Genomic DNA, 57,671 nt, shown 5'->3' on the forward strand with positions numbered 1-57,671 from the left:
GGCACTCCGGCGCACGGCGTGCCTCGGCTTCCGGACGGCGCGCCCGCCCAGGGTGTCCCTCGGTTCCCGGGCGGGCCGGGGGCGCAGGGCGGCCGGCGTGCACCCGAGGGGACTCCGGCGCATGGGATCCCGCGTCCGCCCGACGGCACTCCGGCGCACGGCGTGCCTCGGCTTCCGGACGGCGCGCCCGCCCAGGGTGTCCCTCGGTTCCCGGGCGGGCCGGGGGCGCAGGGCGGCCGACGTGCACCCGAGGGGACTCCGGCGCATGGGATCCCGCGTCCGCCCGACGGCACCCCCGTCCCTGGCGTGCCTCGGCTGCCCGACGGCACCCCTGCCCACGGCGTGCCGCGCTTCGGCGGTGGTGCCGCGCAGGCCCGGGGCGGGCATCCTGAGCAGCGTGAAGTCGGCGGTGGCTGGGGGGAGTTCGCGGAGGCGGCCGGGTCCGGCGTCGGGGTTGCTCCCGGGGGGCAGCAGGGCTCCGGCGGGCCCGGTGTCGCCTTTCCGCGGCAGCGGCAGGGTGGGCCGGGCCATTCCGGTGGTGGGCCCCGGCAGGACTACCTCGAGGCCTTCGAGGAGGATGTCGACGTCTTCGCGCCCCGGTCCGGCCGTACGGAGTCCGCTCAGGAGCAGGAGTCGTACGACGCCGGTGCCGGGCCGGCGGCCGACGGGGGCGAGGCGCCTCCGGCCGGCCTGCCCGCGCAGCGCGGCGGTGGCAAGGGGCGTGCCTTCACGGGCATCGCGGCAGCGGCCGTGACCACCGTGCTCGCGGTCGTCGTCGCCGGGCAGGTCGCCGACCGCCACGACGAGGCCGACGTACGGTCGCAGTCCGCCACCGACCAGGCGCGCGGCACCGGGATCCCCGGGCAGAGCACCCCGTCCGCCGCGCCGAGCGTGGCGACGCTGACGTACGAGCAGAAGATGGACCGGAAGTACCCGCTCAGCGCCACGCTGAACGGTTCCGGAAAGTTCGACACCGTACCCGGGTTCGACAAGGCGCCCGGCAAGGGGCAGAAGTACACCTACCGCGTCGACATCGAGCAGGGACTCGGCCTGGACGGCGAGCTCTTCGCCGCGGCCGTGCAGAAGACGCTCAACGACAGCCGCAGCTGGGCCCACGGCGGTGCCCGTACCTTCGAGCGCGTCTCCTCGGGCAAACCCGACTTCGTGATCACGCTCGCCAGCCCCGGCACCACCGCCAAGTGGTGCGCCAAGTCGGGCCTGGACACCACGGAGGACAACGTCTCCTGCGACTCGGCGTCCACGGAGCGCGTGATGATCAACGCCTACCGTTGGGCACAGGGCAGCAAGACATACGGGGACAAAATCCACCCGTACCGGCAGATGCTCATCAATCACGAGGTGGGCCACCGGCTCGGCCACGGTCATGTGTCGTGCCAGAAAGACGGCGAGCTGGCGCCGGTCATGCAGCAGCAGACCAAGTTCCTCGACCACGACGGAATCCACTGCCTGCCCAACCCCTGGCCCTACCCCGGGAGTTGACAGGTGCCGCTCGCGTCACATTGACATGAGCGGCAAGTTCGTTCATATTTTTGCGCATGTGGTCTAGTCATGCCGTCTCCGACAGCGCCGCCATCGAGCTGGCGCTGATCGGCGTGACCGCGCTCTGCGTGGCCGACATCCACTGTCACTGACGCCGCCTCCCTGGCGTTCGCGTCGCGACTTCCTTCCTTTTCCGTCCGTGACCGTGTCACGGATTTTTCGACGACCCGACGCCGGGGCCGACGTCTGCCCGCAGCCGTCTCATTCCTCGTCCGCATGTCTCACTCTTCGAGAATTCCTCGATCAGTTCCCCGAGAGGTCGTCTTTCCGATGCGTCAACCGTCCGTCATAGCGCGCCGCGTGGCAGCGGCATCCGTCAGCCTGGTCGTGGCAGCGGGCGCCGCCGCCTGCGGCCCGAAGGACAACGATGCCAAGGGCTCCGGTGGCGACTCCGCGCCGCACAAGGGCGGCACGCTGACCGTTCTGAACTCCGAGCCGCAGCAGGACTTCGACCCCGCCCGCCTCTACACCTCCGGCGGCGGCAACGTCCCCTCGCTCGTGTTCCGCACGCTCACCACGCGCAACCGGGAGAACGGCGCGGCCGGCGCCAAGGTCGTCCCGGACCTGGCCACCGACACCGGGCGCCCCAGCAAGGGCGCGACCGTGTGGACGTACACCCTGAAGAAGGGTCTCAAGTACGAGGACGGCACCCCGATCACCTCGGCCGACATCAAGTACGGCATCGAGCGCTCCTTCGCCCCCGAACTCTCCGGTGGCGCACCGTACCTGAGGGACTGGCTGGTCGGCGCGGCCGACTACCAGGGCCCGTACAAGGACAAGAAGGGCCTCTCGGCGATCGAGACGCCGGACGCGCGGACCATCGTCTTCCACCTGGACAAGCCCGAGGGCGAGTTCCCGTTCCTGGCCACGCAGACGCAGTTCACGCCCGTCCCGAAGGGCAAGGACACGGGCACCAAGTACGAGGAGCACCCGATCTCGTCGGGCCCGTACAAGGTCGTGAAGAACGAGAACGACGGCGAGCACCTCGTGCTCGAACGCAACAGGTACTGGTCCACGGCCGTCGACGCCGAGCGCAAGGCCTACCCGGACACGATCGACGTCCGCTCCGGCCTCGACTCCTCCGTGATCAACCAGCGGCTGTCCGCGTCTCAGGGTGCGGACGCGGCCGCGGTCACCACGGACACCAACCTCGGTCCGGCCGAGCTCGCCAAGGTGACCGGCGACAAGGAGCTGGCCGCGCGCGTGGGCACGGGCCACTTCGGCTACACGAACTACATCGCGTTCAACCCGACGGTGAAGCCGTTCGACGACATCAAGGTGCGGCAGGCGATCTCGTACGCCATCGACCGGTCGTCCGTGATCAACGCGGCCGGTGGCTCCGCGCTCGCCGAGCCCGCGACCACCTACCTGCCCGACCAGAAGTCCTTCGGCTACGAGCCGTACGACCTCTTCCCGGCGGGCAAGTCCGGCAACCCGGCCAAGGCCAAGGAGCTGCTGAAGGAGGCCGGCTACAAGAACGGGCTGACCATCCCCCTCACGCACTCCAACGACAAGAACTTCGAGACCAGCCCGGAGATCGCCACCGCCATCCAGGACGCGCTGAAGAAGGCCGGCATCACGGTCAAGCTCCAGGGCCTGGAGGACAACGACTACCGGGACAAGATCCACAGTGTGAAGACCGAGCCCGGCTTCTTCCTCGCCCACTGGGGTGCCGACTGGCCCTCCGGCGGTCCCTTCCTCGCCCCGATCTTCGACGGCCGGCAGATCGTCAAGGACGGAGCGAACTTCAACACGGGCCTGCTCGACGACAAGTCGGTCAATGACGAGATTGACGCGATCAACAAGTTGACCGACCTTGACGCGGCCGCCAAGCGGTGGGGTGCACTGGACAAGAAGATCGGCGCACAGGCCCTGACCGTGCCGCTGTTCCACCCCGTCTACAAGCGCCTGTACGGCAAGGACGTCAAGAACATCGTGATCAGCGACTGGACCGGCGTCCTGGACATCTCCCAGGTCGCGGTCAAGTAGCGCCGTGAGCGAGGCACTTGTCGCCACCCAGGCCCCCGGGGCGGACACACCCGTCCCGGGGGCCTCGGGGGCCCGTCAGTTCTGGCGGCGGCTGCGGGCGCAGCGTGCCGCCCTCGTCGCGGCGGCCTTCGTCGCGCTGCTCGTCCTGGTCGCGCTCGCCGCGCCCCTGCTCACCACCCTGGAGGGCCAGGATCCGACCACGTACCACCCCTCCCTGATCGACTCCGCGCGCGGGGGCGTGCCCATCGGCTCCTTCGGCGGTGCCGGCGCCGACCACTGGCTGGGCGTCGAACCGCAGACCGGGCGCGACCTGTTCGCGCGGCTGGTCTACGGAGCGCGGGTGTCGCTGGGTGTCGCGCTGGCGGCGACCGTGGTGCAGGTCACGATCGGGGTCGTGATCGGCGTTGCCTCCGCGCTCGGCAGCCGATGGGTTGATCAACTGTTGAGCCGGATCACGGACATCATCGTCGCCATGCCGCTGATGATCATGTCCCTGGCGCTGCTGGCGATCGTGCCGTCGAGCTTTCCGCGGCCCGTCCTCGTCACCCTCGTCATCGGCCTCATCGCCTGGGGCAACATCGCGAAGATCGTGCGCGCCCAGACCCTCACCCTCAAGGGCCTCGACTACGTCTCCGCCGCCCGGCTGAGCGGATGGGGCACCTGGCGGATTGCCCGCCGCGAGCTGCTCCCGGGGCTGGCCGCGCCCGTCATCACGTACGCGGCGTTGCTCGTCCCCATGAACATCTCGGTCGAGGCCGCCCTCTCCTTCCTCGGCGTGGGCGTGAAGCCGCCCACGCCGTCCTGGGGGCAGATGCTCACCAGCGCCGACGTCTGGTACCAGGCCGCGCCGCAGTACCTGCTGCTGCCGGCCGGCGCCCTGTTCGTCACCGTCCTGGCCCTGACCGTCCTCGGCGACGGCGTGCGCACCGCACTCGACCCGCGCGCGGCCTCCCGCCTGCGCGTCGGCACCGGCCGGAAGAACGAGAGCGGGACCGGTAAGGAGGAGACCGCATGAGTGGCCTCGGTGGTTTCGTCCTGCGCCGCGCCGTCGGCATGGTGGTCACCCTGCTCGCCATCTCGGTGATCGTCTACGTCGTCTTCTACGCCACCCCCGGCAACGTCGCCCAGATCACCTGCGGCCCGCGCTGCTCGCCGGAACAGGTCCACCAGGTCGCCGAGCAGCTCAAGCTCGGTGACCCGCTCTACCTGCGCTACTGGCACTTCCTCGAAGGCCTCTTCGTCGGCCAGGACTTCTCCACGGGCACCTCCGTGGCGCACTGCTCCGCACCCTGCCTGGGGCTGTCGTACCAGAGCGACCAGCAGGTCATGGACATCATCCTGACCAAGCTGCCGGTCAGCCTGTCGCTCGTCCTCGGCGCGATGGTGCTGTGGCTCCTGCTCGGTGTCGGCACCGGCGTCCTCTCCGCCTGGCGGCGCGGCCGGATCTCCGAGCGCCTGCTGACCGCCCTCACCCTCGCGGGCACCGCCACGCCCGTCTTCGTCATCGGCCTGGTGCTGATGATCGTCGTCTGCGGCGAACTCCAGCTGCTGCCCTTCCCGCAGTACGTGAACTTCACCGACGACCCCGAGCAGTGGGCGTGGAACCTGCTGCTGCCCTGGCTCTCGCTCGCCCTCATCGAGGCGGCCGCGTTCGCCCGGCTCACCCGCGCCTCGATGCTGGAGACGCTCGCCGAGGACCACATCCGCACCTTCCGGGCGTACGGCGTGGGGGAGCGCTCGATCGTCGGCCGGCACGCCCTGCGCGGCGCGCTCGCGCCCGTCATCGCACTGAACGCCAACAACGTCGGCTCGGCCGTCGGCGGTGCCGTCCTCACCGAGACCCTGTTCGGCCTGCCCGGCATCGGCCAGGAGCTGGTGCACGCGGTGAAGGTCGTCGACCTGCCGGTGGTCGTCGGCATGGTCCTGGTCGTCGGCTTCTTCGTCGTCATCGCCAACGCCGTCGCGGACGTCCTGTACGCGGTGGCCGACCGACGGGTGGTACTCGCATGAGTCTGGTGGAAGTCACGGACCTGACGGTCGAGTTCGGCTCACTGCGGGCCGTGGACGGGCTCTCCTTCCGGCTGGAGCAGGGCGCCGCCCTCGCGCTGGTCGGCGAGTCCGGCTCCGGCAAGTCCACGGTCGCCGGCGCCCTGCTGGGGCTGCACCGGGGCACCGGAGCGCGGGTCGGGGGCTCGGTGCACGTCGCCGGCACCGACGTACAGCAGGCCCCGGACGCGGAACTGCGGCGGCTGCGCGGTGCCAGGGCCGCGATGGTCTTCCAGGACCCGCTGTCCTCGCTCGACCCCTACTACGCGATCGGCGACCAGATCGCCGAGGTGTACCGCGTCCACACGCGCGCCTCGCGCCGCGCCGCACGCGCGCGTGCCGTAGAGGTGCTGGAGAGGGTGGGAATCCCGGACGCGCAGCGCCGGTCCCGGTCCCGGCCGCACGAGTTCAGCGGCGGTATGCGCCAGCGCGCCCTCATCGCCATGGCGCTCGCCTGCCGCCCGGACCTGCTGATCGCCGACGAGCCCACGACGGCTCTCGACGTCACCGTCCAGGCCCAGATCCTCGACCTGCTGCACACGCTGCGCGAGGAGACCGGCATGGGCCTGCTGCTCGTCACCCACGACGTGGGCGTCGCCGCCGAGAGCGTCGACGAGGTACTGGTCATGCGGCACGGCCGAGCCGTCGAACACGGCCCGGTCGGCACGGTCCTGGCGGCGCCCGCGCAGGCGTACACCCGCGAACTGCTGGACGCCGTCCCGCGCGTGGACGCACAGCGCGCCCCCTCCGAGGCGTCCGACGAGGTCGTGCTGGAGGCCACCGGGCTCCGGCGCGAGTTCGGGCGCGGCAAGCGGGCGTTCGCGGCCGTGGACGACGTCTCGCTGACCGTCCGACGGGGCGAGACCCTGGGCGTCGTGGGGGAGAGCGGCAGCGGCAAGACGACACTGGGCCGCATGCTGGTCGGGCTGCTCGAGCCGACCGCCGGCGAGATCCACTACGCGGGGCGCCCGCACACCGGCGTGAACCCGGCCGTCCAGATGGTCTTCCAGGATCCCGTCTCCTCCCTCAACCCCCGCCGCAGCGTGGGCGAGTCCATCGCCGACCCGCTCCGCGCGCGGGGAGTGGGGGTCCCCCCGTTCGGGCGAAGCCGAGAGCGGGGGAGGGACGAGCAGCAGATCCGGGGGCGTGTGGTCGAACTGCTGGAGCGCGTCGGGCTCGAAGCGGCCCACTACGACCGCTACCCGCACGAGTTCAGCGGTGGACAGCGCCAGCGCGTCGGCATCGCCCGGGCGCTCGCCGCCGACCCGCGCGTCATCGTCTGCGACGAGCCCGTCTCGGCGCTCGACGTCACGACACAGGCCCAGGTGGTCGAACTGCTCGGCGAGCTGCAGCGCGAACTCGGCCTCGCGCTGGTGTTCATCGCGCACGACCTCGCCGTCGTCCGCCAGGTCAGCGACCGGGTCGCGGTGATGCGCCACGGTCAGGTCGTCGAGTCCGGACCCGTCGACGCGGTGTACGACGCCCCGCGCGAGCCGTACACCAGGCAGCTCCTGGCCGCCGTGCCCGCGCTCGACCCGGAGCTGGCGGCGCAGCGGCGGGCGGCCCGGCGGGAGCCGGCCGTGGCGTAACGTTTCGTACGTGGTCGATCACCGTCTGATCTCCTAGCGCGGCAGAACGCTACCCGCACGCGAAAGTTACGACCGTTCACCCCTTTTGGTGGCGCGATGGACAACCGTCCGTCGCGCCACCGCCTTGTCCGCATACGTTCGTCCCGCTGCGAGCCGCCAGGACCAAGGCGGCTCCCACTCACGGGAGATCGGGGGTGCACACGTGCGCATCGGACTACTTACGGAGGGTGGCTACCCGTATGTGAGCGGTGACGCCGGGCTGTGGTGCGACCGGCTCGTGCGCGGGCTCGCACAACACGAGTTCGACCTCTACGCGCTCAGCCGCAGCCGACAGCAGGAGGACGCGGGCTGGGTCCCGCTCCCCGAGCAGGTCAGCAGGGTGCGTACGGCCCCGCTGTGGACGGCCGAGGACGACGAAGTCGCATACGGACGGCGCGCGCGCCGACGCTTCACCGACTGCTACGGGGAACTGGTCGGGGCCTTGTGCGCCGGATCCGACACCGCTTCCGGCGATGCGTCCGCTCATCAGGCGGACCGTTTCGGCAGTGCGCTGTACGGGCTCGCCGAACTCGCCCGAGACGAGGGCGGGCTGGTCGGCGCGCTCCGCTCCGACACCGCCGTACGCACCCTGGAGCGCGCCTGCCGCGCCCCCGGCGCGCTGCGCACGGCACGCGAGGCGCGCGTAGCCGACCTGCTCACCGTCACCGCGCACCTCGAACGCGCCCTGCGCCCCCTCTCCCTGGACTGGTACGGCGACGACGGCCTCGGCGCCGCCGACCTCTGCCACGCCGCCGCCGGCGGCCCGGCCGCCCTGCCCGGACTGCTCGCCCGGCACTTCGCCGACGTACCACTGCTGGTCACCGAGTACGGCGTGCAACTGCGCTCGCACTACCTGGCCCTCGGCCCCGACGCCGCCGCCCCCGCCGTACGCGCCCTGCTCGCCGCCTTCCATGGCCGGCTGGCCACCGAGGTCTACCGGCGGGCCGCGATCCTCACACCCGGCAACGCGCACGCCCGCCGCTGGCAGGAACGGTGCGGCGCCGACCGCACCAGGATCCGCACCGTCCACCCGGGCATGGACGCCTCCCGCTTCGCGGAGGTCGGCGAGTCCCCGGACCGCGCCGACGCGGACACGCTCGTCTGGGTCGGGCGCGTGGAACCCGCCAAGGACCTGGTCTCCCTGCTGCACGCCTTCGCCGAGATCCGCAGAGAGGCGCCCAAGGCCCGCCTGCGGATCGTCGGGGCGCCCGCGGGCCCCGAGGGTCCGGCCTACCTGCGTCACTGCCGGGACCTGGCCGCCCAGCTCTTCCCGGACGAGGCGGAGGGTGTGCACGCGGTCGGCGACAACCCGGTCTCCTTCGAGAAGATCGGCGGCCCCGAGGCCCCGACACTGCCGGACGCGTACGCCGGCGGCGCCGTCGTGGTCCTCTCCAGCGTCGTCGAGGGCTTCCCGATCAGCCTGGCCGAGGCCATGTTCTGCGGACGCGCCACCGTGTCCACCGACGTCGGCGCGGTGGTGGAGGTCATCGGCGGCACCGGCCTCGTCGTGCCCCCGCGCAATCCGCGGGCGCTCGCCGAAGCGTGCGTGGCGCTGCTGCGCGACCCCGAGCGCCGTGAGCGCCTCGGCGCCGCCGCCCGCGCCCGCGCGCTCGAACTGTTCACCGTCGAGCAGAACATCACGGCATTTCACAGTATTTACCTGGAGATCGTCTCGCGCTGCCCGGTACGCCGCGTCGTCCTCGACGAGGCGGGCGCGCCCCTGCCGTTCGCCGCCCCGGCCGAGGCCCACGTCCCCGTCCGCTGGACCGGCCCCACGGCCCGCGTACTGACCCGGGGCGTTCCGGGCTGGGCAGCGGGCGGCCCGGTCCGCGCGACCCCGCTGGCGACTCCGGAGGGGGCGCGGTGAACGGCTCCGGCGGGACGGACGACACCCGCGACACCCGCGATGACTGGGACGTCATGAGCCGACCGGGCCGACAGGACCGCCCCGCGATGCCGAGCGGCGCCGACGCGTGGGACGAGCCGTCGGGGGAGTGGCTGGCCGGTGCGCAGACACACGGCGGCGCGAGCGGGGAGCGGGCCGTGCGCGCGGGGACCCCCGCCGGGCCGACGCCCAAGCCGCCCTCGGCAGCGGAGACTTCCTCCGGAGCAGCTCGCCCGCGGACACCCTCGGCACCGGTGGAGGCCGCAGCGGATTCCGGGTCCGGCAGGAGCCGTAGACCCACCGCCCGGCGCGGCGCCGCCGACCCCGTGAAAACCCTGCTGCACCGTCACCGGGAGCTGTGCGAGCGGGCCGTGGACCCGCTGGAGATCGCCGCCGGGCTGGAGGCCCACGGGGTCACCGACCGCACCGCCGCCCGCTTCCGCCACCGCGACGTCTTCTCGCTCGCCGAGGAGCTGTACGCGCGCGTGCCCCGCGACGGCACCCCACGCCCCCGGCCCGAGCTCCTGGGCGCACCCCGTGTCCGTGCCGACTGGGTCCTGCTCACCCTCCAGCCCGGAGCGCTCGGTGCGGCCGTCGTGACCGGGCTGCACCTCACCCATGGCCGGCTCCGCCTGCTGGTGGCCCTCGGCGGCCTCCTCGCCGTCGGCCTGGCCGTCCGCGCAGCCCTGCGCCGCGGCCCCCTCGCCACGGAACCCGGCACACCCCCGTGGCGGACGGCGACCGGCACGCGTGTATCCACCCTCTCGCTGCTCGGGTACGCCCTTCTCGGCGACGGACTCCTGCGCGCGGTCGTGACAGGCGGCCCCGACGACCTGCCCACCGGTGTCCCGGACGGCCCCTGGCCGGTGGCCATCGCCCCCGTCCTGGCGCTCACCCTGGCCTGCGCCCCGGCCGCCTGGTGCGCCCACCTCCTCAGCGCCGGTGCCCGCCGCAGGCTCGCCGGCAGCCGGGGCCTGGAGGACTTCACGGCCGCCGCCCGGCCCCTGCTGCTCGGCGCGATCGCCCTGTTCCTGGCCGCCCTCACCGCTCTGCTCGCCCTGTGCGGCGCCGTCCTCGACGAGAGCGCGGCCTACCCGCAGGCGCTCACCCTGGGCGCCCTCCTCCTGCTCGCCCGCCTCCTCACCGTGCACCACCGCCGGCACGCCCCCGCCCTGACCCTCGGGGCAGCGGTAGCCGTCGAGGTGGCGGCCCCCGCCCTGCTCCTGGCCGGCCGACTGCCCGGCTGCACCTTCCTGGCGACGCCCGTCCAGACCCTGGTGGACGCCTGGGGCCCGGCCGCCGTCCCGGCGCTCGCCTGCGGCACCGCGGCCCTCGTCCTGCTGGTCCACGCCCTGCGCACCCTCACCCAGGCCTCGGCCCACGCGCCGACGGGAGCACCCGAGTGAACCTTCCGCCACCGGTCCGAACCGAGGCCGCCGCCACCCACCCCGAGCGGGTGGCAGCACCTGGCCGCGGTCGAGGCCGCGGGCGCCCGGCCCACCGCCGGAGGCAACCGCACCACCCCTTCGAAGGAGAAGACCAGATGACCACCTCCCGACACGGAGCGCCCGGAGCGTCCGGAGCCTTGGGAGCAGCCGGAGCGCACACCCCGGGAGGCGCCCGATGAGGGTCCTGCTGATCGGAGCCAACGGATACATCGGCCGCTTCGTCGCCGACCGCCTGCTCGCCGACCCGGCCGTCCAGCTCACCGCGCTCGGCCGCGGCGACGACGCCGACGTCCGCTTCGACCTCGCCACCGGCAGCCCCGGAGCGCTCACCCGCTTCCTGGACGCGGTCCACCCCGGAGTCGTCGTCAACTGCGCCGGCGCCACCCGCGGCGGCGCCCGCGAGCTCACCCGGCACAACACCGTCGCCGTCGCCACCGTCTGCGAGGCGCTGCGCCGCAGCCGCTGCAGCGCCCGCCTGGTGCAGATCGGGTGCGGCTCCGAGTACGGCCCCAGCCAGCCCGGCTCCTCCACCGCCGAGGACGCCGTGCCCCGCCCCGGCGGCCCGTACGGCGTCAGCAAACTCGCCGCCACCGAACTGGTCCTCGGCTCCGGTCTCGACGCCGTCGTCCTGCGGGTCTTCTCACCCGCCGGACCCGGCACCCCGGCCGGTTCCCCGCTGGGCCGGCTCGCCGAGGCCATGCGCCGCGCCATGCAGTCCGGAGACGGCGAACTCAAACTCGGCGGCCTCGGCGTCCAGCGCGACTTCGTCGACGTCCGTGACGTCGCCCGCGCCGTGCACGCCGCCTCTCTCTCTGCCGCGCAGGGCGTCATCAACATCGGCTCCGGCCGCTCCGTCCGGCTCCGCGACGCCGCCGCCGTCCTCGCCCGGGTCGCCGGATACGGCGGCGCCCTCCACGAACTCGACGCCCCTCCCGGGCCGTTGCGCGCCACCATCGGGCACCCCCGCACAGAAGCCGACCACGCGGCCCCGGTCGCCTACCCGTACCCGGACGGCTGCGGCAGCTGGCAGCAGGCCGATGTGCGCACCGCCCGCGACCGGCTCGGCTGGCGTCCCCGGATCAACCTCGAAGAGTCCCTGGCCGACATCTGGATGGAGGCGGCATGCCGCATCTGACCAGCACCACAGCGGGCACCACCAGCACCGGCATCCGTACCGCCCTCGGTATCCCCGGCTACGCGCATCCGCTCGTCGCCCCGGCCCAGTGGGCCGAACTCGCCCGCCCCGGCACCCCTCTGGACTGGGTCGTGCTCAACGTCGCCGCCGGGCCCGGCACCCGCCCGGACCCGCACTGTCTGGAAGCCGCGGGCCGGCTGCGCAATGCGGGCGTCCGCGTCCTCGGCCACCTGGACCTCACCCACGGCGCCCGCTCTCTGACCGATCTGCTCACGGACGCGCACCGCCACCTCGACTGGTACCGCGTCGACGGCTTCCTGCTGGACCGCACGCCCACGGACCGCGCCGCGCTCCCCGAGGTCCGCCGCGCGATCACCGCGCTCCGGGCGATCAGTGACACGCCCCACATCGTCCTCGGCCACGGCAGCCACCCGCACCCGGGGTACGCGGAGAACGCCGACCAGCTGGTGACCTTCTCCGGGCCCTGGTCCGACTACCGCTTCTCCCAGGTCGCCGAGTGGACCGCCGACTACCCGCCCGACCGCTTCTGCCACTTCGTGCACGGCGTACCCCTCGGTCATCTGGAGGAGGCGCTGCGCATCGCGCGGTGGCAGGGCGCGGCGACGATCTACTTCACGGACCGCACCGACCGCGGTGGCCGCACCGACCCGTGGGAGACCATGCCCGGCTACTGGGACGAAATCGTCTCGCGGGTCGGAACAGGTGTCTCGGAATGAAGAAGGCCGTGGCAGTGTTACGGGGAGAACAACCGTAGTGATTGACCGACCAACGGAGTCCCCGTGTCGCTGCCACCCCTGGTCGAGCCAGCTGCTGAGCTCACCGTAGACGAGGTCCGCCGGTACTCCCGCCACCTGATCATCCCCGACGTCGGGATGGACGGGCAGAAGCGGCTGAAGAACGCCAAGGTGCTCTGTGTGGGCGCCGGCGGCCTGGGCTCGCCGGCGCTGATGTACCTGGCCGCCGCGGGCGTGGGCACCCTCGGCATCGTGGAGTTCGACGAGGTCGACGAGTCGAACCTGCAGCGCCAGATCATCCACAGCCAGGCCGACATCGGCCGCTCCAAGGCCGAGTCCGCGCGGGACAGCGTCAAGGGCATCAACCCGTACGTGAACGTGGTCCTTCACGAGGAGCGGCTGGAAGCCGACAACGTGATGGACATCTTCAGCCAGTACGACCTGATCGTCGACGGCACGGACAACTTCGCGACCCGCTACCTGGTCAACGACGCCTGCGTGCTGCTGAACAAGCCGTACGTGTGGGGCTCGATCTACCGCTTCGACGGCCAGGCCTCGGTCTTCTGGTCCGAGCACGGCCCCTGCTACCGCTGCCTCTACCCGGAGCCCCCGCCGCCGGGCATGGTCCCCTCCTGCGCCGAGGGCGGCGTGCTGGGCGTGCTGTGCGCGTCCATCGGCTCCATCCAGGTCACCGAGGCGATCAAGGTCCTCACCGGCACCGGTGAGCCGCTGGTCGGCCGCCTGATGATCTACGACGCCCTGGAGATGCAGTACCGCCAGGTCAAGGTCCGCAAGGACCCGAACTGCGCGGTCTGCGGCGAGAACCCGACCGTCACCGAGCTCATCGACTACGAGGCCTTCTGCGGCGTCGTCTCCGAGGAGGCCCAGGAGGCGGCGCTCGGCTCGACGATCACTCCCAAGCAGCTCAAGGAGTGGATCGACGACGGCGAGAACATCGAGATCATCGACGTCCGCGAGCCGAACGAGTACGAGATCGTCTCCATCCCGGGCGCCAAGCTGATCCCGAAGAACGAGTTCCTCCTGGGCACCGCCCTCGAGGGCCTCCCGCAGGACAAGAAGATCGTCCTGCACTGCAAGACGGGTGTCCGCAGTGCGGAAGTCCTCGCCGTCCTGAAGTCCGCGGGCTTCGCGGACGCCGTCCACGTGGGCGGCGGCGTGATCGGCTGGGTCAACCAGATCGAGCCGCACAAGCCGGTCTACTGATCAGCCCTCCTGCTGACCAGCAAGTCTGAAGAAGCCCACGGCTCTGACCAGCTCAGATGCCGTGGGCTTCTGTCGTTGTCGGTTGGCGTCGGCTGACCTTGGACGGCCCAGGGACGGCCCGGGTTCGGTCCAGTCCGAGGGCAAGCGTGAGCTGCTCTACCAGCCACCTCCGAACAGAGGTTGCAGGGTTGCCGCTACCCCCGATGTAACGGCGAGTATGCCGCCCAGGCTGGCCAGGGTAGTGGTTGCGTTTTGGAAGAGTTCCTGTCGGAGACGTGCCCACCTGGCACTCCAGAAGATCATTTTGAGCTTCTGCCATTTGTGCTGGCGGAGGTGGCAACCCATGAGCGCGCCGTGGCTGTTGTTGCGACACGAGCCACCTCGCCCCTCAGCTCCGCACCAGACGGGCACGTTGAAGAAGAAGTAGAAGGCGCTGATCCCAGACAGGATAAGGAGTAGAACCGGCCCGAAGTCCAAGGTCAGCCAGCCTGCGACGAGCACGACAAAGACAGCCCAACCCCAGTACTTCCCAAATCCCTTCATGCGCGCTCATGATTCGGTCTGGCCTGCACTGGGGGAGCGGCGCGATGGGGGCGCATAGAAGCAACGCTCTGGCGCGGTCGGCGGTACCCGCCCGGCCGAGTCCCGCCTCACGCACCGGACCAGATGGGGCCGTTCAGCGCGACCTCTTCGTCCCGAAGCAACTTGGGTGACGGTGTGACCAGGGACCTGGGGTGCCTCCTACCTGCTGCTGCGGTTGTCCGCAGGTATGCGTGGTTGTTCGCCGCTGTGCGTCGCTGGTGCCGCGGCGGCGAACCCGTCGGCATGCCGCCCGACCGGCAGGTCGCGTCAACGCCACGGAGGTAGTTGCTGCACTCTCTCGCTCGGCCAGCGAGATCAACCAAACCGGTAGCGGCAGGTTCCTCGCTCCCATCACACTATATTTATGTTGAAGCTCTCCACTTGGCGCACTGTCGTCGATTCCCAGCAGTCCGGTAAGTTTGATGCGATCGTGGATGCAATCCCCGCTGATTTCATAAGGGTGCTGAGTTCCTCCCGTGAGACCATGGCTAGCGCGCTCGGCTTGAGCTCGGCGGATGGAGGTGCTCGACTGGCAGATCGTTTTGGGCGAGTTACCCCAATTATCAAGGCGGAGATTTTCGCCTTCAACGGGGAAACTTATGTCCTCTCCTTGCGGAATCGAAGGAGCAACGCCACCGCCTGGAGTTTCAGTGAAGATGAAGATGGGGCAACTCAAAAAGAGCAGTCCGGAATTCTATTTCTTCACGTACTTTCTGGCTCCCGTTCCAAGCCGGACGTGTCTGTATTTATCGAGGCTGTCCAGCAGCATGCTGGCGCAGACCTGAGAGCGTGGGAGACTCGCCCTAGGAGATTCGCGGAGCTGAAGCAAGAAGGGCGCCAGGAATCTCTATCAATCACGCCCGAGAAAGCCAAAGCTGCTCGCCTTTTGTCGGACAAGGAGCGACGCATCCTGGCCACTGCGATTAAGGCCGCGCCAGGTGGGTTGATCCTCTCGGACGTGGAGAGACAGCTGAAGCGGGGTAAAGTGACCGATATCGAGGCAACCTTGCTGGAATTGCAGGATGCAGATCTGATTGATTCAGAGTACGTGGTCGTCTGTGCCAAAAATCAGCACGAGGTCTCCAGGTTCTCTGACGCTTCCGTTATGGCTGAGATGTCGAAGTATGGAGTGCGCTGCGGGTGCGGTCGCAAGATCGGTGACGAGCGGCTTGAGGAAGCAGTCGCCATTACCGACTTGGGTCGAGAGCTGCTAGACAAAAGCACATGGATGTCAATCATGTTGATGGAAGAGTTGCGCGACCTCGGAATCCCGGATGATCGAATTATGATTGAGTACTCTTCCGGCGGGGATGAAATGGATTGCATTGCCGATATTAATGGCCAGGTGATCCTATTTGAACTCAAAGACAAGGAATTTAGCCTCCGGGAAGCGTATTCTTTTGGTGCTAAGATCGGCCTAGTTCGCCCTCAGTACCCGGTGATTGTGACGACCGAAAGAGTTGGCGGCGACGCTAAGGATCACTTCGAAAAAGCTGAACTTGCAGGGAAGCGGGGACAGGCGAGCCTTGACCCGGACGACGCTAGGCCGATCCGGTTCATTGAAGGGCTAGAAAACCTGCGTACCCAGCTTGACGATTTGGCCTCCACGGTTTACCGACATGAGGCATTCAAGGTGCTCCGCGAGGTCATGCCAATGGCCTCGATCTCGCCGAATCATCTGCTTGACGGTATCGCTGCAGGAGGTCACTAAGGTCGGTGGAGCGGCTTTGGGCTGGAGCTGCTTTGGCGCGAGTGATCATGGCCCCGTAAGCTTCCGGCGCGTCGGGCAGTCTGTGGACCTGCCCGGTAAAGCACGACGTTGGGGCCATGATCTTCGAGGCTCGCGCCAAAGTGGCTGCCTAAAGCCGTGGAGCCGACCGGCCTTAGCCACAGAGGGTTTCCTGCTTCCGCCCGCATGCATGCAGCGCGCCGCCGGGCGCGGCCAGCCGGGGCGCAGACAGGAGGCAGGCCGCGCCGCAGAGGCGGCGCGCGCCCGCGCCGTGCGCGGGCCTTGATGAGGTAGAGAAACCTGTAACAGCTCATGGCCGGTACGGGTCTGGAGCTGGTGGCGCCTCCGTGATGATCTGGCAGCAAAGCGCAGGCACGAGGGGGCAGGGTGCAGCCGCCGTTAGACGACTTGGCACGCAACCGACCGGGCGATGCGGTGCGGAGGAAGATCCAAGAGTTACAGCCGAACCCGTTGCTGAGGCTGATCGGCCGATGGAAGCCTGGCTCGGAGATCAGTAGTTGGGCGGACGGGCTCACAGGCGAACTCGCCACCGCCAAGAGGTTGGGCCGACTGAGGAACCATGGCTGGTTCACCCTCCATGCCATCCAGTGGCCGAGCGGCGCGGACATCGATCACCTCGCCATCGGCCCCGCCGGCGTCTTCACCATCAACTCGAAGCGGCACCGAGGGAAGGCCGTTTGGTACGGCGACACCGCCATCACCGTGAACAGAACCACGACCCGGCACATCGCGATCAGCCAGTCCGAAGCGCGCCGCGTCTCCCGGACCCTGTCTCGCTGCTGCGGGTGCGAGATCCCCGTCCGGCCCGTGATCTCCGTAGTGGACGCGTCGAAGCTCACGGTCAAGAGCGCGAACCCGCCGGTGCTCGTCCTGGCGGTTGAGCACGTTGATCGAGTCCTATCGGGGCTCACACCGACACTGCCGCCCGACCAGGTAGCACGCATCTACGGCGTAGCGCGGGATGCACGCACTTGGACCGGTTGATCAGGCGTCGAAGTCGTACTCCAAGACGTACGCGGCAGAGTCAAGGATCATCTCGTTCACCTCGACGGGGCGCCCCTCATCCGCGAACGCGGTACGGCAAATCAGAATCACCGGATTGCCCATGGAGAGCTGAAGGCGGCTTGCCTCATCCTGCGACGGCATCCGAGAGCGGATCTCCTCGCGGAAGTGCACGGGTTTGTAGCCAAGCTCGGCCAGTCGGGCGTAGGTGCCTCCGGGGCCGGTGTCTTCTTGGGTGATCGCAGAGCCAGCCACAAGGTCCGCAGGCAGGTACGACGTGGACAGCAGGACGGGCTTGTCGTCCAGCACGAAACGACGGCTGCGCACGCATGCCGGCGCGTCGGCCTCGATGCCGAGTACCTGACTGATCCGCTCGGGTGCGGGCGCCTCGAAGACGCGTACCTGATCGACGACGAGGGTGCGGTTCTCTATGTCCGCCGACCAGATGGAACGTCCCGAGCCCCACTGATCGCGGGACAGTCGCTGAATGCCTCGCCGCCTGAGCGGCTTGAAGGCACGTACGAACACTCCGGCTCCCTTGCGGGACTCCGCCAGACCTTCGTTCTGGAGCACGCCGAGCGCTTGGCGTGCAGTCATGCGAGCCACGCCGTACGTGGCCATGAGGTCGTTCTCCCCTGGTAGCCGATCACCGGGGCCGTACTCGCCGGCCTGGATCGCTTCCCTCAGTTCGTCGGCAATGCGCTGGTACTTCGGCTGGCGTCCGCTGCCCTGGGTGGCCATGTGATCCCTCCTTTCCTCTCTAGACACCTTAGGGGTGATCGCGCGTTCGCCCCAACCGTCGGCTCGCCTCAGTGGCCAACCTGAAACATCTCTAGAGACGTGTTGACATCTCTAGAGATCTGCCGTTCCATGGAGTCATCTCTAGAGAGGTTGCCCACTGGGGGCAGCCTCGCGAACGAGAGGGCTGCCATGCCGTCCTTCAAGATCGACACGTCGACTGCTGTGGTGTTCGTGGCGACTGCGCCCGAGCCGAAGGTGAAGAACTTCGCCACCGGTGAGCGAGCCATGAACGCGGAAGGCAAGCCCATGTCCGTCGTGGGCCTGCTTGTCTCCGACGAGGGAGAGGGCAACCTCCTGAAGGTCAACATCCCGGAGAACGGCTATCCCGAGGGCCTGGCCCCGGGCATGCCGGTCACGGTCATCGGCCTCAAGGCTCGGGACTGGGAGAACGTGATCAAGGGTGAGAAGCGTCAGGGCATCTCGTTCAGCGCGGTCGCGATCACCCCGGCGGCCTGACCATGACTGACCTGACGATGTGGCTGGAGGCCACGGCCGGCTTAGCGGGCGCCGGTGGTGTCGGCTACGCGAAGGTGCGGGCGCCTCGCGCGTACTGGGCGGCGGTCGGGCTGCCGGTGACGCTGGCCCGGTTCGGCTTCTCCTACCGGTCCACGATGGACGTGTGCGGGCTGACGGTGCGGCCGTCCGGCTTGCGGGCGTTCGTGACCCGCAGCGTCGCTCGTCGTGAGGTGCAGCCGGTTCCGCCGAAGATCCGCCGGGTGCGGGGTACGTCGACCGGGCTGCGGGTGACCCTGCGGCTTCCGGCCGGCCTGGAGCCCGCCGACGTGGCCGCCGCTTCGGAACGGCTGCGTCACGCCTGGGGCGTGTACTCGGTGACCGTGGCGGAGATCAAGCCGGGGTTCATCGAACTGCGGATGACCGGCTACGACGTGCTGCGCCGGGTCCGGATGCCCCGCAAGGCGATCCCGCACGACATGATCGTGCCGGTCGCCCTGCGCGAGGACGGGACCGCGTTCGAGCGGGACTACCGCAAGGCCCCCATGGCGCTCACCCTGGGTGCGAACGGGTCCGGCAAGTCCATGTACCAGCGCAACCTGATCAAGGGCCTGGCCCAACTCCCGATCGGCCTGGTCGGGATCGACTGCAAGCGCGGGGTGGAACAGAACGCCTACGCACCGCGTCTGTCGGCGCTGGTGACCAACCCCGATGATGCCGCCTTGCTGCTCACCGTGCTGGTCGCGGAGATGGAGGACCGCTTCGACCTGCTGAGCAAGCTCGGCGTCTCGGACGTGTGGGAGCTGCCGGAGAACCTGCGGCCGGTGCCCCTGGTCGTCCTGGTGGACGAGATCGCGGAACTCTTCCTGATCTCCTTGAAGAAGGACGAGGAACGCCGCGAGCGGATCGTGACCGCGGCGATCCGGCTGGCGCAGATGGCCCGCGCGGCCGGCATCTACCTGGAGATCTGCGGGCAGCGTTTCGGCTCGGACCTGGGCAAGGGTGCCACCATGCTCCGCGCCCAGCTCACCGGCCGGGTCGTGCACCGCGTCAACGACAAGCAGACCGCCGAAATGGGCCTCGCCGACGTCGCACCCGACGCGGTCCCCACCGCAAGCCTGATCCCGATGGAACGCCCCGGGACCGCCGTCGCGGCGGACACCTCCGGTGGCTGGGCGAAGATTCGTACCCCGGCGATCACTCGCGACGAAGTCGCCGTCGTCTGCCGGGACTTCCGTCACCTGGTCCCTGACCTTCCCTTCCTCGAACCTTTCCGCCCCGACGCGCCCGCTGAGGCGCCGGCGGACGGACCGTCGCCGGTCAAGCCGCGACCGGTCACCGAGTAACACTCCCCGTTCCACGGTCGGCGCGACCGCCTGCGCGCCAGGTCCTTACCCCCGCCATGCCGAAAATCGGGAGGAATCCGATGAACCGCAAGCACCCGGACGAGTACACCCCGGCGGAACGCGACGACGTCAACCGGCTCGGCTACCTGTACGAGACGTTCGTCAACGACCTGCACTTCGGACTCAAGCAGGACGCGTTCACGGCCGTGATGGCCGGTGCGTTCGCCGGCGAGTTCGCCCTCATCGACGCCGGCGCCTACCCGCCCGCCGGGCACGACTACCCCCGGCTGGAGGACTGACCTCCATGGCCACCACCGGCAAGCGCGCCCGCCGAACGGCGCCCGAACCGGCCCCGTGCCCCGACTGCGACGGCAAGGGCGAGATCACCGAAACCGTCCGCGTCGGCGCCCGCAAGGGCCGTGCCACCGACGACCGGCAGTCCGCCTTGTGCCTGACCTGCCTCGGTACCGGCCAAGCCCCCGACTGACCCCTGAAGGGAGGTGCCGAACATGCCTCGCTCGATCCGTCCGGACGCGGTCCTGATCCAGGCCGTGATTGCGGGTGCGTTGTCCTTCGCTCACCTGCACGATCTCGCGGCTGCGGCCGGGCAGTCCGGGTGGAAGGCCTGGGCCTATCCGGTCTCCGTCGACCTGCTGCTCGTCGCCGCATGGCGTCGGCTGCGGACCGCCCGGCGTGACCGCTCGGCCTGGACCTGGTTCGTCATTGCGCTGTCTGCCTCGCTCGGCGCGAACATCGCCACCGCCGGACTCCTCGACCTGGGCCATGTGCCCGCCTGGCTGCGGATCCTTGTGGCTGGCTGGCCCGCCCTGGCCTTCCTCGGCGGAACCCTCCTCGTTCACTCACCCACCACTGCCCCGACCGACCCGGTCCCGGGGGACCACACCGAGGAACCGGCCGCGCCGGACGTCGAAGTGCACCGCACCGACGACCCCGACCCGTCCCCCGCTCCCGAACTGGCCCTGGCCCCGGACCCCGTGAAGCCCGCGGCTCCGGTCGTGCCAGCCGCGTTGCTGGATCACGCCCGCAAGCTCGCCGAAGCCCACCGAGCCTCCACCGGCTCCCCGATGCCCGCCGACGCGCTCTCGGCCCGGCTCGGCCTGCCCGCCGACATGACCCGCGCGATCACCGACCAACTCCAACTCGCCTGAACCGAAGGGAGGTTCACCCGTGAGCGCCTACCGCCGCTTCCGCAACGTGATCCGCATCGGCCCCGTCGAGGTCGGCACCTCCTACGACGGCCGTGGCCGCGAGATGCACACCGTCGTCTGCACCGCCCCCGGCTGCGGCTTCGCCTCCGACTACCCGACCCGCGCCGGCGCCGAACTCGCCGCCCGCACCCACCGCTGCAAGGCCTAGAAGGAGACCCCGTCATGCAGGTTCCGCTCTGGCTCGCCCTGCTCGCCGTCGGCTACCTCGGCGTCAAGCACGTCCGCCCGCCCTGGTGGCTCGTGGCCCTGCTCCTGCTCGGCGGCTACCTCATCGCCGGCAGCTTCCTCGGCCCCGCCGTCGGCACCGTCATTGACAAGTGACCCAACCCGAAGGGATAGGCCTCGTGTTCACCCCGAAGTACCCGCCCCAGGACACCGCACCGCCCCCGACCATCATTCAGCCACAGCCCGCCGCTTCGGCCCCGGCCATTCAGGCCCCGGCCCCGGTCACCCAGATGGCCCCGACCTCGAACCGGCCGACCGTCCAGCTCACCCCGGGCAGCGTGCTCGCCCTCGCCGCCGGCGGAGGGGCCGTGGTCCTCGTCGTCGGCGCGGTCCTGGTCTCGCTCCTGCTGGCCGTCGCCATCACCGGCGTCTCCGTCGCCGTGGTCGCCGTCGTACTGCGCCTGCTCATCAAGGACATGCACAACCACCGCTGAACGGCCCCCGGAGCGGCCTCGGTCGCCAAACTTACGCCGCTCCGGGCGCCTGGACCCACTTCCAGATCCAACGGACCCGAAAGGGACGCCCCATCATGCCCCAGCGCGCCCAGAACACGCCCGTCTGCCGTGACTGCGACGGCTTCGCCACCGCCGCGATCACCACCGGCACCCGTCACCGCGACGGCTCTCGTGTCACCTTCCGCGTCGACTGCCACGCCTGCAAGGGAACCGGCAACATCACCCGCGCTGCCGCCCTCGCCCGGACCGGGCGGTGACGGCCGTGGAGAACCTGACCACCTCGGCCCACATCGAGCCGGACACCCGGTTCCGCGTCACGCCGTTCGCCGACCGCGCCTACCCCTTCGTCAGCCTCCGCATCGGCGGTGACTTCGTCGAGATCGCGCTGCTCGCCTCCGCCGGTGCTTCCGAAGCCTTGCGCAACCTCGCCGCTGCGGCCATCGAAGCGGCCGGCGCCCTGGACGCGCTGACTGCCGACGCGCCGGAGGTGACGGTCTGATGCCCCGCAACTGGAGCCTCGGCGTCAGCCGTATCCACTCCGACGGCCTGGACGGCGAGTACGACCGCGCGAAGAAGACCGCCAAGGCACACGAGCTGCACGACAGCGGACGCAACGCGAAGGCGTCCCGCCCCGGCCGCACGGACCTGTCCGGCCCGTCCAGCAGTGACGCCAACACCCCGCAGAAGCGGCGCTGGGGGCGGTGACCGTGGCCCTTCTCGACTGGCGCTCGCCCGAGCACTTCGACCACACCGGCGACCAGCCGTGCGTGATCTGCACCAAGCCCACCCCGCTCCGCTCCGACCGCGGCAAGCCCGTCCACAAGGTGTGCGCGGAGGACTGGATCGACCGCCACCCGCCCAAGGAGGACAACGCGTGACCAACGCCGCCACCGCGGCGGGCCTGGACCCGGCCACCCTCGCCGACGTGCTGAGGCTGGCCGGGTCCACCGGCTTCGACCGCATCCAGGAACAGATCCGCCGTACCGGCGGCTGCTCCGACCCGATCCATCTGATGGGTTCCACCGTCACCCGCGACGCCGCCACCGGACAGGTCCTGCACGCGTACTCGACAGACACCGAGCCGGGCGGCCGGCTCCGTATCGCCTGCGGCAACCGTCGTGCCTCCCGCTGCCCGGCCTGTGCCTGGACCTACGCCGGCGACACCTACCACCTCATCCGCGCAGGACTCGTCGGCGACCCCGACAAAGGCACCCCGCACACCATCCGCGACCACCCGCGCGTCTTCGCCACACTCACCGCCCCGTCCTTCGGCCCCGTCCACAATCGGCCCGGCAACAAGCCCTGCCGCTGCGGCACCCACCACCCCAAGGACGCACCCGAACTCGGTACCCCCATCGACCCCGACACGTACGACTATGCGGGCGCGGTGCTGTGGAACAACCACGCCTCCGAGCTGTGGCGATACTTCACGATCTACCTGCGCCGCGAGATCGCCCGCCGCGCCGGCCTCACCCAAAAGGACGCCCGCGAACAGTCCCGCGTCTCCTTCGGCAAGGTCGCCGAGTACCAAAAGCGCGGCGCCGTCCACTTCCACGCCGTGATCCGCTTCGACGGCCCCGACGGACCCGACAGCCCCCCGCCCGCCTGGGCCAGCCTCAACCTGCTCACCGACGCGATCCGTGCCGCTGCCGCCCGCGTCGCGGTCGATGTCGACTCCGCCGGGGACCAGCCGGCCCGCACCCTCACCTGGGGCACCCAGCTCGACGTCCGCCCGATCCGCGCCTTCGGCGACGGCGACGAGATCACCGAACAGGCCGTCGCCTCCTACGTCGCCAAGTACGCCACCAAAGCCGCCGAGACCACCGGCACCGTCGACCGCCGCATCGGCAACAAAGAGGCCCTGCCCCTGCTCGGCGTACCCGACCACCCGGCCCGGCTCATCGCCGCCTGCCTCGACCTCCACCCGCTCTACCCGGACCGCAAGCTCCGCGACTGGGCTCACATGCTCGGCTTCCGCGGCCACTTCTCCACCAAGTCGCGCAGCTACTCCACCACCCTCGGGGCGCTACGCCAGGTCCGCGCCGATTACCGCGCAGCTCAGCAACGCGCTGCCCTCGGCCTGCGCGACCCCGACGACGAGATGGAGGCGACCACCCTGACCCTCGCCCACTGGACCTACGCCGGTCACGGCTACACCCCCGGCGAATCCTGGCTCGCCGCCAACATCCGCCGCGACATCCAGCACAACCGGGAGATCGCCCGCGAAGGACTGCCTGCACAGCTCGCCGACGAAGGGGACTACTGACCATGGCCTCAGAGCTGCCGCGCCGGTTTCTGACCCCTGAGGACCTGGTCGAGATGTTCGAGTTGCCCAGCGTCGAAACCATCTACCAGTGGCGTCGCAAACACACCGGCCCGCGAGGCTTCCGTGTCGGCCGGCACCTCCGCTTCGACCCAACCGACGTGCGGGCCTGGGTGGACTCACAGATGGGGGAGGCTGCCTGATGGCCGGGCACATCCAAGACCGCTGGTACCGGTCCGAGACTGGCCCGGACGGCAAGACGCGCAAGGTCAAGACCGAGCGATACGGCGTCGGCCTGCGCTATCGCGCCCGCTATGTAGGTCCCGACGGCACTGAGAAGTCCAAGAGTTTCCCCGACCGCCAGAAGCGGCTCGCTGAGCAGTGGCTCGCACAGATCGAAGCGGACATGTCACGTGGGCAGTACATCGACCCGCAAGCCGGTTGCCTCACCGTTCGCCAGCATGCCGAACGCTGGCTGGCGTCACTCACCGTGGATCCGGGCACGTTTGTGGGCACCGAGCAGCGCATCCGCCTGCACGTACTGCCGTACCTGGGCAGTCGCACACTGGGCTCGCTCCGCCCGACGCACATACGCGAGTGGCTGCGGAAACTTCAGGACGGGGGAGTCGCGCCTGCCTATCAGCGGGTGATCTTCGCGAACCTCTCCACCATGCTGACGGCGGCTGTGGATGACCGCCTCATTCCCGAGAACCCCTGCCGTTCGTCGTCCGTGCGTGCGCCGAAGCTCGACCCGCGCCGGATCGTTCCCTGGCAGCGCGAGCGTGTGCTGGCGGTTCGCTCGGCGCTGCGGGCGGAGTACCGGGCCATGGTGGATCTGGCCGGCGGATGTGGCCTGCGGCAGGGCGAGGCCTTGGGCCTTGCGGTCGAAGACGTGGACTTCATCGAAGGAGTGGTCCACGTGGTCCGCCAGGTCAAGCTCATCCGTAACCGCCCGGTGTTCGCGCCGCCCAAAGGAGCCAAGGCACGTACGGTCCCGCTGCCCGAGAGCGTTGCTCGGTCGCTTGAGGAGCACATCAGCCGGCATCCGCCCGCCGCTGTGACGTTGCCGTGGCGGGCGGTCGATGGCTCACCGGTCACAGCGTCGCTGCTCTTCCATAGGGATCAGGGCCGACCGGTTAACCGCAACGACTTCAACCGCTGGGCCTGGCGCCCGGCCCTGGATGCGGCGGGCGTCCCTCACGGCCGGGCGAGCGGCATGCACGCACTGAGGCACTTCTACGCCTCGGTTCTCCTGGACGCGGGGGAGAGCATCAAGGCTGTGTCGCTGTACCTGGGGCACCACGATCCGGGCTTCACTCTGCGCACCTACACCCACCTGATGCCCAGCAGCGAGAAGCGGACCCGGGAGGCCGTCAATCGTGCCTTCGCGGACGGCCCGGATACCGATGACGGCCCCACGACGGCCCAGGGGGAGTGAGAATGCAAGAAACATGCAGGTCAGGCAGTTCACGGCCTGACTTGCCGGTCTACTGATCACCGGCCCGCTGACCAGCGGGACAGAACAGGCCCACGGCGCTGACCAGTTCAGACGCCGTGGGCTTCTGTCGTTGTCGGCCGGCAACCGCATGTCGGAGGCCGAACCTACTTGAGGTTGACGGTTTGCGTCTCGGTGCCGGGGCTCGCCGGCCTCGCGATCGTGATGCTCTTGCCGAATGTGTGCTGGTCGTTGTCACTGTCCACGCAGGTGACCTTGACGTTCGCCTGCAGGCCCTTCTGCGGAACCTTGGTGAAGGTCACCGAGTAGGACTCCGACACGTTCTCGCCGGAGAGCTGATCCGACGCGGTCTTCCCCTTGGCGGCTATGGTCACGTCGGTCGCCGAGGAATCCTCGAATCGCTCGCAGCTGGCGGTTCCCGCCACGGTGACCCTGGTTGAATTCGGATTGCCGTGTGCCGTACCGGTCGCTGCCGCAGGTACGACGACTGCCAGCGAGGCCACGACCATGGCGGAGCCGAGCCTGTTCGCCTTGCTGCTGAAATCCCGCATTCCAGTCTCCACTTGTCTGCTTCGGACCGCGCTGACGAGGACGTCGGGCTGCGTGAACCCGAGGTATGGCGTCGCATCGCCACTGCGGAGTGCCGTCGCGGTGGGTGGTTGCGCCTGCCCGTGGGCCATGACCGAGCTCACGTCGCTTGTGTGTGGGGTCGATTGTGCTGAGCACGGGGTGGCGCGGAGTGTCATTGTGGCCGGTGCGTTCCGGCTTCCGACGCCCGTCAATCCGCTTGCCGGCTGCGACGACGGCAGCTGTGGCGTCTACAGTCCGACCGTAGCGACTCCTGGGTAGTATGTCCACTTATGGGCCAGTTGCTGTAATTGACTCCTCAACTGCCGTGCCCTGCTGCGCTTCTGACCCGGAACGCGGGCCGCCGGCGGGGCCTCGGCCGTCGTCATGAGCAGACCGTGCCGTCCTTCGGTACCGTCCCGTCGAGCAGGTACGCGTCCACCGCCGAGTCGACGCAGTCGCTCCCGTTGCCGTACGCCCCGTGTCCCTCGCCCTTCCAGGTGAGCTCCACGCCGACGCCCTTGCCCAGCTCGTCGGCCATCCTGCGGGCACCCTCGTACGGAGTGGCCGGGTCCCCGGTGTTGCCGACCAGCAGGATCGGTGCCGCGCCCGGCGCGCCGACCTCGGGGGTGTCGTACTGGCCCGGCACCGGCCAGTCGTGGCACCAGCCGGCCGTGTCCCAGCCGAGGAAGTCCCCGAAGACGGGTGAGATCCGCTCGAACTCCGGCAGCAGCTTCTTCGTCTGCGCGAGCGTCGGCCGCTGCCTGTCGTCCAGGCACGAGATGACCCGTTGGGCGTGACCCCTCGTGCCGTAGTGCCCCGAGGCGTCCCGCTCGTTGTAGTCGTCCGCGAGCGCCAGCAGCTGTGAACCGTCGCCCTGCTCGGCCGACTTGAGTGCGCTGGTCAGCCGAGGCCACCCGGCCTGGCTGTACAGCGGCACGATGATGCCGGTGACCGCGAGCGTCTGGTTCAGCTTCCGCCCGGACGACGTGGGCAGCGGCTTCGCGTCGAGCCGCCGGAGCAGGTCAACGATCTTCCGGGAACCCTGCTTCGGGTCCTGCCCGGTGGACTTCAGGTAGTCGTCCAGGGCCCGTTGGAAGCCACGGGCCTGGTTCTCGGCGTGGCCCACCGCGTCCGCGGTCGGGTCGACCACCGCGTCGAGGATCAGTCTGCCGACCTGCTTCGGGAACAAGTGGGCGTACACGCCGCCCAGTTCGGTGCCGTAGGAGATGCCGAAGTAGTGCATCGTCCGGTCGCCGAGCACCTGCCGCATCAGGTCCATGTCGCGCGCGGTGTCGGTCGTCGAGACGTGCGCCATCAGCGGGCCGGCGGTCTTCTGGCACCCCTTGCCGAACTCGGCGGCGTCCTGCAGGTACGCCTTTTCCTCGGCCGGGGTGTCCGGGGTGATGTCCACTCCCTCGGCGGCCTCGATGTCCCGGTCGCCGCGGCAGCGGATGCCCTCGCTGGCGCCGACCCCGCGCGGGTCCCAGCTCACCAGGTCGTAGCGCTCGCGCAGCTTGGAGACGGTGGCCCCGTAGTACGGCATGACCGACACGCCGGAGCCGCCGGGGCCGCCGAAGTTGAACAGCAGCGAGCCGATCCGGTTGCTTCCGGTCGCCTTCGCGCGGATAAGGGCGAGGTCGATCGTCCTGCCGTCCGGCTTCGCCCAGTCCAGCGGGACCTTGAGCGTGGCGCACCGCCAGTCGTCGCTCGGTGCGCCGGAGTCTGCGGTGGCCTTGCAGCGGTGCCAGTCCAGATGCTGCGAGGTGAGCGAGGAGGGGAGGTCCGCCGCGGACGGTGGCGCCGACGCCGGAGCCTGGCCGGTCTCCCCGGCCGAGCCGGTCCCCTTGCCCTCGTCGTGGCCCCCGTCCGACGAGCCGCCGCCGCATCCGGCCACCAGCAGCGCTGCGGCCGCGGCGGCCGTCCACCGCAGGAATCGAGACATGCGCACCCCCCTCGCAGGCCCTCCGCGTCGTGCCGCGGCGGGCGTTCAGGCCATGGTAGGCGGAGCGCGATCAGCCTGCGGCAGCCTGTGGATAACCGTCTGACCTGCGACTTTGAAAGGGTTGTCGGGCGTTTGTTCAGGGATTCCCGGATTCTAGGAGCAGACCGTGCCGGCCTTCGGCACCTTCCCGTCCAGCAGATAGTCGTTCACCGCGCTCTGCACGCACTTGTTCTTGCTGTCGTACGCCCCGTGCCCCTGGCCCTTGTACGTCAGCTCGACGGCGACGCCCTTGCCGAGCGCGTCCACCATCTTCTTCGCGCCCGCGTACGGGGTGGCGGGGTCGCCGGTGTTGCCCACGACGAGGATGGGCGCCGAGCCCGGCGCGCTCACGTCGGGGTGGTCGGCGGCCCCGGGCACGGCCCAGTCGGTGCAGGTGACCATGCCCCAGGCCAGGTAGTCGCCGAACACCGGGGAGGCGGCACGGAACTCGGGCACCTTCTGCTGGACCTGGTCCGCGGCGTACCGCGGCTTCTCGTCGGAGCAGTTGATGGCGATGTTGGCCGCGGTGATGTTGCTGTACTCGCCGTTCTCGCTGCGCCCGTTCATCGAGTCGGACAGCAGCATCAGGATCTTGCCGTCGCCCTCGTAGGCCTGCTCGAGCCCCTCGGTGAGGTACTCCCAGAAGTCCTTGGAGTACAGGGACTGCGCGATGCCGTTGGTCGCCGCGGTCTGGGTCAGCTGCCGCGGGAAGATGCCGGGGATCGGCTTCTTCTCCAGGTCCGCCAGCAGTTTGGCGATGCGGTCCTTGACCTCCTGCGGGGTGTCGCCGATGGGGCACTCGGTCGTCTTCGAGGTGCAGTCCTCGGCGAAGTTGTCGAGCGCGAGCTGGAAGCCCTTGGCCTGTCCGAGCGCGCTCTGCTCGGGGTTCAGGGTGGGGTCGACGACCGCGTCGAAGACCGCCCGGCCGACGTTCTTCGGGAACAGGTGGGCGTAGACGCCGCCGAGTTCGGTGCCGTAGGAGATGCCGAAGTAGTGCAGCTTGTCGTCGCCGAGGACCTGGCGCATCAGGTCCATGTCGCGGGCCGCGTCGGTGGTGCGCACATGCGGCAGGATCTTCTTGGAGTTCTTCTCGCAGGCCGAGTTGAACTGTTTGGTGCGGTCCAGCAGCTGGGCGCGTTCGGCGCTGTCGTCGGGGGTCGCGTCCTGCTGGAAGAAGTCGTCGAGCTGGGCGTCGCTCTCGCACTTCACGGGCGCGCTGCGGCCGACCCCGCGAGGGTCGAAGCTCACCAGGTCGTAGCGGGTGTTCAGGGCGGCGTAGTCCGCGCCGAAGGCGGGCAGCGTGGTGACGCCGCTGCCGCCGGGGCCGCCGAAGTTGAACACGAGCGAGCCGATCCGCCGGCTCGGGTCGCCGGTGGCCTTGGCGCGGATCAGGGCGATGTCGATGGTGTCGCCCTTGGGATCGCTCCAGTCCCGGGGTGCCTTCATGGTGGCGCACTGCCACTTGGCGCCGCTGGGCAGCGGGGACGGAGAGGTGCCGCCGCCCTCCGCCTCGGACGGCACCGGGCAGTCCTTCCAGTCCAGCTTCTGTGCCGGCAGGTCCCCGTCCTTGGCGCTCTCGCTGCATCCGGCCAGCAGAGCGGCCAGCACCACGGCGCTGGTGGTCAGAGCGGCGGCACGCAGCCGGAAGGGGTTCGCCATACATCCATCCTGCGCGCGCGCACGCCGGGGCGCGCGGGACGCGAGCCGTACGAGGTACGCCCCTGGCCTGCTGTGCAGGCCTCTTCCGCGACGGCGCTCCTACAGGGCCCCCTTGCGCGTGAGCTGGTTGAAGGCGAGCCAGCCGGGCAACACCGGCAGCCACAGCGTCAGCAGCCGGAACAGCAGGACGGCCGGCGCGGCGACCTCCTTGGGGAGGCCGACGGCGATCAGGCCGAGCGTCAGGCTCGCCTCGACCGCGCCGACGCCGCCCGGGGTGGGCGCCGCGGAACCGAGCGCGTTTCCGGCGAGGAAGACCACGGCGACGCTGGCGATGCTCAGCGAGGCCGAGTTGTCGCCGAACGCCCGGATGGAGGCGTCCAGGCACATCACGAAGCAGAAGGTCAGCAGCAGCATGCCGCCGATGCCGGTGACCAGCTTCTGGGGCCGCTGGAGCACATCGAGCATGCGCGGCACGACACCGGCGAACAGCGACCTCACGCGTGTGACGACGAATTTCCGCAGGAACGGCACCGAGGTCACCACGAGCACCAGAACCGCCACGGTCAGCAGCCCCGCGATGACCGTCCGGGACGGCGACAGCGACGGCGTCTTCTCGGTGCCGGTCAGGTAGCCGAAGGACAGCAGCATCAGGATGTGGCAGCCGAGCCCGAACAGCTGCGACGCGCCGACGCTCGCCACCGCGAGCCCCGGGCGCACGCCCTGGCGCTGCAGGAAGCGCGTGTTCAGGGCGACACCGCCGACCGCCGCCGGCGCGACGATCTTCACGAAGGACCCGGCAACCTGGGCCGCCGCCGTCCGCAGGAACGGCACCCGCTCCGGGACGAACCCCAGCAGGGCCATAGCGGCGGCCACGTAACTGAGCGCGGAGAACAGCACCGCGGCGATCACCCAGCCCCACTGGGCGTTGGCGATCAGTGGACCGAACTCGATGTGGGTGAGCTGGGTCAGCAGGAAGTACGCACCGATGGCACCGGCGATGAAGCTGATCAGCGTGCGCGGCCGCACCCGTTCCAGACGGGCCGGCTCCACGGGGGCCTGCGGCCTGATCCGCAGCACCTCGTGGCGGATCTGCGTGAGCAGATCCTCCTCGCGGGCCTCGTCGAGTGCCTCGTCCAGGGCCCGCTTCTCTGCCCGCTGCTCGGCCCGGACCGTCTTCTTGTCGCGCTTTTCGAGCACGGGCCCGGCCGTCTCGGAGGCCTCCGCCAGCCGGGCCTGCTTGGCCTGCCGGGAGGCCTCCAGCACCGCCTCGCGCTCACGCTCGGCGCGCTCGCGGGCCAGCTTGCGCAAGGTCGCGCGCGTGGAGCGCGTCAGCGCGATGGGCTGCAGCATCGGCAGGCAGTCGGCGACCGCGTCCGGGCCGAGCACCCCGACGGCCGAGGCCACGGCCCGCTCGGCGCCCACCCGCAGACCGAGCGTGGTGAGCAGCTGCGCGATGTCCATGCGCAGCAGCAGATCGCCGGCCGCGATCTCGCCGCCGCGCAGCTCCGCGAGGATCACCTTGCCGGAACGATCCACCAGTATCGCGTCACCGGCCAGCCTGCGGTGCGCGATGCGCCGGGACTGCAGCGCCTGCACCTGGTGCCAGGTGTGGCGCAGCAGCTCGTCGGTGATCTCCTCGTCCGGCAGCGAGTCCAGCGTGCGCCCGCCGGTGTGCTCGTAGACGAGCATCACCGCGTCCGGGCCGAGTTCGGAGGTGGCGATCAGCTTGGGCGCGTGGGCGCCCGCCGCGATCGCCGCGTACGCGAGCAGTGCCTCCTGCTCCAGCGCCTGGCGCAGCGACTGGAGGCTGGAGCGGGTGGCGAAGCCGCGCAGGGTCAGGTTGCGCCAGGCGCGGTAGAAGAAGCCCTGGGCCTGCTGCTCCCGGTCGACGACCGTGACGTCCAGTGGCGGGCCGTCTTCCAGGGTGACGAAGTAGCGCCGTCCGCGGTCGCCGTTCTCCGTCTCCACGGACTCCTCGCGGGCCGCGCTGACGGGGTGGAAGCCGACGTGCCTGAGGCCCGCCATCAGGGTCCGGCCGGTGGGGCGGACATTGGGCGAGCCGACCGCGTACAGCGTGCCGTAGGCGACGGTCCAGCCGATCAGCACCGTCAGGATGATCGAGAACGGGGTCGTGTAGCCGGTGACCAGCATCGAGAACGCGTCGAGCAGCAGCACGATCCACAGCACCGCGCGCCATCTGGGTCTGCGGGACATGCCGACGGCCGTCATATAGGCGATGACGGGCGCGAGATAGCCGTGCACCGGGTCGGTCAGGGCGTGGATGTCGCCCGGTGAGGGCTGGGTGAGCGCCTCCTGGATGGAGTCCGGGGCGGCTCGGGCGACCCACAGGTCGGTGGCGAGGGTCACTCCGTGTGCGAGGACGGCCGCCAGGACACCGTCGGCGATCCGCAGCCCGTCCCGTTTGATCAGCCGCTCGATCGCGAAGGCGACCGGCACCAGGAGGATCGCGATGCTGGACGCGAGTCCCGCGATCTTGATCAGCAGGTCCGGTGCCTGCCCGGTGCCCTTGTTGATGTCCTGTTCGAGGCCCGAGGTGGTGCCGTGCGCGAACGCCGCGATCGCGAGGAGCACGACGATGGCGAGCACGCCCACCAGAAAGCGCATGAGGTCGGAGGGGCGGTGCACGCGCGCGGGGAGCAGCGGTTCGTCGCCCTCGACCTCCGGATGAGGATCTTCGTCATCGGAGGCCGGGCCCTCGTCGTGGCGCGGGTTCCCGGGGACGTGTGGCCCCGTGGCGGCGCCGGTGGCGTCGCCACGCGCGCGCGTGCCGTCGTCGTGCGCACCGTCGTCCGTGCGCACCTCCTCGCGCGAAGTACGGGGAGAACCGGTGTCGTCCGGGCCCGTCGCACCGGTGTCGACCTGGCCGGAGCGGGCGGTCTCGGGACGCGCGGAAGCGTCAGGGGTGCCCTCCGCGCCTTCGGGGTGCACGCCCTGCTGCATCATGGTCTCTTCTTGGTCTCGTATCACCGGTCACCGCCCGCACGATGGTGGCATGCCCCACCGGCGCACGCGGGCATCAGGGTGCGGATGGGCGGTCGGACAGTCTGCCGGAAGCGCCGCCCGAGGGCGAGGGGCCCGGGCCCGGACTTCCGTGCCGCGTTGTCGGTGGGGTGCGGCAGGATGGGGCGAATGAGCGAGCAGAGCCCTGCCGAGGACACCCGAGAGGGGTACGCGGACGCGTTGCCGGAGTACGCCGAGCGGGTCCTGGAGGTCGCCGAGCGGATTCCGCCGGGCCGGGTCATGACGTACGGCGATGTCGCCGAGTGGCTCGAGGAGGGCGGACCGCGCCAGGTCGGCCGGGTGATGGCCCTCTATGGGGGAGCCGTCCCCTGGTGGCGCGTGGTGCGCGCCGACGGGGTGCTGCTTCCCGGCCACGAGCTGCGTGCCCTCGATCACTACCGCGCGGAGGGCACACCGCTGAAGGAGGCGGGCAGGAGCACCGAGGGCCATCTGCCGCGGCTCGACATGAGACGCGCGCGATGGGACGGCGGCACGGTCGCGGAGGGTCACACCTGACAGCTTCCGCCATCGGATGCCGTCGAGGGGAACCTGTGGCCCGTACGAGGGACACGAGGGACGTCCGTGGCATGACGTACGTTCGTGTGGTGAGGGGCCCACGTGACACGAGGGCCACGAGAGCCGCGAGGGAAGAAGCGGAAGCCCTGCTTCCGTCCGGGGCGGCGGCGTAGCGTCGGCTGCACGTGTCCCCCTCACCCCGCGGCCACCGCCTCGCACGCGTGACCGCCTGCCCACCAGCACAACCACCAGGACCGGCGAACCACGTGAGCTCCTCTTCCTCCATCAGGCGCCTGCCGCACCCCCCGGTGCGGCAGGGGAGCCGTGGCGCTTACCGGCTGGTCCGTACCCCGCCTGCCGAAGCGGATCCCCCTCGTCTTGACGCGGCACAGCGCGCCGTGGTTGACCACGAGACCGGACCACTTCTCGTTCTCGCAGGTCCGGGCACCGGCAAGACCACCACCCTGGTGGAGTCCGTGGCCGCGCGAATCGCCCGTGGCGGGGACCCGGAACGGATCCTGGTGCTGACGTTCAGCCGCAAGGCCGCCGTCGACCTGCGCGACCGTATGGCCCTGCGTATCGGCGCGGCACGCGCGCCGCGGGCGACCACCTTCCACTCGTACTGCTATGCCCTGGTCCGCGCCCACCAGGACAGCGGCCTGTTCGTGGAGCCGCTGCGCCTGCTCTCCGGCCCCGAGCAGGACGTCACCGTCCGCGAGCTGCTGGCCGGGCAGCCCGAGCTGGAGCGGCTCGGCCTCGACCACGTGAGCTGGCCGGACGAGCTGCGCGCCTGCCTGACCACGCGCGGCTTCGCCGACGAGGTCCGTGCCGTCCTCGCCCGCAGCCGCGAGCTGGGCCTCGGCCCCGGCGCACTGGACGCCTTCGCCCGCCGCATCGGCCGTCCCGACTGGCGCGCGGCCGCCGCCTTCCTCGCCGAGTACCTCGACGTCCTCGACCTGCAGGGCGTCATCGACTACGCCGAACTGGTCCACCGCGCGGTGCTGCTCGCCCACCGCCCCGAGGTCGCGGCTCGGCTCACCGCCCGGTACGACGCCGTGTACGTCGACGAGTACCAGGACACCGACCCCGCCCAGGTGCGGCTCCTGCAGGCCCTGGCCGGCGGCGGGCGCACAGTGGTCGCCTTCGGCGACCCCGACCAGTCGATCTACACGTTCCGGGGCGCCGACGTGAACGGCATCCTGGACTTCCCGGCGGCCTTCCCGCGCACGGACGGCCGCCCGGCCCCCGTCGAGGTGCTGCGTACCTCCCGCCGCTCCGGCGCCGCCCTGCTGGCCGCGACCCGCCTGATCACCCAGCGCATGCCGCTGCCCCGGCTGCCCGCCGAGAAGGTACGCGCCCACCGCGAGCCGGCAGCCGGGCGGGACGGCGGCCGTGTCGAGGTCTACACGTACCCGACGGCAGGTACGGAACTGGACAACATCGCCGACATCCTGCGCCGCGCGCACCTGGAGGACGGCGTCCCCTGGAGCGACATGGCCGTCCTCGTACGCGCCGGCTCCCGCACCATCCCGACACTCCGCCGCGCCCTCACGGCGGCCGGCGTCCCCCTGGACATCGACGGCGACGACCTGCCCCTGCGCCACGAGCCGGCGGTCGCCCCCCTGCTGACGGCCCTCAGAGCGGTGGCCACGGCGGAGGCCGCGCGCCGCCCTGGTGAGGTGGCACGCGGCGAGGCGGAGGGGACCGAGGCCGGCGCGGGCGGCGTTGCCGGGGGCGTCACCGATGCGCTCGCCGAGGCCGACGCGGACGGCGTTGCCGGGGCGGGAACCGCTGCGCTTGCCGAGGCCGGCACGGGCGGCTTTGCCGAGACCGTCACCGATGCGCTCGCCGAGGCCGACGCGGACGGCCCTGCCGAAGTCGGCACCCGTGCGCCCGCCGCCGAGCCGGCCGCCGACGCGTACTGGCTCGACGCCGAGACCGCCCTCACCCTGCTCGCCTCCCCGCTCGCCGGCATGGACACCGCCGACCTGCGTCGACTCGGGCGTGCGCTGCGCGAGGAGGAGCGGGTCGCCGGGAACCCGCTGCCGCCGCCCTCGGACGAGCTGCTCGCACGGGCACTCGCCGAACCCGAGCGCCTGGTGGCGCACGACCCGGCGTACGCGCGGGGGGCGCAGCGTCTCGGCGCGCTGCTCCGCAAGGCCCGTGAACGCCTCGCGGGCGGCGGTACGGCCGAGGAGGCCCTGTGGGACCTGTGGGAGGGCACGCCCTGGCCCACGCGCCTGGAGCGGGCCGCCCGGCGCGGCGGCGCGGCGGGCCGTAACGCGGACCGTGACCTGGACGCCGTGTGCGCACTGTTCGCGACCGCCGCGCGCGCGGAGGAGCGCATCGGAGGCCGCGGTGCCCTGAACTTCCTGGAGGAGATCGACGCCGAGGACATCGCCGCCGACACCCTCACCCGCCGTGCCGTACGCCCCGACGCCGTCCGCCTGATGACCGCCCACCGCGCCAAGGGCCTGGAATGGCGGCTGGTGGTCGTCGCCGGAGTGCAGGAGGGGCTGTGGCCCGATCTGCGCCGCCGCGGCTCCCTCCTGGAGGCGGACCGCATCGGCCGCGACGGACTCGCCGAACCGCTCACCCCGGGCGCGCTGCTCGCCGAGGAGCGCCGCCTGTTCTACGTGGCCGCCACGCGCGCGCGTGACCGTCTTGTCGTCACTGCCGTGAAGGCACCGGCCGACGACGGCGACCAGCCCTCCCGTTTCCTGACCGAGCTGGGAGTCGAACCCCGGGACGTCATCGGCCGCCCGCGCCGCCCGCTGGCCGTGGCCGCGCTCGTCGCCGAGCTGCGCGCCACCACCGTCGACCCGCGCGCCTCGGCGGCCCTGCGGGAGGCCGCCGCCCGCCGTCTGGCGAGGCTCGCCGCGCTCGCCGACGAGGACGGCCGCCCCTTGGTGCCGTCCGCGCACCCCTACCGCTGGTGGGGCATGTTCGAGCCGACCGAGAGCAAGGTGCCGCTGCGCCACCACGACCAGCCCGTCGTGCTCTCCGGCAGCGCCCTCGACCAGCTCGCCAACACGTGCGCCCTGCAGTGGTTCCTGGGCCGCGAGGTGAAGGCCGACGCGCCCGCCACCACCGCTCAGGGCTTCGGCAACGTCGTCCACGTCCTCGCCGACGAGGTCGCCTCCGGCCGCACCCCGGCCGACCTCGACGTGCTCATGGAACGCCTGGAGTCGGTGTGGAACGCGCTCGCCTTCGACGCGCCCTGGAAGTCGGCGCAGGAGAAGGACAACGCGCGCGCGTCGCTCGAACGCTTCCTGAACTGGCACGTACTGGACCGCACCGGCCGCACCCCGGTGACGAGCGAGCAGGACTTCGACGTCACCCTCGAAGCGGGCGACTACCAGGTCCGCATCCGCGGCCAGATGGACCGCGTCGAGGCCGACGGCGAGGGCCGCGCCTACGTCGTGGACTTCAAGACGGGAAAGCAGGCACCCAGCGCCGCCGAGGTGGCCCGCCATCCGCAGCTCGCCGTCTACCAGCTCGCCGTCCGTGAGGGCGCCGTGGACAACGCCTTCGACGGCGTACGCCCGGAGCCGGGCGGTGCGGAACTGGTGCACCTCAGGCAGGGCGCGGCCAAGCGGGACGGCGGCGAGAGCCTGCCCAAGGTGCAGGCCCAGGAGCCGCTGGCGGGGGAGTGGGTCGGCGAGCTGCTGGCCACCGCCGCCGGAAAGGTCCTCGACGAGCGGTTCACCCCGACCGCCGGCCAGCACTGCACGCACTGCGCGTTCCGAGCCTCCTGCAGCGCCCGGCCCGAAGGGCGGCACGTGGTCGAGTGACCTGTGCCAGGGGTGAGGGTGACGTACGGCACCACAGGCGCTGACCTGCGTCTCTTCCTCTCCGGGCGGCCGATCCGTCCCCGGATGTCAGTGCCCGCCGCTAGCCTCTGACGACATGCCCGCCCGTATCACCGACCCCGAGCAGCTCAAAGAGCTCCTCGGCATCCCGTTCACCCCGGAGCAGACGGCCTGCATCACCGCGCCGCCCGCACCGCAGGTGATCGTGGCCGGAGCCGGGTCGGGCAAGACCACCGTGATGGCGGCCCGCGTGGTCTGGCTGGTCGGCACCGGCCAGGTCGCCCCCGAACAGGTCCTCGGCCTGACCTTCACCAACAAGGCGGCGGGCGAGCTCGCCGAACGCGTCCGCAAGGCACTGGTCAAGGCCGGCGTCACGGACCCCGACGTCATCGACCCGGACAACCCGCCCGGCGAGCCGGTCATCTCGACGTACCACGCCTTCGCCGGCCGTCTGCTGACCGACCACGGCCTGCGCATCGGCCTCGAACCGACCTCCCGGCTGCTGGCCGACGCCACTCGCTACCAGCTCGCCGCGCGCGTGCTGCGCGAGGCCCCCGGGCCCTACCCGGCGCTGACCCGCTCCTTCGCCGACCTCGTCAGCGACCTGCTCACCCTCGACTCCGAGCTGGCCGAACACCTCGTGGCCCCCGACGAACTGCGCGCCTGGGACGCCGGCCTGCTGCGCACCCTGGAGGGCGCCAAGCTCACCAACGCCGACCTGCGCAAGGTCCCCGACACCGCGGCCGCGCGCCGTGAACTCGCCGACCTCGTCGTGCGCTACCGGGCCGCCAAGCGCGAACGCGACCTGCTCGACTTCGGCGACCAGATCGCCCTGTCCGCCCGCCTCGCCGGCGTCCCCGAGGTGGGCCGGCTGCTGCGCGAGGAGTTCCGTGTGGTGCTCCTGGACGAGTACCAGGACACCTCCGTGGCTCAGCGCGTCCTGCTGTCGGGCCTGTTCGGCGGCGGCACGGGCCATCCGGTGACCGCAGTCGGCGACCCCTGCCAGGCCATCTACGGCTGGCGCGGCGCCTCCGTGGCCAACCTGGACGACTTCCCCGAGCACTTCGCCCACGCCGACGGCAGCCCCGCCACCCGCCAGGCGCTCAGCGAGAACCGCCGCAGCGGCGGCCGCCTCCTCGACCTCGCCAACGGCCTCGCCGAACCGCTGCGCGCGATGCACGCGGGCGTGGAGGCCCTCCGCCCGGCCCCCGGCGCCGAACACGACGGCACGGTCCGCTGCGCCCTGCTGCCCACCCACGCGGAGGAGATCGACTGGATCGCCGACTCCATCGCCCACCTCGTACGCACCGACAAGGCCCCCGGCGAGATCGCCGTACTGTGCCGCACGGCCACCGACTTCGCCGAGATCCAGGGCGCCCTCGTCACCCGCGACATCCCCGTGGAGGTCGTCGGCCTCTCCGGCCTGCTGCACCTGCCCGAGATCGCCGACCTCGTCGCCGTCTGCGAAGTCCTCCAGGACCCCGGAGCCAACGCCTCCCTGGTCCGCCTGCTGACCGGCCCGCGCTGGCGCATCGGCCCCCGCGACCTCGCCCTCCTCGGCCGCCGCGCCCGCCTGCTGGTCGCCCACGCGCGCGGGGACGACGCCGACGACCCCGACCGCCGGCTCGCCGAGGCCGTCGAGGGCGTCGACCCGTCCGAGGTGATATCGCTCGCGGACGCTCTGGACACCTTCCTGGAGGCGCCCCTCGACGAGCGTGAAGACGACGACGGGCTGCCGTTCTCCCCGGACGCGCGCGTGCGCTTCGCCCGCCTCGCAGCCGAGCTGCGCGACCTGCGCCGCTCCCTGTCCGACCCGCTGATGGACGTCCTGCACCGCGTCCTCGCCGTCACCGGCCTGGAGGTGGAGCTGTCGGCGTCCCCGCACGCGCTCGCCGCCCGCCGCCGCGAGACCCTGTCCAACTTCCTGGACATCGCGGCCTCCTTCGCGGCCGGCGACGGCGAGGCCACGCTGCTCGCCTTCCTCGGCTTCCTGCGCACCGCCGCCCAGTACGAGAAGGGCCTCGACAACGCCCTGCCCGGTGGCGAGAACACCGTCAAGGTGCTCACCGCGCACAAGTCCAAGGGGCTGGAGTGGGACGTCGTCGCCGTCCCCGGACTGGTCCACGGCACCTTCCCCAGCGCCCAGGGCCGCGAGAAGTGGACCGCGCAGGCCAAGGTGCTGCCGCACGCCCTGCGCGGCGACACCGACACCCTGCCCGACGTCGACTCCTGGGACTCCCGGGGCATGAAGGCCTTCCACGAGGCCATGAAGGACCACCAGCACACCGAGGAACTCCGCCTCGGCTACGTCACCTTCACCCGCCCCCGCTCCCTCCTCCTCGGCTCCGGCCACTGGTGGGGGCCCAGCCAGAAGAAGCCACGGGGGCCCTCCGACTTCCTCCAGGCCCTCCACGACCACTGCGCCGCCGGGCACGGCGAGATCGAGGCATGGGCCGACGAGCCTGCCGAGGACGAGGAGAACCCGGCCCTGCACACGGCCACCACCGACCAGGTGTGGCCCCTGCCCCTGGACGACGCGGCCCTGGCCCGCCGCCGCGCTGCTGCCGAAACCGTCCTCTCCCACCTGGACACCCTGGCCGCCCGGCAGGACGGCCACCCGCCCGCCACCCACGACCCCGCCACCGTCGACGACCCGGACTGGCCCGCCCCGGCGGACGAAGAAGACCCCGACTGGCCCGCCCCGGCGGACGACGAGGACCCGTACGGCGAAGCGTTCCCGTACGACGAGGACCCCTTCGCCGGGGAGACGCCGTACGACGAGGGCGTCGCGTCCCCGGAGGAGCCCGCCGACCGGGACTCCTGGACCGGCGAGCGGCCGACCGTCCCCCACCAGGCGCATGCGCCGGCCGAACCCACCCGGGCCGGCGAACGTGCCGCCGAACGCACCCACGCCACCGAGCCCGTGCACTCCGGGCCCCTCACACCCGAGGAAGCCCGTGCCATCGCCTCCTGGGACCGCGACCTCGACGCGCTGACGGGCGAGCTGCTGCGCGCCCGGCAGGCCGTCACGGACGTTCCCCTGCCGGTCACGCTGACCGCATCCCAGCTGCTGCTTCTCGCGGAGGACCCGGACGGGCTCGCACAGGAACTCGCGCGCCCCATGCCGCGCCCCCCGCAACCCGCCGCGCGCCGGGGCACCCGCTTCCACGCCTGGGTCGAAGCACGCTTCGAGGAACTGACGCTGCCCATGCTGGAGCCGGACGAGCTGCCCGGCAGCCAGGCCGAGATCGCCGACGAACGCGACCTCGAAGCCCTCAAGGACGCCTTCGAACGCACCGAGTACGCCCACCGCACCCCGTACCGAATCGAGGCGCCCTTCCAGCTCACCCTCGCCGGCCGCGTGGTACGCGGCCGCATCGACGCCGTCTACCGCACCGGCGACGGCGACGCGGCGACCTACGAGATCGTCGACTGGAAGACCAGTCGCACCCGCAGCGCCGACCCGCTCCAGCTCGCGGTCTACCGGCTCGCCTGGGCCGAGCAGCAGGGCGTGCCGCCCGAGGCGGTCACGGTCGCCTTCCTGTACGTGCGCAGCGGAGAGGTCGTACGCCCCGAGAACCTGCCCGGCCGGGCCGCCCTGGAACGGCTGCTCACCGGTGATCCAACCGAGTGACACGCAAGAGCCACGTAAGGGATCCCGAGTGTGACGAACAGCCCGCCGAGGATGTCGGTGCGGGCCGATAGGCTCGTGAACATGAGCCAGACCCCGGACAGCGCCGTCCGTACGTACATCGAGCAGCAGCGCGCCGCCTTCCTCGAAGACCTCGCCGCATGGCTGCGCATCCCCTCCGTGTCGGCCCAGCCCGACCACGCGCCCGACGTACGGGACAGCGCCGACTGGCTCGCCGCCAAGCTCAAGGAGACCGGCTTCCCGACCGCGGAGGTCTGGCCGACCCCCGGCGCCCCGGCCGTCTTCGCCGAATGGCCCTCGGGCGACCCGCAGGCGCCCACCGTCCTCGTCTACGGCCACCACGACGTCCAGCCCGCCGCCCGCGAGGACGGCTGGGACAGCGAGCCCTTCGAGCCCGTCATCCGGGACAACCGCCTCTACGCGCGCGGGGCGGCCGACGACAAGGGCCAGGTGTTCTTCCACACACTCGGCGTCCGCGCCCACCTCGCCGCCACCGGCCGCACCGCCCCCGCGGTCAACCTGAAGCTGCTGATCGAAGGCGAGGAGGAGTCCGGCTCCGAGCACTTCCGGGCCCTCGTCGAGGAGCAGGCCGACCGGCTCGCCGCCGACGCCGTGATCGTCTCCGACACCGGCATGTGGTCCGAGGACACCCCGACCGTCTGCACCGGCATGCGCGGCCTCGCCGAGTGCGAGATCCGGCTGTACGGCCCCGACCAGGACATCCACTCCGGTTCCTTCGGCGGAGCCGTCCCCAACCCGGCCACCGCCGCCGCCCGCCTGGTGGCCGCCCTGCACGACGAGCACGCGCGCGTGGCCGTCCCCGGCTTCTACGACGGCACAGCCGAGCTGACCGACCGCGAACGCGAACTGTTCGCCGAGCTGCCGTTCGACGAGGAGCAGTGGCTGCGCACCGCCAAGTCGCACGCCACTCACGGCGAGGCCGGACACACCACCCTGGAGCGCATCTGGGCCCGCCCGACCGTCGAGGTCAACGGCATCGGCGGCGGCTACCAGGGCCCCGGCAGCAAGACGATCATCCCCTCCTCGGCCATGGTGAAGCTGTCCTTCCGCCTGGTCGCCGGCCAGGACCCCGACCACATCGAGAAGGCCGTCCGCGCCTGGGCCGCCGAACAGGTACCCGCCGGGATCAGACTCGAGATCGGCTTCGGCCCCGCCACGCGCCCGTGCCTGACCCCGCTCGACCACCCCGCGCTGCAGTCCGTGGTCCGCGCCATGGGCCGCGCCTTCCAGAGCCCGGTCCGCTACACCCGCGAGGGCGGCTCCGGACCCGCCGCCGACCTCCAGGAGGTCCTCGGCGCCCCCGTCCTCTTCCTGGGCATCTCCGTCCCCTCCGACGGCTGGCACGCCCCCAACGAGAAGGTCGAACTCGACCTCCTCCTCAAGGGCGTCGAAACCAGCGCCTACCTGTGGGGCGACCTCGCCGAGAACTGGCGTCACGCACCCTGACCGACAGGCGCCGTACGGGACCGCATCGCGCGCGGGGCACACTGGAGGGACCGCCCGCACGCCCCGCCCGAGCCCGTCCCGGTGCCTCCCGCCCACGCCCGCCCGAACCGCCCGCCGAAACGAACCTTTCCACTGGGGGAGTTGGAAGCACCCGTGACCACCTGGACCGACCACATCGCCGACCGACCCATCTCGCTGACCGCCCCGAGCGGCATCGACCGCGCCGCCCACCACCGGCTCGACGAGGCCTGGCTCGCAGCGGCATGGAGCCACCCCACCACCCGCTGCTTCGTGGTCTCCGGCGGCCAGGTACTCATCGACGAGACGCCCGACGGCCGGACCGAACTCGTCATGACCCCCTCCTTCGAGGCACCCCTCACCGAGGCCCACCGCTACTTCCTCGGCATCGACGAGGACGGCGTCAGCTACTTCGCCCTCCAGAAGGACGCACTGCCCGGCCGCATCGACCAGTCCGCCCGCCCGGCGGGCCTGCGCGAGGCCGGACTCCTGCTGTCACCGCGGGACGCGGGCCTCATGGTGCACGCGGTCGGCCTGGAGAACTGGCAGCGCACCCACCGCTTCTGCTCCCGCTGCGGCGAGCGCACGGTCATCGCCGCGGCCGGCCACATCCGCCGCTGCCAGGCCTGCGGCGCCGAGCACTACCCGCGCACCGACCCCGCCGTGATCATGGCCGTCACCGACGAGGAGGACCGGATCCTGCTCGGCCGCCAGGTCCACTGGCCCGAGGGCCGCTTCTCCACGCTCGCCGGTTTCGTCGAGCCCGGCGAGTCCATCGAGCAGTCGGTACGCCGCGAGGTCTTCGAAGAGGCCGGTGTCACCGTCGGCCAGGTCGAGTACGTGGCCAGCCAGCCCTGGCCCTTCCCCTCCAGCCTCATGCTCGGCTTCATGGCCCGCGCCACCTCCACCGACATCGACGTCGACGGCGACGAGATCCACGAGGCCCGCTGGTTCTCCCGCGAGGAACTCCACGCGGCCTTCGAGTCGGGAGAGGTACTGCCCCCGTACGGCATCTCCATCGCCGCCCGCCTGATCGAGATGTGGTACGGCAAGCCGCTGCCGACGAGGAGCTTCATCTGAGGCCACGGGCACGCGCTCGTGTGGGACAGGACACAAAAAGGCGGCTCCAGAGGCACCAACAGCCTCAGGAGCCGCCTTCCCACAGGCCCGGACCGGCCTGTTACGCGGCGAGCTTCTGCTTCACCTGCGCCAGCGACGGGTTCGTCAGCGTGGAGCCGTCACCGAAGAGCACGGTCGGGACCGTCTGGTTTCCGCCATTCGCCTTCTCCACGAAAGCGGCGGACGCCGGGTCCTGCTCGATGTTGATCTCGGTGTAGGCGATGCCCTCGCGGTCCAGCTGCTTCTTCAGCCGCTGGCAGTAGCCGCACCAAGTCGTGCTGTACATCGTCACAGTGCCCTGCATATCTCTCGCGCTCCTCAGGCAGCTCGGGGAAGGTCGTGCAGGAGCACAACGTAAGGGACGGGGTACGGCATTCCCGCCCGGGGTATCCGGCCCCGGCTGTGACACCTGCCGCATTAGTACGACCGCGAGGGCCCGCCTGTGGACAACCGGCGCAGCAGTCCCGGACGACCTGGCAGCATTGCCGTGTGACAGCAGCAACGCACTCCACCCTCTTCCCGCAGACACCGGACTCGGCCGACGCGGTGCTCGAAGGGCTCGACCCCGAGCAGCGCGAGGTGGCCACCGCCCTGCACGGCCCGGTGTGCGTCCTGGCCGGAGCAGGCACGGGCAAGACCCGGGCGATCACCCACCGCATCGCCTACGGGGTCCGCGCCGGGATCCTCCAGCCGTCCAGCGTGCTCGCCGTCACCTTCACCAACCGCGCCGCAGGCGAGATGCGCGGCCGCCTCCGCCAGCTCGGCGCCCACGGCGTCCAGGCCCGCACCTTCCACTCCGCCGCGCTGCGCCAGCTCCAGTACTTCTGGCCGAAAGCGATCGGTGGCTCCATGCCCCGGCTCGTCGACCGCAAGATCCAACTCGTCGCCGACGCGGCCGCCGCCTGCAAGCTCCGCCTCGACCGCGGAGAGCTGCGGGACGCCACCGCCGAGATCGAATGGTCCAAGGTCACCCAGACCGTCCCCGCCGACTACCCGTACGCGGCAGCAAAGGCCGGCCGCGAAACCCCACGCGACCCCGCCGAGATCGCCCACCTCTACGCGGCCTACGAAGACCTCAAACGTGACCGCGCGGTCATCGACTTCGAAGACGTCCTGCTGCTCACCGTCGCCATCCTCCAGGACCGACACGACATCGCCGAACAGATCCGCGCCCAGTACCAGCACTTCGTCGTCGACGAGTACCAGGACGTCAGCCCCCTCCAGCAGCGCCTCCTGGACCTCTGGCTCGGCAACCGCGACAGCCTGTGCGTCGTCGGCGACGCCAGCCAGACGATCTACTCGTTCACGGGAGCAACACCCGACCACCTCCTCGACTTCCGTGTCCGCCACCCCGGCGCCACCCTCGTCAAGCTCGTCCGCGACTACCGCTCCACCCCCCAGGTCGTCCACCTCGCCAACGGACTGCTCGCCCAGGCCAGCGGCCGCGCCGCGGACCACCGGCTGGAACTCATCTCCCAACGCCCTCCGGGCCCCGACCCCGTCTACACCGAATACACCGACGAGCCCGCCGAGGCCGAAGGCGCCGCCCGCCGCATCCGCGAACTCATCGAGGCCGGCGTCCCCGCCGCCGAGATCGCCGTCCTGTTCCGCACCAACTCCCAGTCCGAAACCTACGAACAGGCCCTCGCCGACGCCGGAGTCCCCTACCAGCTCCGCGGCGCCGAACGCTTCTTCGACCGCCCGGAGGTACGCAAGGCGGGCGTCGCCCTGCGCGGCGCAGCCCGCTTCGGCGGCAACGACTCCCTGCTGGACGACGTCGTCGACCTGCCCTCCCAGGTGCGCGCCGTCCTCTCCGGAGAAGGCTGGACCAGCCAACCCCCCGCCGGCTCCGGCGCAGCCAGAGAACGCTGGGAATCACTCGCCGCCCTCGTCAACCTCGCCCACGACTTCGCCGCCGCCCACCCCAAGGCCACGCTCGCCGACCTCGTGGCGGAACTCGACGAACGGGCGAATGCCCAGCACGCCCCCACCGTCCAGGGCGTCACCCTGGCCTCCCTGCACGCGGCCAAAGGCCTGGAATGGGACGTCGTCTTCCTGGTCGGCATCGCCGAGGGCATGGTGCCGATCACCTACGCCAAGACGGACGAACAGATCGAAGAAGAACGCCGCCTCCTCTACGTCGGCGTGACCCGCGCCAGAGAACGGCTCCACCTCTCCTGGTCCCTGTCCCGCTCACCCGGCGGCCGACCCAACCGCAGGCCCAGCCACTTCCTCGACGGCCTGCGTCCCGGCTCCACCGCCACCGTCGGCCGTACCGGCACGGGAGCCGCCGGAGGTATCGAGCGCGGCACCCTCACCGAGATCCCGGCCGTCCCGCGCCGCACCCAGCGCACCCCGGCCCGCTGCCGCGTCTGCGGCCGCACCCTCACCGACGCCGGCGAGATGAAACTGATGCGCTGTGAGGACTGCCCCTCCGACATGGACGAAGGCCTCTACGAGAGGCTGCGCGCCTGGCGCGCCGTCCAGGCCCGGAGCAGCGGCCAGCCCGACTTCTGCGTCTTCACCGACCGGACCCTGATGGCCATCGCCGAGGCACGGCCCGACAGCCCGGCCGAACTGTCCCGCATCCCCGGCGTCCTCAGCCGCAAGCTGCAGCGCTACGGAACCGAAGTTCTGGCCATCTGCGCAGGCCAAGAGGGTGGAGACAGCGACGAGGACGACTGATACGAACTCGTCGAAAAAATAGTTTGCGCATGCCCCAGCAATCCCCATAGGTTCTAGGCACGGAAACGGCGGCCTTCTCGAAGGCCCCGGTCCCGTGTTGTACTTGCATATCCGAACGGACTGGCTCACCCCAGTCCTCAAGACGCCGAGAGGAGGCGAGTCCAGTGATCAGCATCAACACCAGCTTCATCAGCACGGCCAAACTGACCGATCGCTCGACCGTCTCCACGTGCATGCTCGGCGCCTCGAACCAGGGCACCGGTCTGTCCGGCATCCGTGCCGACCGTCCGGCGTCCTCCCTGTCTCTCGCGGTTCTTCCCATCCGTGAGGGCAATGAGCGACCGACCAAGGCACTGGAAGCGGTAGTGGCACGGGCACACGCCTATGCCTTTGCGGCAGCCGGTGCCGGATTCCGGAAGCAGACGACGCAGCACCACCTGATGTGGGCCTTCCGTGGGCCAGAACCCTGGAGTGATCCAGCCTGATCGCCGATCAGGCCGGCGCCTTCAGGGCCGCGGAACCCCACCCGGGATCCGCGGCCCTTCTGTTTGCCCCGAACGGGGACGACAGAGCGAAGGGGCCTCGGGACAAGGAAAGAACCCGGTACCAAGCCGACACCCGGTCAACCGGCCGGAACGACCAGACGAGGAAGACCAACCGTGCAACTCGAAGCGCACGCCCCGTCCGTACCGCCTTCACAAACGATCCCCCCGCCCGGCCTCACGGAGGACTCCACCTTGACCCCCCTCACCGCGCTCACCGCGCTCGACGACGCCATCGAGAACCTCGGCGTACCCGTCCCCTGCCGCTCCTACGACCCGGAGGTCTTCTTCGCCGAGTCGCCCGCGGACGTCGAGTACGCCAAGTCCCTCTGCCGCACCTGCCCGCTGATCGAGGCCTGCCTCGCCGGCGCCAAGGAACGGCGTGAGCCCTGGGGCGTCTGGGGTGGCGAGCTGTTCGTCCAGGGTGTCGTCGTCGCCCGCAAGCGGCCCCGTGGCCGCCCGCGCAAGAACCCGGTCACGGCATGAACACCGCAGGAACGATCGATCGCCCCCTCACGCACGACCCCAAGAAGCAGGCCCCGATGAAGCCGTCCACCAGCGAGCCCACCGGCTCCGCGACCCCAGACTTCACGATGAACGGCGCGACCGGCTCGCGTCAGAACAGGACCCGAGAGATGCAACTCATCCCAGAAGCGCTGGCCCGTGCGCATATGCACGAGCGCCTGCACGACGCCGAGCGGGAACGTCGGGCCATGCGCCTGGTGACCGCCCGACGGATGCAGCGCCGGGCGGAACGCGCCTCGCTGCGCGCCCGCCGTGCGCTCGCCATGGCCGTCATGCAGTAACCCGGCACACCCGAAGCGGTGGCCTCCCGGCTCAGGGAGGCGAAGCCTTCCCCGCGGGGGGCCGGTCCGACCGAACGGACCGGCCCCCGCGGTGCGTTGTGCACGGCGATCCACCGGCCGGAGAGTTATCGTCAGCGGGTGACGAGTCCTCCCGGAGGAAGTGATCAGGGCGGCTCCACCACGGAGCCCCGCCCTCTCGTGTGCGCCCGCTGCGGCACCCCCGCCGGCGGCTCCCAGCCGACCACCTGGACCTGCTCCGTGGAGAACGGCATCCGTCAGTACTTCTGCGACGTCTGCTCCCGGGAGAACCTGCGGGCGATCGAGGGGCGGCTGGACTCGTCCTGGTGGTGAGAACGCCTCTCCGGGGGCCCTCCCCCTCCCCACCCCCTCCCCACCCCTCACCACACCGTGGCAGCCCGGCAGCCCCGGTCACGCCCCCGCGGCCGGTTCCTCCTCCATCGGTTCGTCCTCGAACACGAACCCGGGCAACCACTCCTCCAGTTCGTCCCGCAGTCGTACCGTGGCCCCCAGTTGGCAGAGCACGCCGATGGTGCTCAGCGTCACCCGGTGTATCAGCAGATAGGCCGGCGGCAGGTTGAGCTGCTTGCCCAGCTGGTAGGCGGGGGAGCGGGGGTCGGCGATGCGGGCGGCCTGGCTGCGCATCCATGAGCGGGTGAAGGTGAACGTGTCGACCCGGGCCGGCTCGATGATCGGCAGCAGGTAGTCGAGGACCGCGTCGGGGTCCAGCTCTATGGACTCCTTGACGAACCCCTCCTCGCACAGCAGCTCGTAGACGGTCTCCGCCTCGCCGTCCAGGGTCATCCGCAGTGAGATGCCGATCGGTGTCGGCAGGCCGCCCGGGAGCCGGTCGACGGTGCCGAAGTCCAGGACGCCAAGGCGCCAGTCGTCGTCACCGTCCGGGCCGCCGGGGAGCAGACGGAAGTTGCCGGGATGCGGATCGGCGTGCAGCAGGCCGGTGCGGGCCGGTCCGGAGAAGAGGAAGCGGGCCAGGAGCTGGCCGGCGCGGTCGCGCTGCTCCTCGGTGCCGTCCGTGATGATCTCGGACAGCGGGATCCCGTCGATCCACTCCGTGACCAGGATCTGCTCGCACTGGTGCACCACGGCCGGGACCACCACGTCCGGGTCGTCGGCGAACTCCTGCGCATGGGTGTCCTGGGCCTGGGCCTCCAGTGCGTAGTCCAGCTCCTCGGAGACGCGGTCCCGCATCTCCGCGATCAGCGGCTTGATGTCCATGCCGGGGATGAGCGGCCCCAACAGCCGGGCGAAACGGCTGAGTTGGTTCAGGTCGGACAGCAGGGCCTCGCCCGCGCCCGGGTACTGCACCTTGACCGCCACCTCACGGCCGTCGTGCCACACCGCCCGGTGCACCTGCCCGATGGAGGCCGCGGCCGCCGGCTTGTCCTCGAACTGCAGGAACAGATCCCGCCAGCCCTCTCCCAGCCGCTCCTCGAGCACTGCGTGCACCGTGCGGGTCGGCATCGGCGGCGCCGCGTCCTGGAGCTTGGTCAGTGCCGCGCGGTAGGGGCCGGCGACCTCCTCCGGCAGGGCGGACTCGAAGACGGACAGGGCCTGGCCGAACTTCATGGCTCCGCCCTTCAGCTCGCCGAGGACTTTGAACAGCTGCTCCGCGGTGCGCTGTTGCAGCTCCCGGCCGACGATCTCCGCGGACTCGCCCACGATCCGCTTGCCCAGCCCCCAGGTCGCCCGGCCTGCGAAGCCGAGCGGGAGCGCGGCGAGCTTGGCGGTACGGGTGACCGCCTTCCGGGGAAGATCAGACATGCGCCCTCCAAGTCCCAGTCGGCCGCGCCGCGCCTGCCTCGCGTCGTCGCTCGGTCGACGGCCGTTGCACCGCCATTGTCGCGCGCGTCTCCCCGTCGGTTGAGGAGTGTTCCCTCTTTCCTCTCTCCGCGGTCCCGCACCCGCATGCCGGGTGCGGCCGCACCGGCCGGGAGTGCCAGTTCAGACCGGGCAGGGAGGTCTCCCAGCGGGCGTTCGTGCTGGACGGCGAGGCCCCGTCGAGGAAGGCGAGGGCGTGTGCGGCGGCCAGCCCCGCGACCGCGGTGGCGAGTGCCAGATCACAGGCGCCCACGCGGCGGGCCTTTCCGGAGCGCCACTGGGCGACCAGGCGGGGCCAGGCGGGGTCCCGGTCCGTGCGGTCCTGGTGCAGACAGCCGGCGCAGCCGGTCTCGCCGGGCAGGACGAGCGGTCCGACGATCCCGGTGCCTTCCACGACGCCTGCGTACAGGTGGGGTGTTCCCGAGGCCATGAGGGGTTCGGCGGTGAACGGGTCCGGTGTGTGCACGGCGACGTCGTCCCTGGGGGCAAGGATCACCAGGGAGAGTCCGGGGTCCTGCGCGCCGCAGCGGGTGGAGCGGATGCGGCGTGGTGGGCGGTCGGGGGCGGCGCGGCGGACGGCTGCCCGTGCCGCTTCGTCCCGGCGCTCGCGGAGGGAGTTGGCGGGCAGCCCGCCCGGGGCGACGTCCCACGGTTCCACCCGCCCCACGTCACGCACGTCGACCTCGCCGACGCCGGCCCCGGACAGTACCGAGGCCAGTACGGCGCCGACCCGCCCCGCGCCTCGTACCTGCACCCGTAGGGAGCGGCGGGCCGCGAGCCGGCCGAGGGCGCCGCCGGGTTCGGGGGTGGTCAGAGAGAGGGAGGCGAGGTCGGGGCGGAGCCGCTCCAGGACGTCCGTCTTCTCGCGCAGGGTGTCCGCGGCGGGTCCGCCGCCGCGCGTGTCGTCGAGCAGGCCGGCCCGGGCCAGCCGGTCGAGGAGTGCATCGACATGGCCGTCCTGCAGGTCCATGCGCCGGCCCTCCTCGCGCAGCAGAGGGAGGGCACGGGTGCCGTTGAGCAGTTCCAGGAAGCTGCCCGTGGCCGTGTCCATCGGTCCCAGTGTCATCGCGTGTGCCGGGGTCATACCGAACTGCACGGTGTTGAGGTCGCGCCAGCCGCGCCGCAGCGCGGGTTTCACCATCGGATGCATGACAGGTCCCCCGTATTCCATGAATCGCCCTGAAATGTTCCTTGAGTTCATGGGTGTCCATGACATTCGTGGACATCCGTGTTGTCGGTGAAGCCGGTCATGCTCCGTCGACGCGTGCCAGCATGCCCGGTCGTGCTGACGGGTGGCGGGCGTTGTCCACAGGCGGGGGATGATCGTCGTACGAATGGGGTGCACTAGTCGGGCATATCGGTCGTACAAATCAAACGCATGGTGGGGCATCGGCATCGAACCGTTCCGGAGCCGGGACTTCGGCGCTGTCCAGCGGGTAACGTCGGGGCGTGCCCGCCGACCCCCTGCACCGCGCCGGAAAGCCACAGCGCAGCACGACGAGCCAGCCGCCGAGCGGCTCGGGGGCGAGCGCGATCGAGGTCCGCAGGAGTACCCGGCGCCGCCGCACGGTCTCCGCGTACCGCGAGGGCGATCGCACCGTCGTACTGATCCCCGCCCGGATGTCCGAGGCGGAGGAGCAGCGCTGGGTGACCGTCATGCTCGACAAACTGGCCGCCCAGGAGAGCAAACGGGTGCTGGGCGACGCGGAGCTGACCGAGCGCGCCGAGCGGCTGTCGGACCAGTACTTCGACGGTCGGGCGCGCCCCGCCTCCGTGCGCTGGGTCACCAACCAGAACACCCGGTGGGGTTCGTGCACCCCGGCCGAGGGCAGCATCCGGCTCTCGCACCGGCTGCAGGGGATGCCGGAGTACGTCGTCGACTACGTGCTGTGCCATGAGCTGGCGCATCTGCTGGTGCCCGGTCACGGGCCGGACTTCTGGCGGCTGCTGGAGTCCTACCCGCGCACCGAGCGCGCTCGCGGTTACCTCGAAGGGGTGGTGGCGGCCGAGCGGCTGCCGCATGTGCCCGGCGCGCGCGGGGAGTGAACGGGCGCTGTAGATCCGTCCCCGGGCGCGGTTGTGTACCGGGTCTGTACCGGCTGCGTCCGATGTCGGGGTTTGCCGTTAGCCTGGCGCGACGCACTCACATTCGGGATGGGGGACGGTCGTAACGCATGGCCAGGGAATTCCAACGCGGCCACAAGGCCAGGATCAGTGACCTCACGGCGGGCACGGATCTGTACGTAGGCGTGCAGATCTCCGCCCCCGGACTGACCTTCGACATCAGCTGCTTCGGTCTGGACGCCGACGAGCGTCTCTCGGACGACCAGTACTTCGTCTTCTTCAACCAGCCGAAGTCCCCGGAGGAGTCCATCCAGCTGCTGGGTGCCCAGTCGGGCGACACGGAGTCATTCCGCGTCACCCTGGACCGGATCCCCTCCCAGATCCGCAAGCTGTCCTTCACGGCGACCATCGACGGTGCCGGGCAGATGTCGCAGATCAATCCCGGATACGTGCGCATCGTGGCCGGCGGCGAGGAGGTGGCGCGGTACTCCTTCAACGGCTCGGAGTTCTCCACCGAGCGGGCCGTGATGCTCGGTGACTTGTACTTCAAGGACGTGTGGCGGTTCGCCGCGGTCGGTCAGGGCTTCGACGGCGGTCTGGAGGCGCTGCTGAAGAACTTCGGCGGCGAAGTGCTGGAGGAGGAGGCGCCCACCGCCCCGCAGCAGCCGCAGTCCGGCGCCGCCCCCGGCTTCGCCCCGCCCGTACAAGCCGGCCCGCCGCCCGCGTTCGGCGCCCCCGCCGCACCGGCTCCCGCGCCCGCCCCTGCACCGGCTCCGGCTCCCGCGCCCGCTCCGCAGGGCTTCGCGCCGCCGAGCGCGACCCCGGCCCCGGCCCCGGCGCCGGCCCCGAACGTGCACGCGGCGCCGACGATCATCGCCCCCCTGACCCCGCCCGCCGGCGGCACGGTCCATCCGCCGGCCCCGGCGCCCGCGCCCTACGGCCAGCCGCCGCAACAGCCGTCGTACGGCGGTCAGCCGGGCGCGCCGATGCCCCCGGGGTATGGCCAGCAGCCCTCCTACGGCGGTCAGCCGGGCGCGCCCATGCCTCCGGGCTACGGCCAGCAGGCGCCCTACGGCCAGGTCCCCGGCCAGCAGGCCGCCGCCCCCTACGGCGTGCCGCAGGGCGCTCCCCAGGGCGGTGCCGGTGTCACGGCCGCGCTCCAGGCGTTCAAGGAGACGCCAACCGGGCAGCGCTGGACGCAGCAGAACAAGAAGCTCATCCGGGTCGACCTCGGCATCGGCGGGCAGCCCGTGCTGGCCCGGCAGGGCAGCATGGTGCTCTACCAGGGCAAGGTCGACTTCAGCTACAAGGGCGCCGGGTTCGCCGGGCGGATCGTGGGCAGCGCGACCGGCCAGGAGATGCAGCTGATGCGCTGCACCGGCAACGGCCAGGTGTTCCTCGCCGAGAACTCCACCCACCTGCACCCCGTCGAGCTGCAGGGCGACGCGATCTGCGTGTCCGCGGAGAACGTCCTCGCCTTCGACGAGAGCCTCCAGCACGAGGTCCGCCGCATCGAGGGGCACGGCATTCCCGGCGGTGCGTTGTTCACCATGCAGTTCCAGGGCACCGGCACGATCGTCGTCAAGACGCACGGCACGCCCGTCGTGCTGCCCGTGACGCCCACGACCTTCGCCGACTGCAACGCGGTGGTCGCCTGGTCGGCCGCCTCCCAGGTGATCGTCTCCAGCCAGGTCCGGATGCGCCGCAACGCCTACCCGGGCGACACCGGTGAGAGCGTCAACCTGCAGTTCCGGGGCGCGCCCGGCAACTTCATCGTCGTCCAGCCGTACGAGGTCTGAGGGAGCCCGTCATGAACCAGCCGCTCGCGGGCTACGCCCCCGCACCTGTCACCGCCCGTATGGAGAACCACGGCGACCACATGCTGAAGGTCGCCCTGCAGACCGGGAACGACCTTCTCGCGCGCGTGGGGTCGATGGTCGCCTACGAAGGCTTCATCCAGTACGAGCCCAACCCGCCGGCCGTCCGCCAGATCGCCCGCGACTGGATCACCGGCGAGGGCGCGCCGCTGATGAAGTGCTCCGGCGACGGACTGCTCTACCTCGCCGACTACGGCGCCAACGTCGTCGTGATCAACCTCAACGGCGACGGCATCTCCGTCAACGCCACCAACCTGCTTGCCTTCGACGCCCACCTCAGCTGGGGCGTGGAGCGCGTCAAGGGGCTCGCCAAGTTCGCCGGGCAGGGCCTGTGGAACACGAAGATCTCCGGGCAGGGCTGGGTCGCGCTGACCTCCCGGGGCAAGCCCATCGTCGTCGACTGCGGCGGCGGCGAGGACGAGACGTACGTCGACCCCGACGCGCTCGTCGCCTGGTCCCCGAACCTGAAGGTGAAGGGCAAGCGCAGCTTCAAGGCGCAGTCACTGATCGGCCGGGGCAGCGGTGAGGCCTACCAGATGGCCTTCTCCGGTCAGGGCATCGTCGTCGTCCAGCCCAGCGAGGACAGCACCGACCGCCTCCGGTTCCGGGGCTGAGGGGGAGCCAGAAACATCATGCAGAGCCCGCTTTTCGCGTACAACGACTCCCAGACGCAGGAGCGTTGGAGCCTGCAGAACAAGCAGATGCTCCGGGTCACCCTGGAGGGTCACGACGACCTCCTCGCCCGCAAGGGCACCATGGTCGCCTACCAGGGACTCGTCGAGTTCGACGCCGAGTACCGCAGCAACAATCAGGCACGCGCGCGTGCGTACACCGGCGAGGGCCTGGACCTGATGCGCTGCCACGGGCAGGGCACGGTCTACCTCGCCAACCTCGCCCAGCACGTGCACGTCATGGAGGTCGAGCAGGACGGCCTGACGGTCGACAGCAGCTATGTCCTCGCCATGGACTCCTCGCTGCACCACGAGGTCATCGCCGTCGACAGCCTCTACGGCATCTCCGGGTCCGGGAAGTACCAGCTGAACATCACCGGACGCGGCAAGGTGGCCCTGATGACCTCGGGCGCGCCGCTGCTGATGCAGGTCACGCCCGACAAGTACGTCAACTGCGACGCCGACGCGATCGTCGCCTGGTCCACCGGGCTGCGGGTGCAGATGCAGGCCCAGACGCACTCCTCGGGAGTGTGGCGGCGGCGCGGGAACACCGGTGAGGGCTGGGAGCTGAGCTTCATGGGCTCCGGGTTCGCGCTCGTGCAGCCCAGCGAGCTGCTGCCGCCGCAGAACGCGCAGATCGGCCAGGGCCTCGCCGCGCAGTTCGGCATGGGGCAGCAGGGCGTGCGCGCCCAGAACCAGGGCAACGTCTGGAGCTGACCGTCCGGAAAACAAACGTAAGGGGCGACCGCCCGGGCGGTCGCCCCTTACGTGTTCAGAGCCTGGCGCGGGTCGCGTCCAGCAGGCGCAGGACCGACTCGTCCGCCACGTCCGCCACCTCGTCGTAGGCGAACCAGCGCACGTCCAGCGACTCGTCGCTGACCACGTGCTCGGCGTCGCTCGGGGCCAGCGCCGCGTACTGCACGTCGAAGTGCCAGTGGCACGGCGGCGGGATCGGATGCCGGTCCAGGCGCACCGGACCGCCGGGCAGCAGCGTCAGCCCCGCGATGCCGGACTCCTCGGTCGCCTCCCGCAGGGCCGCCGCCGCCAGCGAGGCATCGCCCGGCTCGCAGTGGCCGCCCATCTGCAGCCACATCCGCAGCTTCCTGTGCAGCGTGAGCAGCACCCGGCCGCGCTCGGGGTCGATCACCAGCGCGCTCGCCGTGACGTGGCCCGCGTGACAGGCCTTCCACATGCCGTCCCGGTGGGCCGCCAGATGGTCCAGGTAGGCCTGGCGCAGCTCTTCCTGGCCCTCGTACCCCTTCAGGACGAGGACCGCGTCGTCGTGCAGGCTCACTCGGCGTCGTCGTCCTTGCCCTCGTCGTCCTTCTTCAGGTTCGGCTTCTCGCCGGAGCCGCTCGCCGCCTCGCCGAGCATCTTGTCCAGCTCGGAGAAGTCCAGCTGCTCGCGGTGGACGAAGCCGTCCGGGTCGTCCAGGTCCGAGGCCGTCGGCAGCATGTCCGGATGGGCCCACAGGGCGTCCCGGCCGTCGACCCCGCGCGCGTCCGTGAGCGAGGCCCACAGACGGGAGGCGTCACGCAGCCGGCGCGGGCGCAGCTCCAGGCCGATCAGCGTGGCGAACGTCTGCTCCGCCGGACCGCCGGTGGCCCGGCGCCGGCGCAGGGTCTCGCGCAGGGCGTCGGCGGACGCCAGACGCGGCTTCGCGGCCGCGTGGACCACCGCGTCCACCCAGCCCTCGACGAGCGCCAGAGCCGTCTCCAGACGGGCCAGGGCCGCCTTCTGCTCGGGCGTGTCCTCCGGCTGGAACATGCCCTGCTGGAGAGCGTCCTGCAGCTGCTCGGGGTTCTGCGGGTCGAACTGGCCGACCACGTCCTCCAGCTTGGCCGTGTCGACCTTGATCCCGCGCGCGTACCCGTCGACCGCGCCGAACAGGTGCGAGCGCAGCCACGGCACGTGCGAGAACAGGCGCTGGTGCGCGGCCTCACGCAGGGCCAGGTAGAGCCGGACCTCCTCCTGCGGCACGCCGAGGTCCTTGCCGAAGGCCTCCACGTTGGCCGGGAGCAGCGCGGCCTTGCCGGCCGGGCTCAGGGGCAGGCCGATGTCGGTCGAACCGACGACCTCGCCCGCGAGCACGCCGACAGCCTGCCCGATCTGCGTGCCGAACATGGCACCGCCCATCGAGCGCATCATGCCGATCAGCGGGCCCGCCATGGCCTGCATCTCCTCCGGCAGGACGTCGCCCATGGCCGCGCCGACCCGCTCGGCGACCGGGTCGACCAGCTCCTGCCAGGCGGGCAGGGTCGCCTCGACCCACTCCGCGCGGGACCAGGCCACCGCCGAGGCGGCGCCCGACGGCAGGGACGTCGCGTCGTCCAGCCACAGGTCGGCCAGGCGGACGGCCTCCTCGACCGCGGTGTGCTCGGCGGTGCCGACGCTCGCGTCCTTGACGCCGTCCGGGGTGCCCTGGGAGACCGTCTGGCGGGCGATCTGCTTGGCCATGTCCCAGTTCACCGGGCCGCCCTCGTAGGAGAGCATCTGGCCCAGCTGCTGGAACGCGGCGCCCAGGTCGGTGGGGTTCAGGGAACCGAACATCGCTGCGAGCGGATTGTCGGCGCCGGGGCCGCCAAAGCCTCCGGCTCCCGGCAGCCCGAAACCGAACGCGTTGGCCGGTCCCTGCCCACCACCGCTCTGCTGGTCCTTCTTCTTGCCCTCGTCGCCGTCTTCCGGCTCCTCCGGCGGAAGGCCGAATCCGAATGGGGTGTCACTCACGGGGTTCCTCGGCTGGTAAGGCCGCCGGTGATTCTCCGGCGGCGCGGCTGCCCGACATCACCACCCAGCGTAGACACCCGGACCCGATCGGGCCTCGGTGCTTCGTCCACAGAAGGCCTGCGGCAGGATGGATGCACCTGGTACGGCCGCGTCAGTCGCGCCCGTACTGAAGACAACCTCTGGAGACGCCAGGTGAGTTCCCCGGATCCGCAGGTTCGCGCAGCGCGAAACCCCTCAACCCCGCCCGCCGTGCGCGGACCCGTCGTCGCGGTCACCGGCGCCGCCGGCGGGGTGGGAGCCCTGCTCACCGAGCGGCTCGCCGCGTCCCAGGAGATCAAGCAGGTCATCGCCATCGACGAGCGGCGCGGGGAGTGCGCGGCCGCGCAGTGGCACATCCTCGACGTGCGCGACCCGTCGATCGCCGACAAGCTGCGCGGCGCAGACGTGGTCGTGCATCTGGCGCTCGACCTGGACCTCGGGAGCGACCCGGCCGCCCGCACCGCTTACAACGTCCGGGGGACACAGACCGTGCTGACCGCGGCCGCGGCGGCCGGGGTGCACCGGGTGGTGCTGTGCACGTCCGCGATGGTGTACGGGGCGCTGCCGGACAACGAGCTGCCGCTGTCGGAGGACGCCGAGCTGCGGGCCACGGCCGAGGCGACCGGGGTCGGGGATCTGCTGGAGATCGAGCGGCTGGCGCGGCGCGCGCCGCGGGCGCATCCGGGGCTGAACGTGACCGTGGTACGGCCCGCCGTGCTGGTCGGGGGCACGGACACCGCGCTGACCAGGTACTTCGAGTCGCCCCGCCTGCTGGTCGTCGCCGGGTCGCGGCCCGTGTGGCAGTTCTGTCACGTCGAGGATCTGTGCAGCGCTCTGGAGTACGCCGTCCTGGAGAAGGTCGACGGGGAGCTGGCCGTCGGCTGTGACGGGTGGCTGGAGCAGGAGGAGGTGGAGGAGCTGAGCGGGATCCGGCGGATGGAGCTGCCGTCGGCGGTCGCGCTCGGCGCGGCGGCTCGGCTGCACCGGATCGGGCTCACTCCGTCTCCGGCGGGGGACCTGGCGTACACGATGTATCCCTGGGTGGTCAGCGGGAGCCGGCTGCACGACGCCGGGTGGCGCCCGGGGTGGACCAACGAGGAAGTGCTCGCGGAGCTGCTGGAAGAGGTTTCCGGGCGGCATACGGTCGCCGGGCGTCGGCTGGGGCGGAAGGACGCGACGGCTGCGGGTGCGGCGGGTGCGACGGTGGCCCTGCTGGGCGCTGCAGCCGTGGTTCGGCGGGCTCGCAAGGCCCGGCGGCGGTGAGGCAAGACGCTTCCGCCCCTTGAACGCCGCCAGGGGGCTCCCGTGACGCCGCCAGGGGCTCCCGCGCCCTGAACCCCCGGCCTGTGACCCACC

Annotated in this window: 53 protein-coding genes; 43 read left to right on the forward strand and 10 right to left on the reverse strand. The window is 71.0% G+C overall.

All coding sequences use genetic code 11. The features are described 5' to 3' along the window. Positions 1-306 precede the first annotated feature (306 nt). From ACIF83_RS13925 to ACIF83_RS13985, 13 genes are all read left to right on the forward strand, one after another. Entirely contained in the window at positions 307-1,500 is a 1,194-nt protein-coding gene (locus ACIF83_RS13925) for a DUF3152 domain-containing protein (RefSeq protein WP_399726584.1), read from the forward strand. A gap of 56 nt (positions 1,501-1,556) precedes the next feature. After that, positions 1,557-1,652, forward strand: coding sequence for an Ms4533A family Cys-rich leader peptide (locus ACIF83_RS13930; RefSeq protein WP_391334877.1), 96 nt, complete (start codon positions 1,557-1,559; stop codon positions 1,650-1,652). A 178-nt stretch (positions 1,653-1,830) separates the two neighbouring features. Next, positions 1,831-3,549, forward strand: a complete 1,719-nt coding sequence (locus ACIF83_RS13935) for an ABC transporter substrate-binding protein (protein ID WP_399726588.1) — start codon at positions 1,831-1,833, stop codon at positions 3,547-3,549. Positions 3,550-3,553: 4 nt separating this feature from the next. Further along, complete coding sequence (locus ACIF83_RS13940) at positions 3,554-4,564, forward strand: ABC transporter permease (RefSeq protein ID WP_399726591.1); 1,011 nt, start codon at positions 3,554-3,556, stop codon at positions 4,562-4,564. Then, positions 4,561-5,559, forward strand: a complete 999-nt coding sequence (locus ACIF83_RS13945) for an ABC transporter permease (protein ID WP_393468821.1) — start codon at positions 4,561-4,563, stop codon at positions 5,557-5,559. Before ACIF83_RS13940 ends, ACIF83_RS13945 begins: the two co-directional genes overlap by 4 nt. Then, entirely contained in the window at positions 5,556-7,184 is a 1,629-nt protein-coding gene (locus ACIF83_RS13950) for a dipeptide ABC transporter ATP-binding protein (RefSeq protein ID WP_399726594.1), read from the forward strand. Before ACIF83_RS13945 ends, ACIF83_RS13950 begins: the two co-directional genes overlap by 4 nt. A 241-nt stretch (positions 7,185-7,425) precedes the next feature. Further along, positions 7,426-9,090, forward strand: coding sequence for a glycosyltransferase (locus ACIF83_RS13955; RefSeq protein WP_399726597.1), 1,665 nt, complete (start codon positions 7,426-7,428; stop codon positions 9,088-9,090). Between the two features lie 53 nt (positions 9,091-9,143). Further along, on the forward strand, positions 9,144-10,514 hold the full coding sequence (locus tag ACIF83_RS13960) for a hypothetical protein (RefSeq protein ID WP_399727151.1): 1,371 nt from the start codon (positions 9,144-9,146) through the stop codon (positions 10,512-10,514). 217 nt (positions 10,515-10,731) lie between these two features. Further along, complete coding sequence (locus tag ACIF83_RS13965; RefSeq protein WP_393468830.1) at positions 10,732-11,691, forward strand: NAD-dependent epimerase/dehydratase family protein; 960 nt, start codon at positions 10,732-10,734, stop codon at positions 11,689-11,691. After that, on the forward strand, positions 11,679-12,428 hold the full coding sequence (locus ACIF83_RS13970) for a spherulation-specific family 4 protein (protein ID WP_398137627.1): 750 nt from the start codon (positions 11,679-11,681) through the stop codon (positions 12,426-12,428). Before ACIF83_RS13965 ends, ACIF83_RS13970 begins: the two co-directional genes overlap by 13 nt. Before the next feature lie 63 nt (positions 12,429-12,491). Next, positions 12,492-13,670 carry an adenylyltransferase/sulfurtransferase MoeZ gene (moeZ, locus tag ACIF83_RS13975; protein ID WP_393468836.1) on the forward strand — a complete coding sequence of 393 codons (1,179 nt, stop codon included), beginning with the start codon at positions 12,492-12,494 and terminating at the stop codon, positions 13,668-13,670. Between the two features lie 946 nt (positions 13,671-14,616). Then, positions 14,617-15,963, forward strand: coding sequence for a hypothetical protein (locus tag ACIF83_RS13980; RefSeq protein ID WP_399726602.1), 1,347 nt, complete (start codon positions 14,617-14,619; stop codon positions 15,961-15,963). Between the two features lie 426 nt (positions 15,964-16,389). Further along, positions 16,390-16,986, forward strand: a complete 597-nt coding sequence (locus tag ACIF83_RS13985) for a nuclease-related domain-containing protein (RefSeq protein ID WP_399726605.1) — start codon at positions 16,390-16,392, stop codon at positions 16,984-16,986. Here ACIF83_RS13985 and ACIF83_RS13990 read toward each other — a convergent pair whose 3' ends face one another. After that, positions 16,987-17,745 carry a GntR family transcriptional regulator gene (locus ACIF83_RS13990; protein WP_399726608.1) on the reverse strand — a complete coding sequence of 253 codons (759 nt, stop codon included), beginning with the start codon at positions 17,743-17,745 and terminating at the stop codon, positions 16,987-16,989. It lies immediately after the preceding gene. Positions 17,746-17,934: 189 nt separating this feature from the next. Here ACIF83_RS13990 and ACIF83_RS13995 point away from each other — a divergent pair, with 189 nt between their 5' ends. From ACIF83_RS13995 to ACIF83_RS14065, 15 genes are all read left to right on the forward strand, one after another. Then, the gene (locus tag ACIF83_RS13995; protein WP_399726611.1) at positions 17,935-18,261 is read left to right on the forward strand and encodes a hypothetical protein; all 327 of its coding nucleotides are present in this window, start codon (positions 17,935-17,937) and stop codon (positions 18,259-18,261) included. A gap of 2 nt (positions 18,262-18,263) precedes the next feature. After that, on the forward strand, positions 18,264-19,604 hold the full coding sequence (locus ACIF83_RS14000; protein WP_399726614.1) for an FtsK/SpoIIIE domain-containing protein: 1,341 nt from the start codon (positions 18,264-18,266) through the stop codon (positions 19,602-19,604). Between the two features lie 80 nt (positions 19,605-19,684). Continuing rightward, positions 19,685-19,903, forward strand: coding sequence for a hypothetical protein (locus ACIF83_RS14005; RefSeq protein WP_399726617.1), 219 nt, complete (start codon positions 19,685-19,687; stop codon positions 19,901-19,903). Between the two features lie 5 nt (positions 19,904-19,908). Then, the gene (locus tag ACIF83_RS14010; RefSeq protein WP_399726620.1) at positions 19,909-20,091 is read left to right on the forward strand and encodes a hypothetical protein; all 183 of its coding nucleotides are present in this window, start codon (positions 19,909-19,911) and stop codon (positions 20,089-20,091) included. A gap of 22 nt (positions 20,092-20,113) precedes the next feature. Then, a complete protein-coding gene (locus tag ACIF83_RS14015; RefSeq protein WP_399726624.1) occupies positions 20,114-20,773 on the forward strand; it encodes a DUF2637 domain-containing protein in 660 nt (219 codons plus the stop codon). A gap of 19 nt (positions 20,774-20,792) precedes the next feature. Then, positions 20,793-20,981 (forward strand): mobile element transfer protein, encoded by a 189-nt coding sequence (locus ACIF83_RS14020; protein WP_399726627.1) that lies wholly within the window; start codon positions 20,793-20,795, stop codon positions 20,979-20,981. 14 nt (positions 20,982-20,995) lie between these two features. Next, complete coding sequence (locus ACIF83_RS14025) at positions 20,996-21,154, forward strand: hypothetical protein (protein WP_391336410.1); 159 nt, start codon at positions 20,996-20,998, stop codon at positions 21,152-21,154. A gap of 23 nt (positions 21,155-21,177) precedes the next feature. Beyond that, positions 21,178-21,492: a SpdD protein gene (locus ACIF83_RS14030; protein ID WP_399726630.1), complete on the forward strand. Its 315-nt coding sequence runs from the start codon at positions 21,178-21,180 to the stop codon at positions 21,490-21,492. A 95-nt stretch (positions 21,493-21,587) separates the two neighbouring features. After that, entirely contained in the window at positions 21,588-21,770 is a 183-nt protein-coding gene (locus ACIF83_RS14035) for a hypothetical protein (RefSeq protein ID WP_399726632.1), read from the forward strand. A 5-nt stretch (positions 21,771-21,775) separates the two neighbouring features. After that, a complete protein-coding gene (locus tag ACIF83_RS14040; protein WP_399726635.1) occupies positions 21,776-22,012 on the forward strand; it encodes a hypothetical protein in 237 nt (78 codons plus the stop codon). Beyond that, positions 22,012-22,218: a hypothetical protein gene (locus tag ACIF83_RS14045; RefSeq protein WP_399726638.1), complete on the forward strand. Its 207-nt coding sequence runs from the start codon at positions 22,012-22,014 to the stop codon at positions 22,216-22,218. The genes ACIF83_RS14040 and ACIF83_RS14045 overlap by 1 nt, the downstream gene beginning before the upstream one ends. Next, the gene (locus ACIF83_RS14050; RefSeq protein ID WP_399727184.1) at positions 22,215-22,391 is read left to right on the forward strand and encodes a hypothetical protein; all 177 of its coding nucleotides are present in this window, start codon (positions 22,215-22,217) and stop codon (positions 22,389-22,391) included. The genes ACIF83_RS14045 and ACIF83_RS14050 overlap by 4 nt, the downstream gene beginning before the upstream one ends. Beyond that, a complete protein-coding gene (gene repSA, locus ACIF83_RS14055) occupies positions 22,388-23,779 on the forward strand; it encodes a replication initiator protein RepSA (RefSeq protein WP_399726641.1) in 1,392 nt (463 codons plus the stop codon). Before ACIF83_RS14050 ends, repSA begins: the two co-directional genes overlap by 4 nt. Before the next feature lie 2 nt (positions 23,780-23,781). After that, positions 23,782-23,979, forward strand: a complete 198-nt coding sequence (locus ACIF83_RS14060; protein WP_399726644.1) for a helix-turn-helix transcriptional regulator — start codon at positions 23,782-23,784, stop codon at positions 23,977-23,979. Beyond that, positions 23,979-25,214: a tyrosine-type recombinase/integrase gene (locus ACIF83_RS14065; protein ID WP_399726647.1), complete on the forward strand. Its 1,236-nt coding sequence runs from the start codon at positions 23,979-23,981 to the stop codon at positions 25,212-25,214. The genes ACIF83_RS14060 and ACIF83_RS14065 overlap by 1 nt, the downstream gene beginning before the upstream one ends. Before the next feature lie 164 nt (positions 25,215-25,378). On the opposite strand, the gene ACIF83_RS14070 is transcribed toward ACIF83_RS14065, so the two are convergent. From ACIF83_RS14070 to ACIF83_RS14085, 4 genes are all read right to left on the reverse strand, one after another. Next, positions 25,379-25,924, reverse strand: a complete 546-nt coding sequence (locus ACIF83_RS14070) for a hypothetical protein (RefSeq protein WP_399726650.1) — start codon at positions 25,922-25,924, stop codon at positions 25,379-25,381. A 260-nt stretch (positions 25,925-26,184) separates the two neighbouring features. After that, positions 26,185-27,744: an alpha/beta hydrolase gene (locus ACIF83_RS14075; RefSeq protein ID WP_399726653.1), complete on the reverse strand. Its 1,560-nt coding sequence runs from the start codon at positions 27,742-27,744 to the stop codon at positions 26,185-26,187. 153 nt (positions 27,745-27,897) lie between these two features. Continuing rightward, a complete protein-coding gene (locus tag ACIF83_RS14080; RefSeq protein ID WP_393468846.1) occupies positions 27,898-29,442 on the reverse strand; it encodes an alpha/beta hydrolase in 1,545 nt (514 codons plus the stop codon). 99 nt (positions 29,443-29,541) lie between these two features. Continuing rightward, positions 29,542-32,406 (reverse strand): lysylphosphatidylglycerol synthase domain-containing protein, encoded by a 2,865-nt coding sequence (locus ACIF83_RS14085; RefSeq protein ID WP_393468849.1) that lies wholly within the window; start codon positions 32,404-32,406, stop codon positions 29,542-29,544. Between the two features lie 186 nt (positions 32,407-32,592). Here ACIF83_RS14085 and ACIF83_RS14090 point away from each other — a divergent pair, with 186 nt between their 5' ends. The 5 genes from ACIF83_RS14090 to nudC all read left to right on the forward strand — a co-directional run bounded on the left by ACIF83_RS14090 (position 32,593) and on the right by nudC (position 43,008). Further along, entirely contained in the window at positions 32,593-32,979 is a 387-nt protein-coding gene (locus ACIF83_RS14090; RefSeq protein ID WP_393468852.1) for an MGMT family protein, read from the forward strand. 266 nt (positions 32,980-33,245) lie between these two features. Beyond that, positions 33,246-36,773, forward strand: coding sequence for an ATP-dependent helicase (locus tag ACIF83_RS14095; RefSeq protein WP_399726659.1), 3,528 nt, complete (start codon positions 33,246-33,248; stop codon positions 36,771-36,773). 115 nt (positions 36,774-36,888) lie between these two features. Further along, the gene (locus ACIF83_RS14100) at positions 36,889-40,425 is read left to right on the forward strand and encodes a UvrD-helicase domain-containing protein (RefSeq protein ID WP_399726663.1); all 3,537 of its coding nucleotides are present in this window, start codon (positions 36,889-36,891) and stop codon (positions 40,423-40,425) included. Between the two features lie 81 nt (positions 40,426-40,506). Beyond that, positions 40,507-41,910, forward strand: coding sequence for a dipeptidase (locus ACIF83_RS14105; RefSeq protein WP_399726666.1), 1,404 nt, complete (start codon positions 40,507-40,509; stop codon positions 41,908-41,910). A gap of 153 nt (positions 41,911-42,063) precedes the next feature. Beyond that, complete coding sequence (nudC, locus tag ACIF83_RS14110; RefSeq protein ID WP_393468864.1) at positions 42,064-43,008, forward strand: NAD(+) diphosphatase; 945 nt, start codon at positions 42,064-42,066, stop codon at positions 43,006-43,008. Positions 43,009-43,108: 100 nt separating this feature from the next. Here nudC and ACIF83_RS14115 read toward each other — a convergent pair whose 3' ends face one another. Further along, positions 43,109-43,351, reverse strand: coding sequence for a mycoredoxin (locus ACIF83_RS14115; protein WP_145883157.1), 243 nt, complete (start codon positions 43,349-43,351; stop codon positions 43,109-43,111). Positions 43,352-43,536: 185 nt separating this feature from the next. On the opposite strand from ACIF83_RS14115, the gene ACIF83_RS14120 reads away from it, so the two are divergent. The 5 genes from ACIF83_RS14120 to ACIF83_RS14140 all read left to right on the forward strand — a co-directional run bounded on the left by ACIF83_RS14120 (position 43,537) and on the right by ACIF83_RS14140 (position 47,431). Next, positions 43,537-45,732 carry an ATP-dependent DNA helicase UvrD2 gene (locus ACIF83_RS14120; RefSeq protein WP_393468868.1) on the forward strand — a complete coding sequence of 732 codons (2,196 nt, stop codon included), beginning with the start codon at positions 43,537-43,539 and terminating at the stop codon, positions 45,730-45,732. A 164-nt stretch (positions 45,733-45,896) separates the two neighbouring features. Next, positions 45,897-46,217, forward strand: coding sequence for a hypothetical protein (locus ACIF83_RS14125; RefSeq protein WP_393468871.1), 321 nt, complete (start codon positions 45,897-45,899; stop codon positions 46,215-46,217). Positions 46,218-46,391: 174 nt separating this feature from the next. Continuing rightward, positions 46,392-46,760, forward strand: coding sequence for a WhiB family transcriptional regulator (locus tag ACIF83_RS14130; RefSeq protein ID WP_023546912.1), 369 nt, complete (start codon positions 46,392-46,394; stop codon positions 46,758-46,760). Continuing rightward, complete coding sequence (locus ACIF83_RS14135; protein WP_393468874.1) at positions 46,757-47,080, forward strand: hypothetical protein; 324 nt, start codon at positions 46,757-46,759, stop codon at positions 47,078-47,080. The genes ACIF83_RS14130 and ACIF83_RS14135 overlap by 4 nt, the downstream gene beginning before the upstream one ends. 138 nt (positions 47,081-47,218) lie before the next feature. Then, positions 47,219-47,431, forward strand: a complete 213-nt coding sequence (locus ACIF83_RS14140; RefSeq protein WP_393468877.1) for a hypothetical protein — start codon at positions 47,219-47,221, stop codon at positions 47,429-47,431. A gap of 78 nt (positions 47,432-47,509) precedes the next feature. On the opposite strand, the gene ACIF83_RS14145 is transcribed toward ACIF83_RS14140, so the two are convergent. Further along, positions 47,510-48,880 carry an ABC1 kinase family protein gene (locus ACIF83_RS14145; protein ID WP_399726672.1) on the reverse strand — a complete coding sequence of 457 codons (1,371 nt, stop codon included), beginning with the start codon at positions 48,878-48,880 and terminating at the stop codon, positions 47,510-47,512. After that, positions 48,873-50,087, reverse strand: coding sequence for a TOMM precursor leader peptide-binding protein (locus ACIF83_RS14150; RefSeq protein ID WP_399726675.1), 1,215 nt, complete (start codon positions 50,085-50,087; stop codon positions 48,873-48,875). Before ACIF83_RS14150 ends, ACIF83_RS14145 begins: the two co-directional genes overlap by 8 nt. A gap of 299 nt (positions 50,088-50,386) precedes the next feature. Here ACIF83_RS14150 and ACIF83_RS14155 point away from each other — a divergent pair, with 299 nt between their 5' ends. From ACIF83_RS14155 to ACIF83_RS14170, 4 genes are all read left to right on the forward strand, one after another. Further along, entirely contained in the window at positions 50,387-50,983 is a 597-nt protein-coding gene (locus ACIF83_RS14155) for a M48 family metallopeptidase (protein ID WP_386578226.1), read from the forward strand. 128 nt (positions 50,984-51,111) lie between these two features. After that, positions 51,112-52,800, forward strand: coding sequence for a TerD family protein (locus tag ACIF83_RS14160; RefSeq protein WP_399726679.1), 1,689 nt, complete (start codon positions 51,112-51,114; stop codon positions 52,798-52,800). A gap of 11 nt (positions 52,801-52,811) precedes the next feature. Beyond that, positions 52,812-53,492 carry an AIM24 family protein gene (locus ACIF83_RS14165; protein WP_097252516.1) on the forward strand — a complete coding sequence of 227 codons (681 nt, stop codon included), beginning with the start codon at positions 52,812-52,814 and terminating at the stop codon, positions 53,490-53,492. An 18-nt stretch (positions 53,493-53,510) separates the two neighbouring features. Then, complete coding sequence (locus tag ACIF83_RS14170) at positions 53,511-54,266, forward strand: AIM24 family protein (RefSeq protein ID WP_393468891.1); 756 nt, start codon at positions 53,511-53,513, stop codon at positions 54,264-54,266. 55 nt (positions 54,267-54,321) lie between these two features. Here the strand turns inward: ACIF83_RS14170 and ACIF83_RS14175 are convergent, their stop codons facing one another. Together ACIF83_RS14175 and ACIF83_RS14180 are read right to left on the reverse strand one after the other, a co-directional pair. Continuing rightward, positions 54,322-54,843 (reverse strand): NUDIX hydrolase, encoded by a 522-nt coding sequence (locus tag ACIF83_RS14175; RefSeq protein WP_399726683.1) that lies wholly within the window; start codon positions 54,841-54,843, stop codon positions 54,322-54,324. Next, on the reverse strand, positions 54,840-56,276 hold the full coding sequence (locus tag ACIF83_RS14180) for a zinc-dependent metalloprotease (protein WP_399726686.1): 1,437 nt from the start codon (positions 56,274-56,276) through the stop codon (positions 54,840-54,842). The genes ACIF83_RS14175 and ACIF83_RS14180 overlap by 4 nt, the downstream gene beginning before the upstream one ends. Positions 56,277-56,468: 192 nt before the next feature. Between ACIF83_RS14180 and ACIF83_RS14185 the strand changes: the two genes are divergently transcribed. Beyond that, the gene (locus tag ACIF83_RS14185) at positions 56,469-57,578 is read left to right on the forward strand and encodes an SDR family oxidoreductase (RefSeq protein ID WP_393468900.1); all 1,110 of its coding nucleotides are present in this window, start codon (positions 56,469-56,471) and stop codon (positions 57,576-57,578) included. The last annotated feature ends 93 nt before the right edge of the window (positions 57,579-57,671 follow it).

Source organism: Streptomyces sp. NPDC085866 (assembly GCF_044541035.1).
GTDB lineage: Bacteria > Actinomycetota > Actinomycetes > Streptomycetales > Streptomycetaceae > Streptomyces.

Excerpts from the sequence above, each read along its gene's own strand:
- ACIF83_RS13950 (WP_399726594.1), top strand. The coding sequence starts at position 5,556 with ATGAGTCTGGTGGAAGTCACGGACCTGACGGTCGAGTTCGGCTCACTG.
- ACIF83_RS13995 (WP_399726611.1), top strand. The coding sequence starts at position 17,935 with ATGCCGTCCTTCAAGATCGACACGTCGACTGCTGTGGTGTTCGTGGCG.
- ACIF83_RS14145 (WP_399726672.1), bottom strand. The coding sequence starts at position 48,880 with ATGTCTGATCTTCCCCGGAAGGCGGTCACCCGTACCGCCAAGCTCGCC.
- ACIF83_RS14090 (WP_393468852.1), top strand. The coding sequence starts at position 32,593 with ATGAGCGAGCAGAGCCCTGCCGAGGACACCCGAGAGGGGTACGCGGAC.
- ACIF83_RS14080 (WP_393468846.1), bottom strand. The coding sequence starts at position 29,442 with ATGGCGAACCCCTTCCGGCTGCGTGCCGCCGCTCTGACCACCAGCGCC.
- ACIF83_RS14150 (WP_399726675.1), bottom strand. The coding sequence starts at position 50,087 with ATGCATCCGATGGTGAAACCCGCGCTGCGGCGCGGCTGGCGCGACCTC.
- ACIF83_RS14075 (WP_399726653.1), bottom strand. The coding sequence starts at position 27,744 with ATGTCTCGATTCCTGCGGTGGACGGCCGCCGCGGCCGCAGCGCTGCTG.
- ACIF83_RS14115 (WP_145883157.1), bottom strand. The coding sequence starts at position 43,351 with ATGCAGGGCACTGTGACGATGTACAGCACGACTTGGTGCGGCTACTGC.
- ACIF83_RS14000 (WP_399726614.1), top strand. The coding sequence starts at position 18,264 with ATGACTGACCTGACGATGTGGCTGGAGGCCACGGCCGGCTTAGCGGGC.
- ACIF83_RS14135 (WP_393468874.1), top strand. The coding sequence starts at position 46,757 with ATGAACACCGCAGGAACGATCGATCGCCCCCTCACGCACGACCCCAAG.
- ACIF83_RS14160 (WP_399726679.1), top strand. The coding sequence starts at position 51,112 with ATGGCCAGGGAATTCCAACGCGGCCACAAGGCCAGGATCAGTGACCTC.
- ACIF83_RS14100 (WP_399726663.1), top strand. The coding sequence starts at position 36,889 with ATGCCCGCCCGTATCACCGACCCCGAGCAGCTCAAAGAGCTCCTCGGC.
- ACIF83_RS14065 (WP_399726647.1), top strand. The coding sequence starts at position 23,979 with ATGGCCGGGCACATCCAAGACCGCTGGTACCGGTCCGAGACTGGCCCG.
- ACIF83_RS13965 (WP_393468830.1), top strand. The coding sequence starts at position 10,732 with ATGAGGGTCCTGCTGATCGGAGCCAACGGATACATCGGCCGCTTCGTC.
- ACIF83_RS13935 (WP_399726588.1), top strand. The coding sequence starts at position 1,831 with ATGCGTCAACCGTCCGTCATAGCGCGCCGCGTGGCAGCGGCATCCGTC.
- ACIF83_RS14005 (WP_399726617.1), top strand. The coding sequence starts at position 19,685 with ATGAACCGCAAGCACCCGGACGAGTACACCCCGGCGGAACGCGACGAC.
- ACIF83_RS14045 (WP_399726638.1), top strand. The coding sequence starts at position 22,012 with ATGCCCCGCAACTGGAGCCTCGGCGTCAGCCGTATCCACTCCGACGGC.
- ACIF83_RS14060 (WP_399726644.1), top strand. The coding sequence starts at position 23,782 with ATGGCCTCAGAGCTGCCGCGCCGGTTTCTGACCCCTGAGGACCTGGTC.
- ACIF83_RS14025 (WP_391336410.1), top strand. The coding sequence starts at position 20,996 with ATGCAGGTTCCGCTCTGGCTCGCCCTGCTCGCCGTCGGCTACCTCGGC.
- ACIF83_RS14035 (WP_399726632.1), top strand. The coding sequence starts at position 21,588 with ATGCCCCAGCGCGCCCAGAACACGCCCGTCTGCCGTGACTGCGACGGC.
- ACIF83_RS14105 (WP_399726666.1), top strand. The coding sequence starts at position 40,507 with ATGAGCCAGACCCCGGACAGCGCCGTCCGTACGTACATCGAGCAGCAG.
- ACIF83_RS13930 (WP_391334877.1), top strand. The coding sequence starts at position 1,557 with ATGTGGTCTAGTCATGCCGTCTCCGACAGCGCCGCCATCGAGCTGGCG.
- ACIF83_RS13980 (WP_399726602.1), top strand. The coding sequence starts at position 14,617 with ATGTTGAAGCTCTCCACTTGGCGCACTGTCGTCGATTCCCAGCAGTCC.
- ACIF83_RS14170 (WP_393468891.1), top strand. The coding sequence starts at position 53,511 with ATGCAGAGCCCGCTTTTCGCGTACAACGACTCCCAGACGCAGGAGCGT.
- ACIF83_RS13970 (WP_398137627.1), top strand. The coding sequence starts at position 11,679 with ATGCCGCATCTGACCAGCACCACAGCGGGCACCACCAGCACCGGCATC.
- ACIF83_RS13945 (WP_393468821.1), top strand. The coding sequence starts at position 4,561 with ATGAGTGGCCTCGGTGGTTTCGTCCTGCGCCGCGCCGTCGGCATGGTG.
- ACIF83_RS14085 (WP_393468849.1), bottom strand. The coding sequence starts at position 32,406 with ATGATGCAGCAGGGCGTGCACCCCGAAGGCGCGGAGGGCACCCCTGAC.
- ACIF83_RS13990 (WP_399726608.1), bottom strand. The coding sequence starts at position 17,745 with ATGGCCACCCAGGGCAGCGGACGCCAGCCGAAGTACCAGCGCATTGCC.
- ACIF83_RS14165 (WP_097252516.1), top strand. The coding sequence starts at position 52,812 with ATGAACCAGCCGCTCGCGGGCTACGCCCCCGCACCTGTCACCGCCCGT.
- ACIF83_RS13960 (WP_399727151.1), top strand. The coding sequence starts at position 9,144 with ATGAGCCGACCGGGCCGACAGGACCGCCCCGCGATGCCGAGCGGCGCC.
- ACIF83_RS14015 (WP_399726624.1), top strand. The coding sequence starts at position 20,114 with ATGCCTCGCTCGATCCGTCCGGACGCGGTCCTGATCCAGGCCGTGATT.
- ACIF83_RS14010 (WP_399726620.1), top strand. The coding sequence starts at position 19,909 with ATGGCCACCACCGGCAAGCGCGCCCGCCGAACGGCGCCCGAACCGGCC.